At 37.4% G+C, this 53,162-nt stretch carries 45 protein-coding genes and 2 pseudogenes; 35 read left to right on the forward strand and 12 right to left on the reverse strand.

Translation table 11 applies throughout. The features are described 5' to 3' along the window. The first annotated feature begins 296 nt into the window (after nucleotides 1–296). The 3 genes from VB711_RS08835 to VB711_RS08845 all read left to right on the forward strand — a co-directional run bounded on the left by VB711_RS08835 (nucleotide 297) and on the right by VB711_RS08845 (nucleotide 2,699). A complete protein-coding gene (locus tag VB711_RS08835; protein ID WP_323285509.1) occupies nucleotides 297–584 on the forward strand; it encodes a hypothetical protein in 288 nt (95 codons plus the stop codon). 56 nt (nucleotides 585–640) lie between these two features. Further along, nucleotides 641–2,101, forward strand: a complete 1,461-nt coding sequence (locus tag VB711_RS08840) for a GTP-binding protein (protein ID WP_323285510.1) — start codon at nucleotides 641–643, stop codon at nucleotides 2,099–2,101. 151 nt (nucleotides 2,102–2,252) lie between these two features. Continuing rightward, the gene (locus tag VB711_RS08845; RefSeq protein WP_323285511.1) at nucleotides 2,253–2,699 is read left to right on the forward strand and encodes an SRPBCC family protein; all 447 of its coding nucleotides are present in this window, start codon (nucleotides 2,253–2,255) and stop codon (nucleotides 2,697–2,699) included. A 27-nt stretch (nucleotides 2,700–2,726) separates the two neighbouring features. Here VB711_RS08845 and VB711_RS08850 read toward each other — a convergent pair whose 3' ends face one another. The 4 genes from VB711_RS08850 to VB711_RS08865 form a co-directional block, all read right to left on the reverse strand. Further along, a complete protein-coding gene (locus VB711_RS08850; protein WP_323285513.1) occupies nucleotides 2,727–3,359 on the reverse strand; it encodes an RloB family protein in 633 nt (210 codons plus the stop codon). Further along, a complete protein-coding gene (locus VB711_RS08855; RefSeq protein WP_323285514.1) occupies nucleotides 3,344–4,651 on the reverse strand; it encodes an ATP-binding protein in 1,308 nt (435 codons plus the stop codon). Before VB711_RS08855 ends, VB711_RS08850 begins: the two co-directional genes overlap by 16 nt. 324 nt (nucleotides 4,652–4,975) lie before the next feature. After that, entirely contained in the window at nucleotides 4,976–5,752 is a 777-nt protein-coding gene (locus VB711_RS08860) for a hypothetical protein (protein ID WP_323285515.1), read from the reverse strand. Between the two features lie 276 nt (nucleotides 5,753–6,028). Next, entirely contained in the window at nucleotides 6,029–6,352 is a 324-nt protein-coding gene (locus tag VB711_RS08865) for a hypothetical protein (RefSeq protein ID WP_323285516.1), read from the reverse strand. Between the two features lie 427 nt (nucleotides 6,353–6,779). Here VB711_RS08865 and VB711_RS08870 point away from each other — a divergent pair, with 427 nt between their 5' ends. From VB711_RS08870 to VB711_RS08950, 16 genes and pseudogenes are all read left to right on the forward strand, one after another. Beyond that, on the forward strand, nucleotides 6,780–7,643 hold the full coding sequence (locus tag VB711_RS08870; protein WP_323285517.1) for a Tab2/Atab2 family RNA-binding protein: 864 nt from the start codon (nucleotides 6,780–6,782) through the stop codon (nucleotides 7,641–7,643). A gap of 116 nt (nucleotides 7,644–7,759) precedes the next feature. Further along, nucleotides 7,760–9,112 (forward strand): TldD/PmbA family protein, encoded by a 1,353-nt coding sequence (locus VB711_RS08875; protein WP_323285518.1) that lies wholly within the window; start codon nucleotides 7,760–7,762, stop codon nucleotides 9,110–9,112. A 94-nt stretch (nucleotides 9,113–9,206) separates the two neighbouring features. Further along, nucleotides 9,207–9,824, forward strand: coding sequence for a type I restriction endonuclease (locus VB711_RS08880; protein ID WP_323285519.1), 618 nt, complete (start codon nucleotides 9,207–9,209; stop codon nucleotides 9,822–9,824). Nucleotides 9,825–9,826: 2 nt separating this feature from the next. Further along, nucleotides 9,827–10,996, forward strand: a complete 1,170-nt coding sequence (locus VB711_RS08885) for an IscS subfamily cysteine desulfurase (protein ID WP_323285520.1) — start codon at nucleotides 9,827–9,829, stop codon at nucleotides 10,994–10,996. 42 nt (nucleotides 10,997–11,038) lie between these two features. After that, nucleotides 11,039–12,226, forward strand: coding sequence for a type III-B CRISPR module RAMP protein Cmr1 (gene cmr1, locus VB711_RS08890; RefSeq protein WP_323285522.1), 1,188 nt, complete (start codon nucleotides 11,039–11,041; stop codon nucleotides 12,224–12,226). After that, nucleotides 12,216–13,451 (forward strand): ATP-binding protein, encoded by a 1,236-nt coding sequence (locus VB711_RS08895; RefSeq protein ID WP_323285524.1) that lies wholly within the window; start codon nucleotides 12,216–12,218, stop codon nucleotides 13,449–13,451. Before cmr1 ends, VB711_RS08895 begins: the two co-directional genes overlap by 11 nt. Nucleotides 13,452–13,453: 2 nt before the next feature. After that, complete coding sequence (locus VB711_RS08900; protein ID WP_323285526.1) at nucleotides 13,454–14,212, forward strand: hypothetical protein; 759 nt, start codon at nucleotides 13,454–13,456, stop codon at nucleotides 14,210–14,212. After that, the gene (locus VB711_RS08905) at nucleotides 14,212–15,255 is read left to right on the forward strand and encodes an RAMP superfamily CRISPR-associated protein (RefSeq protein WP_323285527.1); all 1,044 of its coding nucleotides are present in this window, start codon (nucleotides 14,212–14,214) and stop codon (nucleotides 15,253–15,255) included. Before VB711_RS08900 ends, VB711_RS08905 begins: the two co-directional genes overlap by 1 nt. Before the next feature lie 19 nt (nucleotides 15,256–15,274). Then, nucleotides 15,275–15,652, forward strand: a complete 378-nt coding sequence (locus tag VB711_RS08910; protein ID WP_323285528.1) for a nucleotidyltransferase family protein — start codon at nucleotides 15,275–15,277, stop codon at nucleotides 15,650–15,652. Between the two features lie 2 nt (nucleotides 15,653–15,654). After that, the gene (locus VB711_RS08915) at nucleotides 15,655–16,011 is read left to right on the forward strand and encodes a nucleotidyltransferase domain-containing protein (protein ID WP_323285529.1); all 357 of its coding nucleotides are present in this window, start codon (nucleotides 15,655–15,657) and stop codon (nucleotides 16,009–16,011) included. Continuing rightward, nucleotides 16,008–18,884 carry a CRISPR-associated protein Csx11 gene (locus VB711_RS08920; RefSeq protein ID WP_323285531.1) on the forward strand — a complete coding sequence of 959 codons (2,877 nt, stop codon included), beginning with the start codon at nucleotides 16,008–16,010 and terminating at the stop codon, nucleotides 18,882–18,884. Before VB711_RS08915 ends, VB711_RS08920 begins: the two co-directional genes overlap by 4 nt. A gap of 8 nt (nucleotides 18,885–18,892) precedes the next feature. After that, entirely contained in the window at nucleotides 18,893–20,029 is a 1,137-nt protein-coding gene (cmr4, locus tag VB711_RS08925; RefSeq protein WP_323285532.1) for a type III-B CRISPR module RAMP protein Cmr4, read from the forward strand. Next, nucleotides 20,022–20,462 carry a hypothetical protein gene (locus tag VB711_RS08930; RefSeq protein WP_323285533.1) on the forward strand — a complete coding sequence of 147 codons (441 nt, stop codon included), beginning with the start codon at nucleotides 20,022–20,024 and terminating at the stop codon, nucleotides 20,460–20,462. Before cmr4 ends, VB711_RS08930 begins: the two co-directional genes overlap by 8 nt. Further along, on the forward strand, nucleotides 20,459–21,415 hold the full coding sequence (locus VB711_RS08935) for an RAMP superfamily CRISPR-associated protein (RefSeq protein WP_323285535.1): 957 nt from the start codon (nucleotides 20,459–20,461) through the stop codon (nucleotides 21,413–21,415). The genes VB711_RS08930 and VB711_RS08935 overlap by 4 nt, the downstream gene beginning before the upstream one ends. 101 nt (nucleotides 21,416–21,516) lie before the next feature. Next, nucleotides 21,517–21,756 (forward strand): hypothetical protein, encoded by a 240-nt coding sequence (locus VB711_RS08940; protein WP_323285536.1) that lies wholly within the window; start codon nucleotides 21,517–21,519, stop codon nucleotides 21,754–21,756. A gap of 277 nt (nucleotides 21,757–22,033) precedes the next feature. Further along, nucleotides 22,034–22,129: pseudogene (locus tag VB711_RS08950) on the forward strand (IS5/IS1182 family transposase); the annotation flags it as partial. Between the two features lie 152 nt (nucleotides 22,130–22,281). Here VB711_RS08950 and VB711_RS08955 read toward each other — a convergent pair. After that, nucleotides 22,282–22,503, reverse strand: coding sequence for a hypothetical protein (locus VB711_RS08955; protein ID WP_323285538.1), 222 nt, complete (start codon nucleotides 22,501–22,503; stop codon nucleotides 22,282–22,284). A 347-nt stretch (nucleotides 22,504–22,850) separates the two neighbouring features. Here VB711_RS08955 and VB711_RS08960 point away from each other — a divergent pair. The 3 genes and pseudogenes from VB711_RS08960 (at nucleotide 22,851) to VB711_RS08970 (ending at nucleotide 24,030) form a co-directional block, all read left to right on the forward strand. Continuing rightward, nucleotides 22,851–23,434 (forward strand): annotated as a pseudogene (locus tag VB711_RS08960) (Uma2 family endonuclease). Nucleotides 23,435–23,476: 42 nt separating this feature from the next. Continuing rightward, nucleotides 23,477–23,692 carry a hypothetical protein gene (locus VB711_RS08965; protein WP_323285539.1) on the forward strand — a complete coding sequence of 72 codons (216 nt, stop codon included), beginning with the start codon at nucleotides 23,477–23,479 and terminating at the stop codon, nucleotides 23,690–23,692. Further along, nucleotides 23,683–24,030, forward strand: a complete 348-nt coding sequence (locus tag VB711_RS08970) for a type II toxin-antitoxin system PemK/MazF family toxin (protein WP_323285541.1) — start codon at nucleotides 23,683–23,685, stop codon at nucleotides 24,028–24,030. The genes VB711_RS08965 and VB711_RS08970 overlap by 10 nt, the downstream gene beginning before the upstream one ends. A gap of 33 nt (nucleotides 24,031–24,063) precedes the next feature. Here VB711_RS08970 and VB711_RS08975 read toward each other — a convergent pair whose 3' ends face one another. Further along, entirely contained in the window at nucleotides 24,064–24,360 is a 297-nt protein-coding gene (locus VB711_RS08975) for a hypothetical protein (protein ID WP_323285542.1), read from the reverse strand. A gap of 197 nt (nucleotides 24,361–24,557) precedes the next feature. On the opposite strand from VB711_RS08975, the gene VB711_RS08980 reads away from it, so the two are divergent. After that, nucleotides 24,558–26,621, forward strand: a complete 2,064-nt coding sequence (locus VB711_RS08980; protein ID WP_323285544.1) for a protein kinase domain-containing protein — start codon at nucleotides 24,558–24,560, stop codon at nucleotides 26,619–26,621. Nucleotides 26,622–26,658: 37 nt separating this feature from the next. Next, complete coding sequence (locus VB711_RS08985; protein ID WP_323285546.1) at nucleotides 26,659–26,799, forward strand: hypothetical protein; 141 nt, start codon at nucleotides 26,659–26,661, stop codon at nucleotides 26,797–26,799. On the opposite strand, the gene VB711_RS08990 is transcribed toward VB711_RS08985, so the two are convergent. After that, the gene (locus VB711_RS08990) at nucleotides 26,779–27,138 is read right to left on the reverse strand and encodes a hypothetical protein (RefSeq protein ID WP_323285548.1); all 360 of its coding nucleotides are present in this window, start codon (nucleotides 27,136–27,138) and stop codon (nucleotides 26,779–26,781) included. The two genes, VB711_RS08985 and VB711_RS08990, sit on opposite strands and share 21 nt — an antisense overlap. Further along, on the reverse strand, nucleotides 27,135–27,467 hold the full coding sequence (locus tag VB711_RS08995; RefSeq protein ID WP_323285549.1) for a DUF433 domain-containing protein: 333 nt from the start codon (nucleotides 27,465–27,467) through the stop codon (nucleotides 27,135–27,137). Before VB711_RS08995 ends, VB711_RS08990 begins: the two co-directional genes overlap by 4 nt. A gap of 280 nt (nucleotides 27,468–27,747) precedes the next feature. Between VB711_RS08995 and VB711_RS09000 the strand changes: the two genes are divergently transcribed. The 6 genes from VB711_RS09000 to nspC all read left to right on the forward strand — a co-directional run bounded on the left by VB711_RS09000 (nucleotide 27,748) and on the right by nspC (nucleotide 40,769). Next, nucleotides 27,748–28,332 (forward strand): Uma2 family endonuclease, encoded by a 585-nt coding sequence (locus VB711_RS09000; protein ID WP_323285550.1) that lies wholly within the window; start codon nucleotides 27,748–27,750, stop codon nucleotides 28,330–28,332. A 707-nt stretch (nucleotides 28,333–29,039) separates the two neighbouring features. Continuing rightward, the gene (locus VB711_RS09005) at nucleotides 29,040–30,017 is read left to right on the forward strand and encodes a sterol desaturase family protein (protein WP_323285551.1); all 978 of its coding nucleotides are present in this window, start codon (nucleotides 29,040–29,042) and stop codon (nucleotides 30,015–30,017) included. A 176-nt stretch (nucleotides 30,018–30,193) separates the two neighbouring features. Then, the gene (locus tag VB711_RS09010) at nucleotides 30,194–36,637 is read left to right on the forward strand and encodes a non-ribosomal peptide synthetase (RefSeq protein ID WP_323285552.1); all 6,444 of its coding nucleotides are present in this window, start codon (nucleotides 30,194–30,196) and stop codon (nucleotides 36,635–36,637) included. A 227-nt stretch (nucleotides 36,638–36,864) separates the two neighbouring features. Continuing rightward, nucleotides 36,865–38,154, forward strand: a complete 1,290-nt coding sequence (locus tag VB711_RS09015; RefSeq protein WP_323285553.1) for an MFS transporter — start codon at nucleotides 36,865–36,867, stop codon at nucleotides 38,152–38,154. 261 nt (nucleotides 38,155–38,415) lie between these two features. After that, a complete protein-coding gene (locus VB711_RS09020; protein ID WP_323285554.1) occupies nucleotides 38,416–39,612 on the forward strand; it encodes a saccharopine dehydrogenase family protein in 1,197 nt (398 codons plus the stop codon). 5 nt (nucleotides 39,613–39,617) lie between these two features. Then, nucleotides 39,618–40,769, forward strand: a complete 1,152-nt coding sequence (gene nspC / locus VB711_RS09025) for a carboxynorspermidine decarboxylase (RefSeq protein ID WP_323285556.1) — start codon at nucleotides 39,618–39,620, stop codon at nucleotides 40,767–40,769. Nucleotides 40,770–40,870: 101 nt separating this feature from the next. Here the strand turns inward: nspC and VB711_RS09030 are convergent, their stop codons facing one another. Beyond that, nucleotides 40,871–42,085, reverse strand: coding sequence for a response regulator (locus tag VB711_RS09030; protein ID WP_323285557.1), 1,215 nt, complete (start codon nucleotides 42,083–42,085; stop codon nucleotides 40,871–40,873). Between the two features lie 1,902 nt (nucleotides 42,086–43,987). On the opposite strand from VB711_RS09030, the gene VB711_RS09035 reads away from it, so the two are divergent. From VB711_RS09035 to VB711_RS09055, 5 genes are all read left to right on the forward strand, one after another. Then, nucleotides 43,988–44,590, forward strand: a complete 603-nt coding sequence (locus VB711_RS09035) for a PEP-CTERM sorting domain-containing protein (protein ID WP_323285559.1) — start codon at nucleotides 43,988–43,990, stop codon at nucleotides 44,588–44,590. Nucleotides 44,591–44,692: 102 nt separating this feature from the next. After that, nucleotides 44,693–45,859 carry a hormogonium polysaccharide biosynthesis glycosyltransferase HpsP gene (gene hpsP / locus VB711_RS09040; RefSeq protein ID WP_323285560.1) on the forward strand — a complete coding sequence of 389 codons (1,167 nt, stop codon included), beginning with the start codon at nucleotides 44,693–44,695 and terminating at the stop codon, nucleotides 45,857–45,859. Between the two features lie 224 nt (nucleotides 45,860–46,083). Further along, entirely contained in the window at nucleotides 46,084–46,722 is a 639-nt protein-coding gene (locus VB711_RS09045; RefSeq protein ID WP_323285562.1) for a histidine phosphatase family protein, read from the forward strand. 126 nt (nucleotides 46,723–46,848) lie between these two features. Then, complete coding sequence (gene era / locus VB711_RS09050; RefSeq protein WP_323285563.1) at nucleotides 46,849–47,823, forward strand: GTPase Era; 975 nt, start codon at nucleotides 46,849–46,851, stop codon at nucleotides 47,821–47,823. Between the two features lie 186 nt (nucleotides 47,824–48,009). Continuing rightward, entirely contained in the window at nucleotides 48,010–48,687 is a 678-nt protein-coding gene (locus VB711_RS09055; protein ID WP_323285564.1) for a response regulator transcription factor, read from the forward strand. Nucleotides 48,688–49,034: 347 nt separating this feature from the next. Here VB711_RS09055 and VB711_RS09060 read toward each other — a convergent pair whose 3' ends face one another. From VB711_RS09060 to purD, 3 genes are all read right to left on the reverse strand, one after another. Next, on the reverse strand, nucleotides 49,035–49,604 hold the full coding sequence (locus VB711_RS09060) for a DUF3611 family protein (RefSeq protein WP_323285566.1): 570 nt from the start codon (nucleotides 49,602–49,604) through the stop codon (nucleotides 49,035–49,037). 154 nt (nucleotides 49,605–49,758) lie between these two features. After that, on the reverse strand, nucleotides 49,759–51,726 hold the full coding sequence (nblS, locus tag VB711_RS09065; RefSeq protein WP_323285568.1) for a two-component system sensor histidine kinase NblS: 1,968 nt from the start codon (nucleotides 51,724–51,726) through the stop codon (nucleotides 49,759–49,761). 54 nt (nucleotides 51,727–51,780) lie between these two features. Next, nucleotides 51,781–53,058, reverse strand: a complete 1,278-nt coding sequence (purD, locus tag VB711_RS09070) for a phosphoribosylamine--glycine ligase (RefSeq protein ID WP_323285569.1) — start codon at nucleotides 53,056–53,058, stop codon at nucleotides 51,781–51,783. Nucleotides 53,059–53,162 lie beyond the last annotated feature (104 nt).

Raw genomic sequence — 53,162 nt, forward strand, 5'->3', positions numbered from 1 at the left:
CTATCTCATCTCGGAATATCCAACCGCAGAGGACGCAGAGGACGCGGAGAAATAAGAGTTTGAGGTTTTCATGATTTTACAAAAGTTGATTTTTAAACAGTGCGTGAACTGTTGAAGGAGTACCAAAAAATAAATCATCCATTTGAGCTATTAGCCTCAGTAATTTTCCATAACTTCTTCAATCCTCAATAAACAAATGTAATATTACGCAAAGACATAAAATAAGCGGTTTCGCGCTTGCGTGTGTGAGCAAAATCACGCATTGTCAATTGAGTAGCTATACTAACTCATGAAATATGAGAATCTTAATTTTAAGTATTTGGCTAGTGCTAATAGTCAGTATATTTTACATAACTATGAGTATTGTTCGCCATCAACAGCAAGGTAAATCAAGGCATAGTGGCAAAACATCTAACTCCTTTAGCAATCACAGAAAACTATGGCACGAGTTACTGAGTTTACTCAGGCATGATCGGGAAACAGCAGAACGATTGCTGAGATTTGAACAAAAAAAGAATCCCGGTAAATCAGAAAAGTGGTATTTAGAAAAAGTGATTTATGATTTAAAGCGCGATCGCCGTTAACCAACTACATAATGACTAGGATCGAAAATAAAGTAACATCAAAATCCTAACTTGACATGACTTCCACATTACTCGAACCAGAAGACAGTAATTCACCCAACTGGCAAAAAGAACTAGATAACGCCATTTTTACCTTTGAGGACATTCAAGCCGAACTCAACTACCAACAAGCCAAAACAGCCCTTTCCACCTTAGTTAACAATCTTGACCTCACTCAAGCGGAAAAATCGGGTTTAGAGGCAGAAATTAAAGAGTTACAATCCATGCTGGGCAAATTAGAAAGTATGGTTGTACAGATTGCTGCTTTTGGCATGGTAGGACGTGGTAAATCTTCCTTACTCAATGCTTTAGTTGGTCAACCTGTATTTGAAACCGGACCCCTACATGGTGTTACCCGTACAGAACAAAAGGTGAATTGGACTATTACTACAGAAGCGATGGGGGCTTTGAGGGTAACTTTACCCAGTAATAGTCAATCTCAGGTAGAATTGATTGATACTCCTGGATTGGATGAAGTAGACGGAGAAACCCGCGCTGCTTTAGCTGAACAAATTGCAAAACAGGCAGATTTAATCCTGTTTGTGATTTCTGGGGATATGACCAAAATTGAACAGGTTGCGCTTTCTCAATTGCGGGAAGCAGGTAAACCGATTATTCTCGTTTTTAACAAAGTTGACCAATATCCCCAAGCTGACAGAATGGCAATTTACCACAAAATCCGCGATGATCGGGTACGGGAATTAATTTCACCTGATGAAATTGTCATGGCTGCGGCTTCACCACTGGTAAAAACTGCGGTGTCTCGTCCAGATGGGACAAGGGGTGTACAGTTGCGTTCAGGTAATGCTCAAATTGATCAACTCAAGTTGAAAATTTTGGAAATTCTACAGCGTGAGGGTAAAGCATTGGTGGCTCTCAATACCATGCTCTATGCTGACACGGTGAATGAGCAGGTAGTACAGCGAAAAATTCAGATTCGAGAAGAAAACGCTAATCAGTTGATTTGGAGGGGTGTAATGACTAAAGCGATCGCGATCGCTCTTAATCCTATCACCGTAGTTGATATTTTTAGCGGTGTGGTCATTGATATTGCCCTAATTTTAGGTTTATCTAAACTCTACGGCATCCCGATGACAGAAGCCGGTGCTGTACAACTGTTACAAAAAATCGCCCTCAGTATGGGTGGAATTGGTGCTAGTGAATTATTGGCAAACTTAGGTTTAAGTAGTTTAAAAAGCTTACTGGGCATCTCTGCAACCGCTACAGCCGGAATCGGGTTAGCCCCTTATCTATCCGTAGCCATCACCCAAGCAGGGGTATCTGGTGTGTCTTCTTACGGTATTGGACAAGTCACCAAAGCTTATTTAGCTAATGGTGCAACGTGGGGACCCGAAGGACCCAAAGCCGTTGTCAGTCGAATTTTAGCAACTCTAGATGAAACTTCAATTTTGAATCGAATCAAAGGTGAATTACTTACTAAAGTGAAGCCGGGTAAAAGAAGAATGACAATTGAATAATTTTCAATGTATTTTTACCACACACTAATTTTCCTATTCTTTTCTTCCTTTGCGCCTTTGCGCCTTTGCGTGAGATATAAAATGTAGTTCATTTACCCAAAAATTGCTGTAACTTTAAACCTTCCCACTCAATCCAAACGCTAAAATTACCATGTCTCAAACTTTAGAACAATCAATTCAAATTAAGGCTACATCTACAGTAGTGGAGCGTTGTTTTACCGATTTAACTCTCATGCACCGATGGCTTAATCCTGTGCTGCGATGTGAACCGGTGGGGGAAGTTTGGAGTACAGAAGTTGGTAGTCAAAGCCGGTTTGTGATTCAAATTCCTGTGATTCAACCTACTTTAAATACTGTGGTGATCGAACGAGAACCGGGGTTAGTAGTTTGGGGATTTAAGGGATTTTTTCAAGGGAGCGATCGCTGGGAATGTCAACCTGTATCAAATGGTACTCATCTACTCAACCGCTTTGAGTTTCAAATTCCCAACCCCCTAGTCAGTTGGGGTTTCCAAACCTTTGCTGCAACTTGGACAAAGGCAGATATGGAAGCGCAATTAGTCCGACTGAAACGAGTAGCTGAAGAAATTATGTTGTAATTTTATCCCCATAAAACTACTATTTTTCTAAATACTTTTTAAGCCTAATAAACTACTAACTAATTTAGGCAATCCACTACAACATGGATTCGAGTGTTCATCTAATTCATCCCGTTTTATCTGCTTTTCAATTTTCTTAGCACGTTCAAGAGCTTGTTCAGTTAAGGATTTTAATAATTTCGGATATAGACACATTGATTTATTGTAATCAGGTATATGCTTTTCCAGTGATTTAATTAATTTATCACGGCTAATTTGTGATAAATGATCTTGAAAGTGAATTAAATACCAAAGTTCAAAACAGGGATTTGTAATTGCTAGATTAATTTTTTGGCTTTTAGCTTTATTAATGGCACTCTGCCAATTTGTAATACTTTTTTCAATATGCTCATCTCCATCAAAAACAGCCCAAGCAGCATCTTTACTACTCCATCTTTCGTTATTTTTCATCTGCTTTCGTTCGTCAATGAGTCTTTCAATAATACTACCTGGATCAGTTTTGCTCTGAGGAGGCAATATAATAATTTCTAGAGTTGCTAAACGTAATTCATTGCGAATACTTCTAAAATAAATTGGTTCGGTTTTACTCCCTTCACAAGCAATTAGTATTTTCTGAGTAATTTTCCTGCTAGGTTGACTACGTTCTAACTTTCTTGGCATTCCTCATCACCCTGTAATATCATTTCTTCATCAGATGGTAAAAATGGAACTGCTCCAAACCTTCCATCTAAATAAGCTTTATCAATCGCTAAATCATTTCGCACATGGAAATCAGTTAAAGGATATAATTCTGTACTATGATCAGGGCGTTTTTGTGTAAACCAAATTTGATCACGTCGTAATAAATTATTTCTTTGTAATGTATTATCATGAGTTGTAAAAATCAGTTGGGCATTGTTTGGATTTGTTTTAGAATTTTGGAACATTTTGATAATATATTTTACAATATTTGGATGTAGATTTGTCCCTAATTCATCTACAATTGTTAATACTCCTGAGTCTAGAGCAATGAGTATCCTAATTGCTAAGTTGAATATACGTTGTGTTCCAAGAGATTCTTCATCAAAATTCCAATAAATTTCCTTACCTTCATCGGTATTGTGTATAGCATATATTTTGTAATCAAACCCTTCCTCTGATTTCTGTTTGATCTCAATTCTGGAAATTCCTGTATCAAATTTTCTGACAATTTTTACCACATCTTGGAGAAGAATATCGAATAAACAATCATCACTTGAAATTAGTTGCATTAAATCCAATTCTTCATTTCCTAAATGAATACCTATTAAGCGTTCTTCTATCCAATCTATAAGAGCTTTAATTTTATCAACTTTAAGTTTGACTAATATACTAATAAATAACTCATTTTCTTTAATATTTCCCTGTAATTGATTATGTGGACCAGCAAAATCATCACCAGTTTTCCAGATAAATTTTTTGTTATCTTCGTCCCATTGACGATCAAATAAACGCCGAGTTCTTTTAGTTTTATTTAAGGTATAATCTAAATGTTCTGAAATAATACGATTTTGATTAATTTCTAACGAATAGGTGTAAATATTATTATCAAATATAGTTCTTAGTTCCAGTTTTGTAGGTTGTTTAACATAAGTAGTGTCTAATTTAAAACTGTCTAGTTTTGCATATTTTAAAAGTCTTTGGAGCTTTGCAGATTCTTGTGTACCATGAACCATCATCAACAATAAATAATCTAAAGCTTGAATAACATTGCTTTTACCTGATGCGTTAGCTCCAAAAATTGCTAAAACAGGCAAAATATCCATATTCCAATCTTCAACATGATATCCTGCTGCAATTTCATGATCTGATTTTACCCCTTTCCGTTTACTACTTTCACTTGTTTTGCGACTGCTGGGTTTTTGAGCAACTGCACTAAGGGTTACAGGTTCTTTAATGGAACGGTAGTTTTCAACAGTGAAGTCTACAAGCATAATTGAAGGCACAACAGACAGTTTTTTGTGATTTATTCACGTAAATCTTATCGTAAATGTCTGCAAATCTCCACTGTAAGCACAGTTTTTTATATAGCAAATATCATACAAGCATTATCATCACATTAGCAGCCAATACTTGTCGGTTAAGCTAAAAACATTAAATCAGGTAGGTTGGGTTGACGTTAGGAAACCCAACATTTACGGGCTTTTGTTGGGTTGCGCTGTCGCTTAACCCAACCTACAAAAACTCTTAACCGATAAGCATTGTATTAGCAGCGATGTCTACCACAAATTACTTTCTAAAGAAGCTAATAAATATAATTAAATTGCTTGTTGTAGTGTAATATTGTGTATTTCTGAACTTATTTGATTTAACAAGCTAAAGCTAGGTAGATGCAATAATTTCATCTTGTCCTTATTCTTTACTCCTTCTACCACATAAAATGATTTAGGTGGTAATAAATTGTAACTAGCTGGTACAACATCTAATAACCACCAGTCAAATAACTCACGTCTACCATAAGAACCTGGGAAAATTGCATAACCTTCTAAACAATCATCTAAAATATTTAAGATTGCTTCTACTGCTTGTTCATAATCACAAACTCGAATCGCATTATCAAAAACATCTATAGCTTCATCAAGGATTTGAAAATTTGCTATTTCTTTTTCAATAGAATAATTACGGTTCTCAGAGACTGTTTTAGATAATGATAAAAACCTAGATTTTATATTATTATCATAATTATTGATAGAACCGTTAACAATTGCAAGAATATAAGATGCGATAAACATAATTATATCTCTTGGTCGTGAATTTCCCGGTTGATAGTATTGCAATGTAGGCTCTACTACTAGCGTAATTATAAGTGTCATCCATAGATAGCGAAGATGGGTAATTGTCTGGTTCTTATCACGCAACAATTCTAATACTTCTGTTAAAGTATCTTGTAGTGAGGCTGTTCCATCTGCTTCTGGTTCATAGAGTTCTTCGTAATGCTCCAGTCTTATTCTTTCAAATAAAAATTGCAAATCATTAGGTATATCTTGTTGCCAGTTTGGATTTAAGGGATGAAATTTATTGAATGTGAATACCATGATTAATTATCTCCCTTTATCTAAGATACGTGAAATTTATTTCTAGATTAATTCTATGTTGATTTTTCAAGAGGGGGGTATTCGTGATTCCAAAATATTTTCACTTGTATATGAGGTTGTCAATTCCAACACCCAAGGATGCTAAGATGTAGTCACAGCGATCGCACTAAGAGAACTTACATAAATCCTCACTAATTTACAACCCTAAAGCAAAAAAATTGCCCTTGTTAAAGTTACATACAAGAACAATTTTTTATAAATTCCCAAACTAAAAATTTAGTCATCATCGAGTTCAAACTGTGCCACCGTCACCGCATTAACAGCAAAGGCAAAAACTAACGGCATCGGACACTTGAGAACAAAGGTATATATAACAGCTAAAATTGTAGTAGCGATCGCTGTCATTGACCAAAAGAACTCTTGATTAGTTAATCCGTTCTCTTCCTTAATTAATCTTAAAACATGAACTGGAATTGGCTCAGGCATTACTCCCCCAGGAGGAAAAGCCCAAAAATTATCACGACGCTCAACAAATAAATCTGTCCAGCCGTTTTCCAGACACCATGCTTCAATCCATTCAATAGAGTAATGATTCATCATCGCGGTAATAATGACAGTTGTTGATTTTGTGTATTGAGTGAATATAACTCGTTCAAAGATTCCCAAATAGCTAACTAATCGCTATAACATTTAAGCTTATTCCGCAATTGTTAACTTTCGTTAAGTAGTTTAAACAGATATATTAGATATAGATCATGCTTAACTACCGCTTGCCTTAATTATTAGATTAACAGTCAATAGATGATATTGAACTCAAACTACAATAAACTTTACTTAGAACTAAAAATATCAAGAAATGTAAATAAATGGGTGAGTGATGGGGCTAGTAAGTAGGTAGAGTGGAAATTTAGGTGGTAAGTTGGTTATGCTAGAGTCAAGATTTTATTTAGACAGGTTAGCTATAGCCAATAACTTCTAGAATAAAAAGATCACAAAATTTAAAATCGCCAGATTTTCACAGCAAAACATGGGCAGTATTTGGGAAGTCGATTTTTACTCACGTCCAATTCTGGACGAAAACCAAAAAAAAGTTTGGGAACTCTTGGTGTGCGAAACCCCGTTAGATGTAGGGACTAAAATAGATTCGCTGTTTCGCTACGCTAAATATTGTCCTAGCACCCAGGTAAATTCCGGTTGGTTACGGACTGCATTACAGGAAGCCATTGAAAAAGCAGGAGAAGCACCGATGAAAATCCGCTTTTTCCGCCGTCAAATGAATAATATGATTACAAAAGCCTGTGAAGATGTGGGAGTTCCGGCCTTAGCCAGTCGTCGGACTTTAATTCTTAACCAATGGATAGAACAACGGATGGAACAAGTCTATCCCCAAGAACCGGGATACCAAGGGGGGAAAAATCCTTCGGTGCGCTTAGATCGACCTTTACCCCAACGTTTACCAGATGCTTTGGAAGGGCAACAATGGGCTTTTGTTACCTTAGAGGCGGGGGATTTTGCAGATATGCCAGATTGGGAGATTGGCTTTGGTGAAGCTTTTCCTTTAGAATTGGCGCAATTGTCACCATCCGACCGGATTCCGGGAATTTTGATTTTTTCGCCCAGGGCTTTACCTCTAGCGGGGTGGATGTCTGGTTTAGAGTTGGCTTGTTTGCGGTTTGATTCTAGCCAAGGGGAAAGATTAATTTTAGAAACAGGTGCGACAGAAAGCTGGATTGTAGCCAATATTAGAACTTCTCAATTACTCAAGGAAGCGAAGGGATTTGAGGAAACCAAGCAAAAAGCCAATGGAGTGCATTTTATTGGGGTGCAGTCTGATGCTCAAGCACAGTCATTTGCTGGATTTTGGTTACTGCAAGAACTGAATTTACCTTAAAAAAATCAAGCTGTGGGATTTTAAATTTTAAATTTCGATTTGGAAGATAACCACAGATGGGATAATTGGCTGTGTACGCCTGCGTCTAGAAAGCGGTTCACAATTTATCAAGGTTCATGGCTTCTGAAAATTTATCACAGGATACACTGGCAGAACAACTGCTAGAACTTGCTTTAAAATCTGGTGCAGAAGCTGCGGAAGTGTATCAATCGCGATCGCTATCTCGACCAGTGTTTTTTGAGGCTAATCGTCTTAAACAAATCGAAACCAGTCAATCTGAAGGTACAGCGCTGCGGTTGTGGTGTAATGGCCGTCCTGGTTTAACTGTGGCTTACGGTTCTGTAGATCCCCAAGCCATAGTCGAAAAATCCCTGGCTTTGAGTCAATTAAATCAACCGGAAACAATCGAATTAGGCAGTAACTCCCTGGTATCCTATCCAGATTTAGGGAAATCCGTACCTGTAGAAGTGTTGATCGATTGGGGGAAAGAAGCGATCGCCCTAATTCGTGATCTCTATCCTGATGTGCTTTGCACCAGTGATTGGGAATGCGATATCGAAAACACCAGACTAATCAACAACAAAGGCTTAGATTGTCATTATTCTGACACCACCCTCAGTTGTTATGTTTCCGCCGAATGGATCAGGGGTGATGATTTTTTAAGCGTTTCCGATGGTCAAACCCAGCGATGTTTACTCAATCCTGGTAAAATAGCTCAACAAATTATCCAGCGATTAATTTGGGCCGAAGAAAACATTTCTCCCCCCAGTGGTCGGTTTCCAATTTTATTTACCTCTAAAGCGGCCGATATGTTGTGGGGAACTGTACAAGCAGCTTTAAATGGTAAACGAGTGTTAGAAAAAGCTTCTCCCTGGGGCGAAAAGTTAGGTCAACCAGTCATGTCTCCTACCGTCACCCTGTACCAAGACCCCCAAGCAGGCCCTTACAGTTGTCCCTTTGATGATGAAGGTCATCCTACCCAATCGTTAATATTTATTGAAAACGGAATTTTGCGGAACTTTTACAGCGATCGCACCACCGGACGAGAATTAGCTACTGGTAGCACGGGTAATGGTTTTCGCCCCGGTTTAGGCAGTTATCCCACCCCCGGTTTATTTAACTTTCTCATTCAACCCGGTATCCTATCCCTACAAAACCTCATTCAAGATATGGAAAATGGTTTAATTGTTGATCAAATGTTAGGAGGAGGTAGCAGTATTTCTGGCGATTTTTCCATCAACGTTGATCTAGGATACTGGGTCAAAAATGGTCAAATAGTTGGACGTGTTAAAGATACAATGGTTTCTGGTAACGTCTACACAGCCCTTAAACAAGTAGTTAAACTCGGTGGAGATGCCGACTGGAACGAATCTTGTTATACTCCTTCACTGATAGTAGAAGGACTCTCCACCACTGGGAGGAACAACTATAGCAGTAGTCAGGAGTCAGGAGTCAGGAGTCAGGAGTAAAACTTACAAGAGTAGTGCGGGCATCTTGCCCGTATATAAAGAAAGCATAATTTCTTCCCCATTACCCATTACCCATTACCTGTTGTCATGAATTATGGTTCAATTTATCCAAGCACAAAATATTGGTCTTCCCTATTTAGATGAAAGATTTGGTTTACAACAAGTAGATAACGAAACTTTTTTTACAGAATGGTTAGATAATTTACCCGAAATTAGTGATGTAGAAAAACAATATTTAGACAAAGTTAAAATTCAATTTCTCCGATTAGTCAGGCGTACTCCTTTATCCGAAGAAACAGTAAAATTAGTTGTTTTATCTCCCTTGCTCAGTTTGGCTGGATTTTATGATGCACCTTTTTTTATTAGAAGTGAATCATCAATAGAAATTTCCGAAGAAGATGAAGGAGAAACTATCAGAGGACGAATAGATGTATTAGTTATCCAAGAACAATTATGGTTATTAATCATTGAATCTAAAAAATCTGCTTTTTCTCTTTTAGAAGCCATACCCCAAGCACTGACTTATATGCTGGCTAATCCCAATCCAGCCAAACCCTTATTTGGATTAGTCATGAATGGAAGTGACTTTATTTTTATCAAACTTCATCAAAAAAAATATGCACTATCTGATCAATTTGCTATGTTGAAGCGAGAAAATGAACTATATTGCGTATTTAGGATTTTAAAAAAACTAGGTCAAATTTTGAATTAATTATGTCTAATCGTCCCATCTATCTCGATTCTCACGCTACCACACCCGTAGATGAACGGGTATTAGCAGCCATGATTCCTTATTTTACCGAAAAATTTGGTAATCCAGCTAGTATTAGTCATGTTTACGGCTGGGAAGCAGAAGCGGCCGTTAAACAAACACGGCAACTTTTAGCAGATGCAATTAACGCTGCATCAGAAGAAATTGTTTTTACCAGTGGTGCAACAGAAGCCAATAATTTAGCCATTAAAGGAGTAGCTGAAGCTTATTTTCAAAAAGGTCAACATATCATTACCATTGCTACCGAACATAAAGCAGTTTTAGATCCTTGCGAATATTTAAGAAGTCTCGGTTTTGGGATCACAATTCTGCCAGTTCAGGAAAATGGGTTAATTGACTTAAATCAATTAGAAAATGCCTTCCGTCCTGACACTATTTTAGTATCAGTCATGGCGGCCAATAATGAAATTGGCGTATTGCAGCCATTAGCAGAAATTGGGAAAATGTGTAGCGATCGCCAAATCCTTTTTCATACAGATGCAGCCCAAGCCATTGGTAAAATCCCCTTAGATATAGAAGAGATGAACATTGATTTAATGTCTCTCACAGCCCATAAAGTCTATGGACCAAAAGGAATTGGGGCTTTATATGTTCGTAGACGCAATCCTAAAGTTCAACTTGCACCTCAGCAACATGGTGGAGGACATGAACGGGGAATGCGTTCTGGTACTTTGTACACACCCCAAATAGTCGGTTTTGGTAAAGCTGTAGAAATTGCTTTAGCAGAACAAGAAACAGAAAATCAACGTCTCACCGCACTGCGAGAAAGATTATGGAAACAGTTGTCTAATTTAAAAGGAATTTATCTGAACGGACATCCTCAACAACGACTCGCAGGAAACTTGAATATTAGTGTGGAAGGTGTCGATGGTGCTGCACTTTCTTTAGGATTACAGCCAGTGGTAGCAGTATCTTCAGGTTCTGCTTGTTCATCAGCTAATACAGCCCCTTCTTATGTTCTCACAGCCTTGGGACATTCAGCACCATTAGCTTATGCTTCCGTGCGGTTTGGGATTGGACGCTTCAACACGGTTGAGGAAATTGACATAGTTGCACAACAGGCAATTTCTACTATTCAAAGTTTACGAAGTTCCTTAGTAATTACTTATTAATAGTAGAGAGGGACTTTTAGTAAAGGGTATCAGAGAGTAGCAATGGAAGTAAAAATTCAAACTCTCACTCCCATCTGGACGGGTGGAGTTGAAACAGGGAAGGTAGACCGTATTCACGAAACCGGACTGCTGGGTAGTCTGCGCTGGTGGATGGAAGTATTGGTACGCGGGATGGGAGGTGTGGTGTGTGATCCGACGGCTGAGAGCGATTCCTGCGGTGAGCATAGCGATCGCAATAGTCTAGACCAGAAAAAATATCATCAATCTCAGGCAACAGACCAACGTCAAAAATTACGCGATGGCGGTTTGTTCTGCGATGTCTCTCATATTTTCGGTGCAACCGGCTGGAAACGACAGTTTCGTTTGAGTGTTAGCGAAATCAAAGAAACCTCCAACTGGGAACGTGCCTCCCTACAAATTACGCCTCAAGATCGCACCCGTGGCTGGTTTCTCAACCCTGGCTGGTTAGGAACATTTACACTTAACTTTCATGGTGATCCAGAAACTCTAGCCAAACTTTATACCCTAATACGTTTCATGGAAACCTATGGTAGTCTTGGCGCACGTCCACAACTCGGTTATGGCATTTTTCGTATAGTCGAAAATCCACCAGAAAGCAAATCAACTTGCTTATCTTATAATCAACATGATCAACAATCTGTTAGTGAGTTTCCAGATTTACGCACATTCACCTTTTTTAAACTCCGTTTCACACCCAGAAAATCAACATGGTGGCATACTGTCCCAGGTATCAGAGAACTGCGGGGAAAGCGTGATAGTTGGGCAGAACTTGAGCAATTAGCTAAAAATGGGACGATTCCCACTACTCCAGCTTTAAAAAATTACCTCCGCTATGGTCAGCAATGGTCTAATCCCGCCTTACCTCATTGGTTATTTGGTACAATTCGATATGAAGAAAGACTACGCAGTAAAGTTGCTTTTGGTTGGGCTTATCAACTAGAAGATACCAAAGATTGGGAGATCCGTGGTTGGGTGTATTTACCCCAAGACAAAAATGGGCGAATCTTTCGGCGCGAGATAGTCAATGTATTTCAAGATAAATTGGGCAAGCCACAAACTTGGTTAACAGCATTAGGTTTAGAAACTACAGACTATAGTGCTGCAAATTTAACCCTACTTCCGAGGGATAAACCTTGGCAAATTCATTCTGTTTCAGATGTTGAAGCATTTTTAAAGAATACTGTAGAGGAGCATAGTCATGATCAATAGTATTCATATTAAAGGATTTCGGGGCATTGAGTCCGGTTCTATAACTAAATTTAGGCAATTTAACATATTTGTTGGAGCAAACAATGCAGGTAAATCTGCTGTCATGGAAGCCTTGTATTTAGCAAGTACCGCTAATCAAGAAGTGGGGTTAATTAGAGAAACTGAGGATGGGCAACTATCTGATTTAGTAATGCTTTCAAAAACAGATCTATTAGGAAATAATCCTTTAAAAATTATTGCTGGCAAACATGGCGATTTAAGTGATTTAGCAAATTTAAGTCGAATAAAAGAGGCATTTCTAATAGTAAATGTTACTGATTCAAAATCCCCATTACAAGAGTTTGAATTAGATATTGGTAAAAGTAAATTATCAACAGAAGATATTGCCTTATTTACATATAAATTTTTCAAAGAACCTGAGAATGAAAAAAAAGATGATATTGCTCAATTAATTTGGCAAGATGTAGATGATCTAATTGATGGAAATCACATAGTTTTTTGTTGGTATTCTGACTTAACTTACTACAACAAAGGTAGTGCCAATTGGCTTATTAAAGGTCAACTTCCTGCTTCACAACATACCTTTTTCTGCGACACATCTATAGTTCAAAGCTATATTCCCATTACTTTTTATCGCCGTGTTCTTAATGAAGTACCGGGCTGGACACAGCGTATCGCCCGACATTTTGGCACAATTTTTGAAATTGAAGACCCTTTTACTGTCCAATTTGTGCCTATTTTAGGTCATCCTGAAAAACTACAAGGTTGGATTGCCCGTGAAGATAAACCTGCTTTATCAATTGATGCTTTTGGTGATGGTGCAAGAGCAGCTTTTAAGCTTTTAGCACCCCTGATTGTAATGGCAGAAATGGTAACTTCTGATGCACCAGGTTTATTACTTTGGGAAGAACCAGAAGCTTTTCAAAATCCGAAAACTTTGGGTAATTTATTACGGGAGGTCGTCAAAATTATTCGAGATAAACCTATTCAAGTTTTCATTGCTACTCATAATTTAGAACTGATTGCTTATATTACTCAAATGTTAGAAACTCAAGACCTTGATCCTGAAGCAACAATGTTATTTCATTTAAGCTTATCGGATGGAAAATTAAAATCATCTCGGTTCGATCAAGAGACTTTAGTAACATGGATTGATTCAGGTATTGATCCTCGTGCTTGGAAAGATTTTGTATCACCACTTCAATTTCAACTACAGGAGAAATAAGTATGGAAATTTTTGTTGTTGGGGAAGGTATTTCAGAAAAAAAAGTATGTGATCAGCTAGAAAAGATCATTGGAATTAAACTTAAGTACTCATTGGCAGGAGGAAATGGGAAGAAGGGTGTTAACCAAAAAGCTAGTAATATAGTTAGTCCATTATTGCAAGAAGAAGAATCAGTTTCTTGTTTACTTATGTATGATTTAGATTCACATAATAATGAAACTGAAGCTGATATACTTAAAAGTATTTATGGAAATACAGGTTGGTTAAAAAAGATCGAAAGTTGCAAGGAAATAGATTTTAATTCCGCCGTCATACACAATTCTATTTATCCTAATTTACATACTCTTTCAATACCAGAATTGAAATTGAATATTGCCATACATATTGCAACTAAAAAGTGGAGAAAAGGTTTTATTAAATCGGCGATTGATGACTATGTACTGGAACTTGCATTGATACCCACAACAATGAATAGTATACTAGCAGAAATCAACAAAAGCAAAATAAATATCCATATTCCATCTATCAAAATCTTTGATAAGGTTACTAAGGAAATCCCAGATTTAATGCAATCTAATGCAAATGGAATAGATGATTTAATTGAGGCAAAAGATTATCTTGGTTTTTATGGAGCGGTTTTGAAATTGCATACACCTCCTCCTAATGTTATCGAGAAGATAATGGCTCATGCAGATGAGAAGGATATTCGTGAAGTATTTGGGGCTTTAATTGCAGCATTTGAATTTGTAGGAGGTGAGTGATGAAATATGATTATTATGCTTATCGTAAAGAGCAGTTAGACGAAGCTAATTTACTAAAAAATTTTGAACAATCTGTCATTGATCTCAAGCGTGCAAGAGGAAATACACGACAAGATGCAGAACAAAGAATGAATCAAGTTGCAAAACAAGTATTACAGTTTGCAGAAGATCAAGAAGTTGAACCTCATTTACCTTATTTTTGGTATGACATTCAATCATCTGATTGCAAAAATTACATCCGCGATGCTTGGCAAAAGAATCTTATTTTTGAAAAAATTCCAGAAGATTTTGGATTCATTCCAAGTATTTCAGACCTGGAAAATTTACCCCAATTAAGTTTCATGCTGCGCGTTCCTTTCAAGCTAAAAAAACCCTATTTGAGTAAAGACGATCGCTCTTTCCATTTACTTGATAATCCAGTACGAAAAGATAAAGTATTTCAAACCCCAATGGTTGCTCCAACAAGCTGGAAAGGGGCATTAAGAGCAGCATTATGGCAGTTAGAACATAAAGAAGAAAGTGAGCAAATTATTCGGCTATTTGGTAATGATCGTGAGGAGGAAGATCATGAAAAGCTAAAATCAGGACGACTCTATTTTTACCCAACATTTTTTGATAACATTGACAAACAGAAACAGCTAGAAGTAATTAATCCACACGATCGCAAAAAAGGCACAGGTAAAAATCCTATTTTGATTGAGTCAGTTCCAATTGGTGCAACAGGTGAATTTGTTATTTTATATGTACCTTTTGGGAAGGTAGAAGAAAGGCAAGTCATTGAAGATTTAGAACTCGTCGTCAAGGGAGTAAAAGAGATGCTGACGGTTTATGGTTTTGGAGCAAAAACCAGTAGCGGTTTTGGAAGTGGTGAGATATCTAAAAACGAATACTTCCCAAGTAAAGAAGAGTATAGAAAATCTAGATTGGAGGAAAATAAAACTTATAGTGAAAAGATATATGAAGCTGATAAAGCTCGTTATGAAAATGAAAAAATTCCATTACCCACAGTTTATTTTGCTAATGCGAGTGTAAAGTTTATATAAATAGTTCACGGATATGATCATGAAAACACAGACAGAAACAGTTATAAAATTAGCGATCGCTCTCCCAATTGATGCCATTCAATCTTTTTGTCAACGCTGGCAAATTGCTGAATTATCAGTATTTGGCTCAATTTTACGCGATGATTTCAATGCTGATAGTGATGTAGATTTTTTGTATGCCCTTAAACCTAATACTCGTTGGAGATTATTGGATTTAATGGATGCTGAAGAGGAATTAGAAAAAATGCTCGGTCGAAAAGTTGATTTAGTCAAAAAGTCTAATATTGAGCAGAGTCACAATTGGCTACGCAAACAAAATATTCTTTCATCTGCAAAAGTTATTTATGGCGATCGCACTCAACAAATAATCCAAAATTTAGGTAAATCAGAGAGGTGAATATGATTGCATTTGATCCAGTGAGCGATCGCCAACAATTACTATTATCGGAGCTTAATCGGTATGTAAGTTTGTTAGAGAATTTTTACAAGCCGCAATCAATTCTATTATTCGGTTCAATGTCAACTGGAACAACCAATGAATGGTCGGATATTGATTTAGTGATTATCAAAGAAACAACTAAACGTTTTTTAGATCGCGCTAAAGAAGTAATACAGTTACTTCAACCGCAAGTTGGGTTAGACGTATTGGTGTATACTCCAAATGAGTTCGAGCAGTTGTGTCAAGAGCGGGCTTTTGTTCGGGATGAAATTTTAGGCAAAGGTAAGATTTTGTTATGTAATGGAGGTCAAACGTGAACCAACTGGATATATTGGTAAGTAATCGTGATGCGATCTTATTAGCTGAAGCAGTGGGTTGGTTGCACGATTATCAGAAATGCTCAGATCAGCAACTTAAGGTGCAATCAGCAAATAAAACTGATAGAGATCAAGGACTAAGTTGCGATGCACTTGATACAAAACTTAAAAGGCTGGGATATCCTAACCTATTGTCTTCCACACCATTAAATTTACTTAGCGTTTCTGAGACGTTAAGCATTCTTCTAAACAAGTGGGATAAAAAATGGAACGATTCGACTGCCTCATTGTTGCTGCAATTTCTTTCTCGTTGTCACAACACCTCTCATTTTGACAAACAAGAACCTGGTGATAGCGGTAAGCAAAACTATCCGGGCGTAACAATCAGTTCTCCGTTTGGTTTTGAACAGGATATTCCTAATGACTTAACTAATCAGCTTTGGAATTTGCCTTGGCCAACACTTGCAAATTATTCTGTTAGTGATCGGAAAAATCTTATTGAAAATGTTAGTGAATTATTTATTCAAGTTGGTGCAGATACACGACGGCCTATTAATGAGATTAGTTTATGGGATTGGGGAACACTGGTAGGCGCACTTTATAAAGCCACTATTGCTGGTGCATTATTATCAGGGAATATTCCACACGCTAGGGATCTACGTTGGCAATTATTGAGTGTTCGAGTTCAAGGACTTGAGTATATTACAAAAGTTGCAAGACTTCCTGATTTATTAAGCAGACAAAAACTATTGAAAGACTCTTTTGATAAGGTACGTGATTTACTAGAAACAGAATATCCATTAGGAAATGAAGTTTATCGAGATGAAGGTAGAAGTATTTTTGTGGTAGCTGATTTACAGAATCTTATGAATTTCACTAATAACAGTGGCAAAAATCTTAGTGAATTAATTTTACAAAAATTTAAACAAGGGACATTAAACAATGACACAACTTTAAGACTGGGTGGAGAACTTACACCAATGATAAAACCAGATAATAATTCTTGGTGGGGACAAGATCCTGATTACCAGACAAAAGAAGCAGCAGGGTTACCATCTCAAGATATAATTCCTCCCATTGATATAATTCTTACAGAACCTATTACTTCACCACCATCATCTGAAGAAATCAAACTATTTTGGACAAAAGATAATGTAGCTAGTGTTTGCACGGTTTGCGGACTAAGGCCACAGGGTAGATCAGACAAGCTTTTTTCTCGTAAGGTTTGTGATATTTGTGAACGGCGACGACTTGATCGATCTAAAGAATGGGCTACTACTAAACAAGCTGAAGAGACAATTTGGATTGATGAAGTTGCTGATACAAATGCAAAACTGGCGTTGATTACTGGTCAGTTTGATTTAGATGACTGGTTAAGTGGTCAATTAGTGGAGTCGCTCATTCTTGATCCTGGTGCAACTAATCCAACTAAAAATCCCTCTTTTAGTCGCATTCGTCGGATTTGGGAAACAACTCGTCAATTTTGGCAAGATGTACAAAAAGACTTAAAAAAATCACTATCTGATAGTCGCAAGCGTTTAATTATTCATCTAGATCAAATGCCCAATCTAGGAAGATTTCATGTTTATGAATTGGATCTAGGGAAGACTGTATTAAGTGTAGCCTGGTATCCACTACAAACAGATGGAGCCGGTGGATATTTAATTTCAACTGATAATCTTGGTTATGTTGCTAGACAACTTCAAGCAGAAAAAGTAATCTTTACTGATCCAGCTACCGCAGCAATTTTTGTAGAAGATTATATTCAGTCTCAATTTGTTAATAGCGATCGCTCAATCAAATTACGTGATTCTGATGCAATTAATCAAGGAAATCAAAACCTACCAATAAATTTGCGAATTATCAAAACTGAACATCAAGATATTGCCTACTCTACGGCCATTCCTATCTTGACTGAACCAAGTACATTTATGGCTCTTGTTCCAGCAGAAAAATCTCTTGATGTAGTTAAGGCGATAAAAACAAAATATGAACGAGAAATGGGAAAAATCCGCAACCGTCTACCCTTGCATCTCGGTGTTGTTTATTTTAATCGTCGTACTCCTCTGCGGTCTGCTTTAGATGCTGGACGGCAAATGTTGAGCTACAAATCTGATAGTCAAAAAACTTGGGAGGTGCATTCAATATCTAAAGGACAATTACCTAATGACAAGAAAGAATTAGCAAATGGTACAAAGCAATTTGATGAAATAATTACTCTAATATTGACGCAAGATGATCACACAATTACTTGGCACGTTCCTAACAAAATGGGAGATGGAACAACACCGGATAATTGGTATCCTTACGTATTTCTAGAAACTAATGGTAATGATAGCGAAGTCAACGGGCGGCAACGTGCTATCAAAAGTCAGCGACCCGGTACAACTGAACCCTGCTGGTTAGTTCACGCTGGAGATTTAGAAAAGGAAAAAGGCGACAAAATTTATTTCACCCCCTCCACCTTTGACTTTGAATATCTCGATAGCAGCGCCCGACGCTTCGATATTCACTACGACCAAAACGGCCGCCGACCCCGCAAAACACGACCCTTCTACCTCGAAGATTTAGACGGTATCCAAACACTTTGGGAAATACTGAAAAACCTCGAAACTTCTCAACGCCATCAGGTGATTTACAGCATTGAAGCCACTCGTGAAATGTGGTATGGGGAAGATCAAGAAAAACCTAAAGATGATCCAGTGTTTCGTCAATTCGTATCTGATACCCTGGCTAATGCAGCATGGACTAAAAAATACAAAAAATGGACAGATATCCCTCAAGATCAACGCCAACAACTGATTAACGCAGGAGTGCGCGGTGAACTAGCAGACATAGCAGACCTATACATGGAAATCCTCAAGGAGCGATAAAAACACCAATGGCAACCTACAAACGACAACGTTACCTATTTATGACCCTTGATCCTGTGCATATCGGCACTGGAGGCTATCGTTTAGGAAGAGTAGACAACAGCATTGTCCGCGAACCAGGTACTAAAATTCCCAAAATCCCCGGTACAAGTTTACATGGTGCAGCACGATCTTATGCAGCCCAATTGTATGGAACTCCAGGCGCAGCAGGACAAAGCCATGATAAAATTGACAACCCCGATCAAAACCCAGTTTGCTACACCTTTGGCTATGTCCAGAAATCCAAGGATGAAAAAAGTGATGATTCTTCAAGTACATCAACTTCTAAGCCGATTCCCAAGGGATCTCAAGATAAAAATAATGACCAAGGTAAGGCTTTTTCTGGTGTAGTCAATATTTTTGATGCCCATATTTTGCTGTTTCCCGTGCATTCGATGGTTGGTCCCGTCTGGGTGACTACCGTGGAACGTTTAAATGATGCAGAATTTAAGATAGATAAGTCACTAGAAACTTGGAACAATAATGAGTGTATTAACCAAGTTGTAATATGGAATAAATCGAATAGTCAATCTGAAAAAAATCTAAATTTAGGCTGGTTAATGGTTAATATTGTTGATACCGTGACGATAAATTCTCCTGAAGATTCTAAATGGGAAGAAGATAAACGCTATAAAGCCATTAACAGAATTGTTATTGTCAAAGATGCTCTTTTTACCCAAGTAGTAAACAGCAATTTAGAAGTACGAACATCAGTAGCAATTGACCCTGAAACAGGTGCAGCCAATGAAGGAGCATTATTCACTTACGAAGCCATTCCTCGCGCCACCTTTCTCACAGCAGAAGTTGTTCTAGATGATTATGGTGCTGGTAAAGAGAAAAATAATGACGACAAAGAAAAACAAAATAGTAATTCTAGAAAACGCGATTATCCCTTTCCTAAAAATAAAAAATTTGATAGTGAAGAAGATATACCCGGAGGCACTTGGAATTGTCCTTTATGCGTAGTAAAAGCAGGTTTTAGGATGATTGAATGGCTAGGTGTTGGTGGGATGGGAACACGCGGTTTTGGACGCATGGCAATGATCGGCGATCCAATTAATGTGGAGTTACAAACCCTTTTTAATCAGGAGAAAAATTATGAATAATGCAGAAAATAATCTTGATTGGATTGCAGCTAAACACGCGCAGGCTGTAATTAAAGACTCTCAACATAAGGACTCAAAGGCTGTAGAAAATACAGTTACTAAGGCTCTAGGTGTTTTACAAGAAGATGGAGTTTATGCCTGTTTTCTATATTTATTAGCTAAAGAGCAGCCTTCTAAAGAAGATAAAAAGAAAAATATAAAGTCTACTGGAGAAGTTCTAGTAAACTATATGCTGGAATTATTGGATAACTTAAAGATTGATTGGGATAAGCCAAAAAGTTATCAGCCGGAAGATATACTTTCATTCATTGTCAGTAACGAAAAAATTACTTTAGAACGATTATTACTAACAAAAGAAATCTTAGAGCAAATGTTGATTTATGCTCGTTACGGTGCAAAAGCACGTCAAGAAGACAAGGAGGAAACTTCGTGACTTGGAAAGCCTACAAAGTTGTGTTTAAGCTCAAATCTCCCCTACATATTGGCTGCGGTACAGTGGGTAATTTGCAAAGGACTCGTTCTTATGTGACTGGAAAAGTTCTTTGGGGTGCATTGACAATGCGATTAACCCGTAATTTTTATCAACAAGAAAATAAACCTGCAATTGATTCAGAACAGTATAAGATTTTTGGAGATAAAGTTAATAAACAATTAGCGTTTACTTACTTTTATCCAGCAATAGAAAAAAAAGAAAAAGGAACTTATGACATTAAGTGGCCTTGGGGAAATATAAAAGAAAATATAAATGAAAATGAAAGTTTATTTCGTCGCCGATTTTTGAGTAGTTATGCCAGCACAGCTTTAGTATATCCTCAACAAGCAGCAGAAGAAGGATTATTGCACGAAGTCGAGTTCATTTCACCGCGCACCTTGGATCATGGAAAACAGGTTTTTTTAGTCGGTTATGTATTTGAGAAAGAAGGGTGTGATCTGAAGTGGAAATGTGCCTGTAAGCGGCTACAAATAGGTGGAGAACGGGGCTATGGTTGGGGTGATTTACAATATGTCCCAGACCCAACAAAAACAGAATCTAACAAATTATTTAATATTTGTGATTGGAAATCTGAAGAATCTAACAAATTATTTGATATTTACGATTGGAAATCTGAAAATGGCTCTATCCTAATTCAAACTCTAGAAAATAGTCACCTTTTAGCTCATACAGAAACTACGGATACGGAAAATTTGTCAATTCAAGGAGAAATTGAGCCATTGGTAGGGAGAGAATGGCGATCGCACGAATCAAAAAACCCCTACGCTGGACAGCACATAGAAAAGTTTTGTGATCCTTGCTGGATTCCTGGTAGTCAACTAGGACAATCATCAGCTTTCATAATTAAAGAATTTGGCATCTGGAAATCCAAGACCTATAATGAAAAGGCTTAATAGTTCCAGATTTGTAGGGGTTTAGCATTGCTAAAACCTTACCCACAGAATCAAATGATTAAGCCCCGTTTAGTATATCAACACAGCAACAAAAAAAGCAATTGGAACAAGAATTAGAAAATTTGAAAAAAACTGAATCTGACAAATTAAAAAAACAAAATCATCATTTAACCAAATTAAAAAATCAACAACTAGAAGAGTTAAGATCCAAAGGACATAGTTATTTAGTTTACATGATAGAAACAGTAATTAAGTTCTTAATAACAGGTTTAAATAGCCTGAGAGAGATTGGAAAAAAACTTTTAAATATTAACAGAACATTGGATATTTTCAACACCTAATTATAAGAGGGTGTTTGAAAAGTCGGTCAGTTTGTAAAAAAGCCCTCTCAGTATACGCTATGAATAGATAATAGACAGCACCGAGAGAGCAACATGAGTAAGGCATACCCCAGCAATCTGACCCGTGAACAATATGAATTTCTGAGTGAGATGATTCCAGAATCCAAACCCGGTGGTCGCAAGCGTGAAGTCGATATGTGGGAAGTTTTGAACTTGGGTGGTAGAGCGCGCTTTTGGCTGGTTGTTCGCGTAGCGTCGCTGAAGGCGTTAGGGGTGTCGGCGTTTGGTCAGAGATTATGAATTATTGCCGGAAACATCGGAGACGTTTATTTACCTTGCCATGATCCGGATCATGGTACGGCGACTTGCATAAATTTTGACCCCTCAAAACTTTTCAAACACCCTCTAAGGGGAGCTACACCTCACAAAATGCGATCGCTCAATTAAAAAATATACCAATATCTGCGAGAACTGAATATTCAACTTCGTATAAGATGATCGAATGACCTTCATTTTTATCTGTGATCATCTGTCTCTATCTTCTCGCAATAATTCTGTCAAATCAGAAAATTCACCATATTTTTGCTTTAAGCTTTCCTGAAAAATATGTATGTTTTTAACAAGTTCCGACTGTTCTATTTTGTTATGTTTAGCGAGATTTATTTGATTAATTTTTTCATCAACAATTCTATTAATTAAGGATTTTAAATCCTGTAAAGTCATTTCGGGAATAGACTGGTTTAGCATATTTGATCTACCTCCAGTAGTAATGTCAATTTCTTTTCAGCTAGAATTTAACTAAACTGAGTTTTATTGTAGCATACATTAGTATTAGGAAAAATTTATAAAACGTTTGGTAGCGGATAAGCGTCTATTCCCACAAGATTATGGAGATGGTATTCTTGATCTGCTAATATGAGATCACTAAATAAGGATAATATAGCGATCGCACATACTCTAGCAGAAATTGCCAAAACCGGCACAACTACCATTATCGGTGGTATTGCAGATGAAGCATAATTGAAAAAGGTGGAGGATGGAATTTTAGGCTTTATCCTTCATTATCGGCAATTAACTAAATTAAGGAAAATAATATGCAAGTAGAAACTCGTAAGCATACTTATACACCTGAAGAATATTTAGAGTTAGAAGAAAAAGCACTTTATAAAAGCGAATATCGGGATGGAGAAATAATTCCTATGACTGGTGGAAGTACAAATCATAATCAAATTGCGCTGAACTATGCAGCGTCTTTATTATATGCTATTAGAAAAAACAAAATCGTGTTTTTATTGGAGATGTACGTTTATGGATTCCTGAATATCGAGAATATACTTATCCTGACGTGATTGTAACTGATAACAAGCCTCTTTATACAGGTAAAAACAATACTACTATTACTAATCCTTTGTTAATTGTTGAGGTTTTATCTAAATCTACGAAAAATTATGATCAAGGTGATAAATTTAATTTTTATCGTTCGATTCCCCAATTTAAAGAATATGTTTTAGTAGAACAAAATCAATATCAAGTAATGCACTATAGCAAAACCAATGAGGGAGAATGGATTTTTAGGGAGTATAAATCTGAAGATGATATTGTAAAGTTACAGCATCTGGATTTTGAAATTAGTTTAGTTGACATTTATCAAGATGTTAATTTTGAGGACAAAGAATAATATTAAATTCGGATAATTACTTACGATATAAAAGGTCAAATCATGGAAACCCAAGAATTAAAAGCCTTGATTCAGGAGATAGTTCAAGAAGTATTACAACAAGAAAAACTAACGCTTTATCATATCTTGTTACCATATATAAATAATACAGAAAATCAAGAATGGAATCAATTTTCTCTTGAACAAGCTATGAGAGGTTTAGAAAATGATCATCTTCCCGAATATACAGAAGCGGATATCATAGAAAAATGGCAATAGTTGGTCAAATTGTTTTATTCAAATTTCCGCAAACAGACCTAACAATTGGAAAATTATGCCCAGCACTTCTAATTAAGCGATTAAGTAACGGTTATGATGATTGGCTGGTTTGTATGATTTCCACTAAAACAGGGCAAGAATTGACTGGACTTGATGAAATTATTACACCCAATGATCAGGATTTTAAACAAACAGGCTTAAAGTCAGAAAGCGTTTTTAGAGTTTCACGGTTAGCAGTTGTATCTGAAAAGATATTATTGGGAAAAATTGGTGAAGTTTCCACAGAAAGATTAGAGCGAATTAAAATAAATCTGGCAAACTGGATTTTAAGTAATTGACTTTAGGTAGTATTTATTATGTTACATAATAACTTATAAATAAGATTGGTAAGCAGCTATTTTTGCATCTAATTCACGGCGATTTGCAGCCATATCTTCTACAAATTCATCAAAAAGTGGGTCGTCTTTGAAAATACCATCAAACCGAACAAAAGGATTAGATTTTTCAATATCTTCTGGCAAAATGTGTATGTTTTGAACAATCTCCGTTTGTTCTATTTTGTGATCTTGATCAAGATTAATCTGATTAATTTTTTCATCAACAATTCTATTAATCAAGGATTCTAAATCCTGTAAAGTCAGTTCGGTAATAGACTGATTATTTAGCATTTATGATTTACCTCCAGTGGTAATATCAGGTTTGTTTTAACTACAATTTATATAATATCAAAATTGTCTGTTAACTAAACTAGTTTGATTCTAGCATACTTGCTTACTGGGGAAAAAATCAGTCAATTGTCGATTTAAGTATATTTCGTGTATATTAGTAGATATTTAATCATAAACGTATCTACTACTACACAACCATGAATCAGATATGTTGTCTCAACCCGGAATGTAATAATCCCTCAGTTCCCGAACAAACTCAATTATGTCCTAACTGCAACGTTCCTATAGTCACATTGAAAAACCGCTATCGTCCGATTAAATCATTAGGTAGTGGGGGATTTGGCAAAACCTATTTAGCGGAAGACATTGACAAACTTGACACCCAGTGCGTAATTAAACAATTTGCACCGCAGATTACCGGTACAAACGCCTTCCAAAAAGCCAAGGAATTATTTTTACAAGAAGCACAGCAACTAGAAAAACTCGGTGAACATTCACAAATTCCCACTCTGTTAGCTTATTTTGAAGAAAATAGCCGTCTGTATTTAGTACAACAATTCATTGACGGTGAAAATTTATTAGAAGAATTAGAAAAACAGGGAATATTCTCAGAATCAAAAATCCGCGCCTTATTACAAGATTTATTAACAACCTTGAATGTAGTTCACGAGTATGACGTAATTCATCGAGATATTAAACCAGAAAATATTATGCGTCGTCGTAGTGATGGCAAATTAATATTAATTGATTTTGGGGCATCAAAACAACTCCAGGGAACAGTTACAACAGGAACATTAATTGGTACTTTTGGTTATGCACCTTTAGAACAAATGCGGGATGGGAAAGTATATCCTGCCAGTGATTTATATAGTTTGGGTGCGACTTGTTTTCATTTACTAACAGGAGTTCATCCTGGGGAACTTTACCAAGAATATGGCTATGAATGGGTGAAAACTTGGCGTGTTCACTTACAAAAACCTGTTAACCGAGACTTGGACACAGTTTTAGATAAATTATTACAAAAATATTATCAAGACCGTTATCAATCTGCTGAAGACGTTTTAAAAGATTTAAAAAATTCAAAATTAACAACTAAAACGACTTATCAAGCTTCACAAAAATCTTCTCAAATACCATCTCAGCAACAAAAGTCACCGTTACAAACATCACCTATTCAAGTTAAATCAAAGCAAAATTCAATTATTCCAAAGCGGCGTATTTCTCAGCCAAATAACTCACTTGGGATAATCATGTGGAGTTCCATAGGAGTTTTCGTGCTGGGAATAGTTCTTTTAGGAACTCAATCGGCTTATATTCCAACTATTTGTAAATCACTGGATAACTGTGCTAGTGATGAGGAATTTAGTTCTAAATACAAACAAGTAAAAGATATAACTATTACTGCTCAAAAGTTGTTTGAAAGTGCCAAGAATGTGGAAGAATTACGAGCATCTCAACAACAGTTAGAAGATGCGATCGCTCAATTAAAAACTATACCAACATCTGCTAAGATATACAATACTGCCCAAAAGGAACTTTCAGATTATCAAAGTCAATTAACCAAGATACAACGTCGTTTAGATAAAGAAAATCAAGCGATTGACTCCATTAACGAAGCCAAACAACAAACTCAAGATGCAGAGGAACAGATGGGAAAGGCGCGAACGGTTAGTGAATATGAAGCGGTTAAGGAGAAATGGGATAAGGCACTGGCGATTTTAAATGATATCCCTTCTGATGTTTTTATTTCAGTTACTAATCTGAAAAACAGTTATGAGTCAAAAAAGAAAGAAGTAGTTGCTATAATTGGGGATTTGAACAAGCCAACACCATCACCTGAACCAACACCTACATCAACTCCTACACCTGATCCCACTCCAACACCAACTCCTACTTCTGAACCTACTCCAACTTTATCAGATACAAAATGGGACTATAGTGTTTTTAATTCTAGAGAAACTGAGAGCGATCGAGAAATACAATATATTTTGAAATCAGGAGCTAGATATGATGATTCTAATAAACAGGTAGAGTGGATAGTTGATAAAAAAATTAACTGTTTTAGAACAATTTGCTTCAAAGCTGAATTTTTAAAACCAGTATTTACTGCTGTATTTAAAGATAGGGATGCTGTACTTATTGGGACTCAAGTTCTTTTTGAAGACGGAGAGGATTATCCAAAGCGATATATATTAACAATTCCTGATTCAGTGTGGTCAAGATGGTCAGAGGTTAGTCAAGTTATTATTGAAAAACAGTGAGTTAGTAGGGTGTGTCAGTAAATATAAAAATAGTCTCATGTCTCTTGATACAAGTAAATATTTCCATCCTCCAGGAATTGCAGAACTTTGTGTGAGCGATCCTCCACTGTCTAAAGCCATTGGCTTCCGTGCCGTTCGTCATTCTCTTGTGAAATTCCTAAAACGGAATCCAATCTAATTTATCAATCCATTCTTCACTGTCGGTAGTTTCCCAAAGCAGAAAAATTGCTTCTGCCCAACTCCCTAAAGTTGTACCTGGACGTAACCACATAACCCCCCAGATGTGTCCACCTTCTCCCCAATGCGACTCTAAATGTCCAGGCATACTTTTACGGTTATCTGTCACCAATAACCGTTCAGATACTTCCAGATAACGCAGCAGTTCTGGATCTAGTGTTCCTAGTGGGGGAGCATCTGAATCACCCACACGAACTATATCTATTGCTGGGTTAAGACGCAAAACAGCAAACTTTAGCTTTGGTGACAAATTTTCATCAAGCAAGAAACGGATTTTCATACAAGATTCAACCGCTCCTGTTCTCGTTGCGCTTTAATTACTCTCAAACGCTGTATCATTGGAGAGGGATTAGCAGCAGCCTCTTGATAACGCTGTTCCCTCCACCTAGCCAACCGCAACATATAAGCATCTATTTCCCCACGATTATGGAGATAGTAGGTAATAGTAGCGTGAATCTTTTCTAAATCTAGCGATGGCAAATCTTCCAGAATTTGCTCCGGTGTAAACCCTTGTAGATAATAATTAATCACATCATCAATACCTATGCGATGCCCCTTAATGCGGATATCGTCTGAATCTAAAAATTCAAAATAATCTTCTAGCTGCATATTTTTACCTTTATACAGTCCTTTGATTTTATCTTACTTGACAAAGGCTTATTCGTGGGAGCTTAATTTCTGAATTTTATGTGTTGTGATTGTGCTTGCTGCGGATACAGAAGCGAACTGATAAGTCAGCGATCGCACATACTCTAGCAGAAATTGCCAAAACCGGCACAACTACCATTATCGGTGGTATTGCAGATGAAGCATAATTGAAAAAGGTGGAGGATGGAATTTTAGGCTTTATCCTTCATTATCGGCAATTAACTAAATTAAGGAAAATAATATGCAAGTAGAAACTCGTAAGCATACTTATACACCTGAAGAATATTTAGAGTTAGAAGAAAAAGCACTTTATAAAAGCGAATATCGGGATGGAGAAATAATTCCTATGACTGGGGGAACTGGTAATCATAATAAAATCACACTAGCGATCGCAGCAATGTTACTATATGCACTCAGACGCAAAAAATATGAAGTTTTTATGGGAGATATGCGTTTATGGATTCCTGAATATCGAGAATATACCTATCCTGATGTGATCGTAACTGATAACAAGCCTCTTTATACAGGTAAAAATAACACTACTATTACTAATCCTTTGTTAATTATTGAGGTGTTGTCTAAATCTACGAAAAATTATGACCAAGGTGATAAATTTAATTTTTATCGTTCCATTCCTCATTTTAAAGAATATGTTTTAGTGGAACAAAATCAATATTTGGTAATGCACTACAGCAAAACTAATGAGGTAGAATGGATTTTTCGGGAGTATAAATCTGAAGATGATATTGTAAAGTTACAGCATTTGGATTTTGAAATTAGTTTAGTTGACATTTATCAAGATGTTAATTTTGAAGAAAAAGAATAATATCAAATTCGGATAATTACTAGGACTTACGCACTGTACAAATAGACCGTCATGTGTTTGAACGAAATTAGGTTGTTTCAGGCTTTGGAGGATGAAATTCAGATCAATAGCGATCGCTCAAAAATTGTCAAAAACCAAGGTTTAAATCCCTGAAACCCATACCCCCTATTTATTCGTTCCTGTCAATGATCGTTTGTACAAAAGTTATGTGTTTACTGCGATCGTTGGAAGGAGAGCGAAAAATTTCGGGGGAGATAGGGTAGTGTGTTAATTCTGAATCCCTTATCCCATAGGTCTTAATGCACAAAATGTATCCCATATTTTTATGATAAAGTGCCTAAAATATATGCTTTTGATGTAAACTACGGTAACATAAACAATTTCCGAGGAAATCGCTCCAAAACACACAAAGTTAACACACTAGAGATACGGTCAGATAATTTGCAACAATAAGGTATTGATACAAGTAATTGGATAAAATTAAATTCACTCGTTGAGAGAGGGAACAGCGGTATGGCTAACGCCACGCTTCGCGGTAAGAGTCAGCTATGCCGTTAGGCTTTACAGCTACGCTCACCGACCGGGAAGAGACAAATCAGTTGTGTAATTAATTCTGTCTTATTACTTAAAAACCTACTTTCTTAGGAGAAATACTTTTAGATCATAAATTATTTTCAACCTAAATATTGAACAATAACTCAAAATTTATGGAAACACTCAACAGTATATTTGATAGTCTTTTGTACCCATTTAAAGTACCTTTTTTGGCATCATCTCAAATTTATTGGTTATATGTACTTTCAACTATTGTATTAGCGACCATATTATATATACTTGGATTAACAAATCGAGACAAAGAGAAAAATTTACTAGAATATCTTTTACCCAAAGAAATTTATTTACATCCTGCCTCTATTACTCTATACAAATACTTTTTTTTAATTTCTTTTTTCCAGATATTGTTAGTAGTACCGACCATAGTATTCTTAGAAAAATTTGCCAATATAGCCAACCAAATTTTGATACAGATTACAGGTACTAATGCACCTCTTATCATCACAAGCCACCAATTAGAACAGAAGATAATATTCAGTATTTTTGTAGCATTATTAGGTGACTTTGCTAATTTTTTATATCATTATCTAGCCCATAAAGTTCCTGTGTTGTGGGAATTTCATAAAGTACATCATTCAGCCGAAGTTATTACACCATTGACTGTATATCGGATTCACCCAATTGAGATGTTGTTAGGTAATGCAACAATAGCTATCATCACCAGTTTGGGAACGGGAATATGGATGTATTTCTTTGGAACTGAGATGAAAGAGATATTAATTTATGGAGTCAGCTTTGAGATTTTTATCTTTTATTTAGCTGGCTATAATTTACGTCATTCTCACATCTGGTTGGCTTATCCTCAGTGGATTAGTCATATTTTCATTAGTCCCGCGCAACACCAAATACATCATAGTGTAGACCCCAAACATTATGATAAGAATTTTGGTTATATTTTTGGATTTTGGGATTGGATATTTGGTAGTTTATATGTGCCTAGCAATTATGAAAAACTAAATTTTGGTTTACTCATATCTGATGGAGAATCAAATTTTTTAAATAGTGTTTCCAATCTCTTGTTACATCCATTTAGAGCAATTTGGCAGCGAATCAGCAAAAACTTAGTTTGATTAAATTGCCCCTCGAAATCAATTTGATTTTGGCTCTACCGTTCCCTTTTTGTAAAAGAACATTTATAGTAGGTTGAGTTGAACAAAGTGAAACCCAACATTGACAGGGGAACGGTAGAACCTTTGAGTTTTTCAACAAAACAAATGGTTATTGTCATCAATTAAGAGGAGTTAACATGAGTCGAACAATATTAGATTCAAACTATCAGTCTGCTGGATTTTTGCATGATGTAGATATAAAAAGGGAAAGTGCGGCTGCTCAAAACAAGTGTGTTCATCAGATGTTTGTAGAACAGGCGGAAAAAACACCTGATGCAGTAGCAATATTATTTGAAAACCAGCAATTGACCTACCGCGAGTTAAACACAAAAGCTAATCAACTAGCACATTATTTGCAAGTAATGGGGGTAGGTTCAGAAGTATTAGTCGGTTTATGTGTAGAGCGTTCTATTGAAGTAGTTATAGGAATCCTTGGTATTCTCAAAGCAGGTGGTGCTTATGTTCCTTTAGATCCTGCTTATCCTCAAGAACGACTAACATTTATGTTAGAAGATACAAACTTAAAAATAGTTTTAACTAAAACACAATGGCTAGAGATACTACCTATTATTCCCGCTTCAGTGATTTGTTTAGATGCAGACTGGCAGAAAATTGGGAAACAAAGTCAAGAAAATCTAGTATGTGATGTAACATCAGACAATCTCGCTTACTTAATATATACCTCTGGTTCTACTGGCAAGCCAAAAGGAGTACAGATGCCTCATGCTAGTGTTTGTAATTATCTTGAGGCGATCGCTAAAATAATCCCAGTTAATCACAAAGATATTTATCTACACACAGCATCTTTCTCATTTACTGCTTCAGTCAGACAATTATTCTTGCCTTTATCCCAAGGTGCTACAAGTGTCCTGGCCACCCGCGAACAAACCAGAACTCCCCTGAGTCTATTTGAATTAATCCAAAACCAGGGGGTAACAATCTCTGATGGTGTACCTTCGGTGTGGCGTTATGGACTAATGGCTTTAGAAAGTTTAGATCCAAAATACACAAAATCAATTAGTGAATCCAAATTAAGATTAATAATTTTTGGTGGTGAATTACTACCCTATCAACTAATTAAAAAGTTACGTCATCTCTTTAAAAATACACCCTGCTTTTTTAATATTCTCGGTCAAACAGAAAGTATTGGCAATGGCTTTTATCTCATTCCAGAAGACTGCAATATTCAAGAAGGATATGTACCAGTTGGTCATCCTCTCCAAAACATTCAGCAGGGTTATGTACTCAATTCCCAACTTGAAACAGTAAAAATTGGTGAGACTGGAGAATTACATATTGCAGGTTCTACCTTAGCTCGTGGTTATTTAAACCGAACTCAAGCAAATGCCGAAAAATTTATTGATAATCCTTTTAATCCACAACAAAAACTTTTCAAAACCGGTGATGTAGCTCGTTACTCCCAGGATGGTAATTTAGAAATTCTTGGTCGCATCGACTTTCAGGTAAATATTCGCGGAATGCGAGTTGAACTAGAAGAAATCGAAGCTGTATTAAAACTTCATTTATCTGTGCGGGAAGCAATAGTCACCCTGAGAGAAGATATCCCAGAAGATCAGCGCCTTGTAGCCTATATTGTCCCTAACAATCAAACCTTGGATTGGGTAGAAATCCGCAGTTTTCTAGAGCAGAAACTACCAGATTATATGATTCCTAATGCCTTTGTGCTGATGGAAAAACTGCCAGTATTACCCAATGGCAAATTAGACCGAAATAATTTACCAGCACCAAATATCTCTGCTGATATTCGCAACTTTGTTGCACCACATAACCCACAAGAAGAACTGATAGCTAATATTTGGGCGGAAGTTTTAAAATTAGAAAAAGTAGGGATTCATGACAACTTTTTAGAATTGGGTGGACATTCCCTACTTGCCAGTTTAGTTATCTCTAGACTGCGTGAAAATCTATCTGTAGAATTATCAGTTAGTGCCTTATTTGAATTTCCTACTGTAGCTAGTTTAAGCGAAAAAATTACAACTTTACAAAATCAAAGTCAGCAAACAAAATCCCTGCCAGTTTTACAACCTGTTTCCCGTTCTGGGAAATTATCTTTATCTTTAATTCAGCAGCGATTTTGGTTACTCGACCAGATGGAAGGAGCAAATGCTGATTATAATATTGCTAGGGCATTGCGTTTAGTTGGTCAGCTAAATTTAACAGCCATCGAACAATCTATAAAATCAATTATTCAACGTCATGAAACCCTGCGTACTTCTTTTGGGATGGTAGATGGAAAACCAGTACAATTTATTGCAGAAATTGTACCCTTCACTTTACCTATAGTAGATTTACAAGCATTACCAGAAGTTGAAAAACAGACTGAATTACAAAGATTAATTACCAGAGAATATACACAAACTTTTGATTTAAGTAAAGCACCTCTATTGAGGGTTAAACTGATTCGCTTAGAGTTAGATTCCCATGTTTTGTTAGTGACAATGCACCATATTATTTCTGATGCTTGGTCTGTGGGAATTTTTCTGAGAGAATTATCTAGTTTATACATAAATTCACCCTTACCAGATTTGCCAATTCAATATGTAGATTATGCTTACTGGCAACGTCAATGGCTGCAAAATGATATTATTAATACTCAGTTAAACTATTGGCAACAACAATTAGCAGATGCCCCACCTGTCATAGAATTACCAACAGATTATCCCCGTTGTGCTATGCAGACATTTCGGGGTAGTATCGAAAGGTTTAAGTTGGGTGATGACCTAACTAACAAACTAAAAACCCTAAGTCAGAAGTCAGGTACTTCCCTATTTATGACTCTCCAAGCGGCTTTTGCGACGTTGCTTTATCGCTACACTGGTCAGGAAGATATTGTGATTGGCTCTCCCATTACTAACCGCAACCGTCCAGCCCTTGAGTCATTAATTGGTTTTTTTGTTAACACCCTGGTGTTACGGACTCGCTTAGAAAACAACCCCACATTTAAAGAACTTCTAACTCAGGTGCGACAGGTTTCTCTTGATGCTTATGCTCATCCAGATGTACCTTTTGATCGATTAGTTGAAGTTCTCCAACCACAACGTCACACAAGCCATAGTCCCCTATTCCAGGTGATGTTTGTATTGCAAAATTCACCAATAGAAAAACTGGATCTGGCAGGTTTGAATGTAACGCAGATCGAATTAGATAGACCGACAGCAGGAGCAACTTTTGATTTAACTTTGTCCATACAAGAAATAGACGCAGAACTGAGGGGGGCATTTGAATATAATGCCAATTTGTTTGATAATGATACTATTGCTCGGATGGTCGAGCATTTTCAAATCTTGGTAGAGGCTATTGTTACTAATCCAAATGAGCGAGTAGGACAAATACCATTACTCACCGCAGCAGAACAACATCGTTTACTGGTGGAATGGAATAACACACAAACTAATTATCCACAAGATAGGTGCATTCATGAATTGGTAACAGAACAAGCAGAAAAAACACCTGATGCAGTGGCATTAGTATTTGAAGATTGCCAGTTAACCTACCAACAATTAAATCAAAAAGCTAACCAAATAGCCCATTATCTGCAATCTCTGGGTGTAGATAAAGAAATATTAGTGGGTATTTATTTAGAACGTTCATTTGAAATGATAGTGGGTATTTTAGGCATTTTAAAAGCTGGCGGTGCTTATGTCCCACTCGATCCTAACTATCCTCCAGAACGCCTCAATTATATGGTGGAAGATTCGCAAATGTCAGTTATTTTGACTCATTCTTTATTACTACCACATTTATCATCAACTTTAGAGTCAACACCAACTAAAATTATTTGTTGGGATAAAGATTTAGAAATAATTGCTAATCAAAGTTTGGATGAGACGATTAATAATGTACAACCTAGAAATTTAGCTTATGTAATTTATACATCTGGTTCTACTGGCAAGCCAAAAGGGGTGATGATTGAACATTCAGGATTATTAAATTTAGTATTTTGGCACTTAAACAATTTTGCAGTTACATCATCAGATAGAGCGACAAGTTTAGCAGGAACAGCTTTTGATGCGGCTGTCTGGGAATTATGGCCTTATCTAGTAGTGGGAGCAAGTGTACATTTAATTAAATCGGAGTTTCTGCTTTCAGACCAAATTCTCAAACAGCAGTTGATATCAGCAGATATTACAATTACTTTTATTCCCACACCATTGGTAGAAAAATTATTGCTTTTATCCTGGACAGAAAATACAGCTTTACGAATTATGTTAACTGGAGGAGATAAACTTAATCATTATCCATTGGGTACATTACCATTTAAGCTATTTAATAACTATGGTCCTACAGAAAATACTGTAGTTACAACTTCTGGACAAGTTTTACCTGAAGAATCAGAAGGTAAATGTCCACCTATTGGTCGTCCCATAGCTAATACCCAAAGTTTTATACTCGATCGCTATCTGCAACCAGTTCCTATTGGTGTGACTGGAGAACTATATCTTGGTGGTGCAGGTTTAGCTAGAGGGTATTTGAATCGTCCCGACTTAACATTAGAACGATTTATTCCTCATCCTTTTGTAGAAAATGAGCGACTGTATAAAACTGGAGATTTAGCACGCTATTTACCAGATGGAAATATTGAATTTTTAGGACGCATTGACCACCAAGTTAAAATTCGTGGTTTTCGCATTGAACTAGGAGAAATTGAAACACTTCTGAGTCAACGTCCCCAAGTTCAGCAGGTAGTAGTCATTGTTCGAGAAGATGATCCAGGGAATAAATATTTAACAGCCTATGTTGTTAATGAAAATTCGACCCTTACCAGTAGTGAATTGCGTCAGTTTCTCAAACAACAACTGCCTGAATATATGATACCCTCTGCTTTTGTGATGCTCAAAGCTTTACCACTGACTCCTAATGGTAAAGTAAACCGGAGAGCTTTACCAAAGCCAGAAACAACAAATTTAGAACTAGAAGCAGCTTATGTTGCACCTCGTACTTGGCTAGAAAAACAACTAGGAGAAATTTGGTGTACAGTGTTAAATCAAAAGCAGGTAGGCATTTATGATAACTTCTTTGAGTTGGGGGGACATTCTCTCCTATTAACATCTGTCATTTCTCGCATTCAAGAAAGTTTGTCCATAGCAATTCCTCTGCGTTCTCTATTGGTAGCGCCTACTATAGCTGAACTGAGTCAAGTAATCACAGATATTCAATTGGAGATAGAGAAACAGAGTGAAAGCTGTATGACATTTGACACCCTGCCACCTCTTGTCCCTCAAGTACGAAACACTTGTATTCCACTGTCTTTTGCACAAGAATCTATCTGGTATTTACAACAGTTAGCTCCTGAAAGTTGCGCCTACAACAGCTTTGTTATTTTACGTTTTACAGGCTCTCTTTCTGCAAGTGTATTGGAATCTTGTTTCAATGAAATTATTCGTCGTCATGAAATATTACGCACAGCTTTTACTATGGTTGATGGTCAACCTGTACAAATTATTAGCCCATCTCTAACTATACCTTTGGAGATTATAGACTTACAAAACCTACCTAATACAGAAAGAATATCTGAAGCTCAGAGACTCGCAGCATTAGAATATGAGCATCATTTTGATCTAGCTTCAGTTCCTCTGATTAAGACAAAGTTATTGCAACTAAATCAAAAGGAATATTGGTTAACAATAAATATGCACCATATCATCACAGATGGCTGGTCATTAGGGCTTTTGTTGGAGGAGTTACGAATAATCTACACAGCTTTTGCCAATGGTTTACCTTCTCCTTTACCTGAATTACCTGTTCAGTATGCAGATTTTACCCTCTGGCAACGTCAATACTTTAATGAAAAGGCAATAGAAAAGCAGTTGGCTTATTGGCTGGAAAAATTGAGCAATACCTCACAAATATCTGATGATTTTTCTCCCACTCAGCTACAGATGATTAATAGCACCAGTGCATCTGTTTATTCTGTAGTTCTATCTGTCAGTCTTGTGGCATCAATGGAAACTTTCAGCCGTTCTCAAAAAGTTACTCTATTTGTCATCATTCTGACTGCTTTGAAAATACTTTTTTTCCAGTACAGTCGTGAAAAAGATATTTTAGTGATGGCAACAGTTGGTAATCGTAGTGTAGTCGAAACTGAAAAAATGCTCGGTTGCTTTATCAATGACATAATTTTAAGATGTCATATTTCATCTGAGCAAACCGGACTAACTTTTCTAGAACAAGTGCAAGAAACCCTGATAGAAGCAATTAACAATAAAGAAATTCCTGGTCAAACAGTCATTGATACTCTAAAAACCAAACAACCGCTTAATATCTCTGCCTCAGTTACTATGCTACCTCCAGAGAATTGGCAAGATTGGATGTTAGATGTAGGCTTTGTAACGATTGAACGCGATCGCGATCTGTGGGGTGAGGAAGTTCCTTTAGAAATTTTTGTTTCTTCACCTTCTGCAAATAATCCCACCATTAAAATTAAAGTCTTGTACAGCACAGAGTTATTTACAAATGAAACTATCGAGTTTCTGTTTAGCTATTACCAGGAAATTATCGAAAAGCTCGTCCAACATGCAACCTGCCAGATTTCTGAATTTGCAAAGGCTCTAAGTCTTTAAGATTGTCCTAATTATCCTGCTAAATACCATACTTACTGATGTGTAGGAGGAAAATCTGAAACAAATGCTACATTTAACGACCAGGCTTGGCCACAAATTAACCAATAATTACTGTTGCTATGTTAGAAAACAACCCACCAGAATTGAAACAACAACCGAGATTTGGATTGTCTCTATTTAGGTGGACTAAGTATTTCTCCAGTCAGGAAGGAGAGATAACTCAAAGCATGACTACTTTTATCTTGATCTGGTTTGGTCAAGTGTTATCTCTAGTTGGCTCACGCACAACCAGTTTTGCTCTAAGTATTTGGGTTTACCAGCATACTAACTCAATTACTCAATTCACTCTCCTGATTCTATCAACAACCTTACCGGGGATTCTCATCTCTCCCATTGCTGGAGTGTTTGTCGATCGCTGGAGTCGGCGCTGGATTATGATTATTAGCGACTTCTGCGCTGGTTTGTGTACCTTAACTATTGCTTGGTTATTTGTTAGTGGTAACTTACAAGTCTGGAATCTATGCTTATTTAGTGCTATTAGCTCTAGTTGCAATGCCTTTCAGACCCTGGCCTATTCTTCAGCTACGACATTATTAGTGCCAAAAGAACAACTTGGTCGTGCCAGTTCTATGACGCAGATTAGGTTAGCGATCGCGGAAATCCTCTCCCCTGCACTGGCGGCTACACTACTGGTAACTGTCCAAATTCCGGGAATTGTTGTTATTGATTTAACAACTTTGGTTTTTGCCCTAATTTGTTTGTTGTTGGTTAAGTTTCCTGAAATTCAGACCACAAAAGCTCAAGGAGAAGAAATTGGTTTTTTCTCTTCATTCTGGCAAGAAATAACCTTTGGATGGCATTATTTTATCGCTCGTCCTGGACTGATTGGGTTAGTAGCTTTTGTGGCAATAAGTAACTTTCTCATTGGTGGGGCCGAAGCTCTAACCACACCCCTTGTACTTTCCTTTGCTTCTACACAAGCTCTAGGTACAATTTCTTCCATTGCCAGTTCTGGAATGTTAATAAGCAGTTTAATTATGAGCTTATGGGGGGGAATAGAACGCCAGATGAATATCATATTTACCTCGATGTTTTTTTTCGGTTTTTTCTATGTGTTAGCCGGCTTACTTCCTAGCCCGATTCTGTTTACTATCTCCGATTTCTTTATATTTTTTATACTCCCAATCGTTAATGGTGCAATCCAAGTAATTTACCAAAAAAAAGTTGCTCCAGAAGTCCAAGGAAAGGTTTTTGCCTTCCGCATTGCCGTAACTCAGGGTTTTCTGCCACTGTCTTATCTGATTGCAGGGCCACTCGCCGACCAAATTTTTGAACCATTGATGGCTGCTGATGGGTTAGGAGCAACCAATATTGGACAAATTATTGGTGTTGGGACTGGTCGTGGTATTGGTTTAATTTTTGTCATCATGGGCATATTTAGCATCATTTTCACCTTTATTGCCTACTTGTATCCCCGTCTGCGTCTGCTAGAAGATGAGTTACCGGATAGTAAGTAGGTGAACAGAAAAATTTAAGGGTGTGCAACGGTATATAAAGTTGTCTCAATGTGATATTCTGATTGAGTTTCAGCCATTTTACAAAACGCAATAAATTTCACTTTTATGATGTACACTTACTTATGGTTTAATTATTTTATATTTGAGAAAATAGTGAGAGTAGAAAATTCAGTAACCATTAGCAATGGTGACTTATCTAAAATTCATGGATAATATTTCTTATCAATGAGTAACTTCTAGAATGTAGTTGAAGGAGACAATATGGCAAGATTAATGATAGTTGGAGCCGGTGGTGTTGGTAGGGTAGTTGCTCACAAATGCGCTGCACAAACAGAATTTTCTGATATTATGTTAGCGAGTCGCACAATTGAAAAGTGTAATCAAATTGCCAAACACATCAACTCACCAAAAATAACTACCGCTACCCTAGATGCGGATGTGGTTGATAATACGGTTAAATTAATTCAAGAATTTCGTCCCGATCTTCTGATTAACGTAGCACTTCCTTATCAAGATTTAGCCTTGATGGATGCTTGTCTCGAAACAAGAGTTAATTATCTCGACACGGCTAACTATGAACCTCCAGATGTGGCAAAATTTGAATATAGTTGGCAATGGGCTTATCAGGAAAGATTCAAAAATGCTGGAATTACAGCAATTCTCGGTTGTGGTTTTGATCCTGGCATGACAGGAGTTTACACCGCCTACGCCTTTAAACACTATTTTGATGAGATTCATTATTTGGATATTATTGATTGTAATGCAGGCGATCATGGACAAGCTTTTGCCACTAATTTTAACCCAGAAATTAATATTCGTGAAATTACACAACATGGACGCTATTTTGAAAATGGTAAATGGGTAGAAGTGCCTCCTCTTTCCATTCATCGCCCAATTTATTACCCAGAAATAGGAATTAGAGAGTCCTATCTTTTATATCACGAAGAGTTAGAATCTTTGGTAAAAAATTTCCCCACAATTAAAAGAGCGCGTTTTTGGATGACATTTTCAGAAAACTATATTACTCATCTGCGCGTCTTAGAGTCTGTAGGGATGACACGGATTGATCCTGTTAATTATGAAGGTACACAAGTAGTTCCCCTCAAATTCCTAAAAGCAATTTTACCTGAACCTTCTTCTTTAGCGGAAAATTATACAGGACAAACCTCTATTGGTTGTCATATTCGTGGTTTAAAAGATGGAAAAGAACGTCAATATTACGTTTATAACAATTGCGATCATGCTGCGTGTTATAAAGAAGTTGCTTCTCAGGCAATTTCCTATACTACAGGTGTTTCAGCAGTAGTTGGTGCATTAATGTTAGTGCAGGAACTATGGAAAAAGCCTGGAGTTTTTAATGTAGAAGAATTTGATCCAGATCCCTTTATGAAATTGGTGGCAAAACTTGGTTTACCCTGGCATGAAGTGATTGATCAAGGATCACCCTTTGAGGTATAGCCAGAATGACCATAATTAGCGATTTAATCAATAAAATCCCTTCACCTTGTTTTGTGTTGGAAGAGGCACTTTTAGAGCGAAATCTGGCTATTTTTGCACGAGTGCAACAGGAAGCCCCTGTAAAGGTAATGCTGGCATTAAAGGGGTTTTCTCTCTTTCATAGTTTCCCCATTCTTCGCAAGACACTTCCAGGTGCATCTGCAAGTTCATTATGGGAGGCGCAACTGGCGGCGGAGAAATTTGGCGGAGAAGTTCATGTTTATTCCCCGGCTTATAGAGATGAAGATTTACCGCAGATTTTACCTTTGGCTTCCCATCTAACTTTTAATTCTGTCACACAATGGGAAAGATACGCGCCCATTATTACCAAATCATCTTCTCATCCGTCTATCGGCTTGCGAATTAACCCTGAATATTCACCAGTAAAAACCGCGCTGTATAATCCTTGTGTGCCTTATACTCGTCTTGGTGTTTTAGAAAATCAACTTGGAGATACCTTACCAAAAGGAGTTGAGGGTTTTCTGTGTCACAATTTATGTGAAAGTGATTCTTATGCCTTAGAGAAAACATTATCACAAATAGAGCAGTTATTTGGGCGTTTTCTGTCTCAGCTAAAATGGCTAAATCTTGGCGGTGGTCATTTGATGACTCGTAAAGAGTATGATGTGGATCACGCGATTGAAATTATTAAGGCTTTTCACAAACGCTACCCCCATCTGAGGCTAATTATTGAACCAGGTTCGGCGATCGCTTGGGAAACTGGATTTTTGTTGAGTACAGTGCAAGATCTAATTCCTACTCCCGCGCTGACTAATGTTATGCTGGACATCTCTTTTACTGCTCATACACCAGATTGTTTAGAAATGCCCTATAAACCAGTAATTCGGGGGGCGCATGATCCTCAAGACGGCGAAAAAGCATATTGCATGGGGGGATCAAGTTGTTTAGCAGGAGATTTTATAGGGAATTATGCTTTTACTGAAGATTTATCTATTGGTGATCGGTTAATTTTTGAAGATATGATGCACTATACAATGGTCAAAACTTCCATGTTTAATGGTGTAGTGCATCCTGCTATTGGCATGATCAAAAAAGATGGTACTTTCGTTTTATGGCGAAAATTTTCCTATCAAGATTATTGTGCCAGATTGGGATAACCCTCTTTTGTCACTTTCCGGGGTTTCCTATGAATAAAAATTAATTTTACCTATACTTTCTGTTTGCACATTTTTTATTGGGAAATTTCTTCAAACCTTGTCTAACCATACACTTCTAAAGGAGCTTTCTTCATCCCAGTTACCTCTTGTATAGATAAATATTTACGCACCATATTCATTACCCGTTCTGCCACTATTGGTTTAGACATAAAATCTGTAGAACCAACTACCTTAGCTCTAACTCTATCCACCAAGCCATCACTGCTAGTTAAAATAATTACTGGAGTATTTGCAAACGCTGGAATACGTCGTAGTTGAGTGCAAATTTCATAACCACTAGCTACTGGCATTACTAAATCTAAAAAGATCAAGTCAGGCTTATTATGAATCAAAATCGGTAAAGCTTGCACAGGATCTAGAACTTTTATAAATCTCAATCCATGAGTAGTGATAATTTTTTCTAAAAGGTTACAAACTAGAGGACTATCATCTACACAAGCAATTAGTGGTTCATTTTTAATTTGTGGAGTAGTTTTATTTGTGGGTTGTCGAGGAAGAGAGTTATTAACTTCATTAACTAATAACGGCAAATCAGGTACTTCTACTAATTCAATAATACCCTTGAGAATATAAGGAAGCAAAGAACGCACAACAGGCATAGTATCCTGCTTCATTCTCATTGCTAACTCTCGCAAAGTGGATCTGCCATTAATTAAAGCTACAAAGTTTTTGTATACAGATTGACTTACAACCTGTTCGAGTTGTTGTGATCTGCGTAAAACTGGCGCTAAATTAGGAGAAATATTGGCCAGACCTGCTTTTTTCCAATTATCCCATGATTCTTGCATTTCCTTAATCGAGATATCTGCATTTGTAAAACTCATTGCCGTATTTAGCACTACTTCCTGACTACGAAGACAGGTTATTGAAGTAAAATCTAGTTCTAGAGCTAAATCAAATAGTAGTTCGGCGATAGTGTTTTCCGTAATAGCTTGAATTTGCTCTCGTTGAATTTTTTGTCTTTTATACAATATCTCCAATAAATTGTAATCCCAGTAATTAATTGCTATATCTTCAGAACGAAAACGCATTTTCTCTACATCAATTTGAGGGCAATGTTGAGCCATTTGTCTACGCCAACGGCTAAAGGGATGAGTCCCCCCTGTAGCCCACACTAACCTACCTAGCCGATAGTAAAAAGTCCATTGTACCCCTTTGTTATTTTTAATAATTAATTGTCCGTTGTATTGCAACTGAGTACAAATTTTAAAATTATTAACGAGGTTAAAAGATTCTGAGATTTCTGGTTGGTTCATAATTTTTTGCCTACTAATCATTTAAAGTCAGGGTTGAGAAAATCCACACTAGCTATATAGTTTTTTGTAACTACCCTAGAACTATTGATGGAAAACTGTACCCAATCTACTTAAATACCTAATTGATTGCTTAAGAATACACGTACATACGATTACTCTGTCCTAATAGGTATTAATTACCGGATGATATAAAAGGTTTAATTTAAATGGTCATTCCTGTATCTAATATTTTTAGAGGATTGGACGATGCCCTACATATCACGATACCAAACTGTAAGATGTATTTATTTAGTGTACTTAAAATTTAATATTCTTATAACCGTATAATTCCCGATTTTAATTTTTACAAAAACTTCTATGAAGGTTATTGTTGAGGGCTTTTACTACGTCAACCAAATAGAAGATCATGCTCTGTCAATGGGGATATACTTATTTAGTTCAGATGAAGAGCTACAGGTAATATTATAGTTTTTATGAAGAAATCAATAAGATCAATCTTAATTGATGTGAGTTTCAATTATTTGGTATGATCAATTATGGTTTTTTCTATAGCTAGAATAAGATAAAATTTTACAGTCCTAGAAACTTCCAAATAAAAAAATATCCCAACATTTCTTGTTGTGCAGCCATACTATGGCTAACGCCATGCTACACGAACGACAAGCTCAGTATACTAAAAACGGTTGGAACATGGACTTTTACAAAATCACGAAAAACCCAGATTTGTAGGGGTTTAGCAATGCCCATTGGTGTCAACTTAACATCAAACTCTTGTAATGCCGTTATATCAAACTTATTCAGTTCCCCAACAATCAAGAAGAACCTCACCCCCGCTTTTGCTAAAGCAAAATCTCCCCTCCCCTGCGAGCTACCGTGTACACACAAGTCTTATCAAGATTAAATCGGCGGTTAGAAACCGCAACTACACAGGCAAAACCCACCTCCGTGGGTTAAAAATAAGTAGTTTTTCTTCAGTCCACGCAGGTGGACTTTGTTTGTGTAGCCGTGATTTCTAATCGCCAGGGCTTGTTTTGGGTAATCAGATCACTTGTGTGTACACCGTAGCCCCTGCGAGGGGAGGGGATTAAGGGGCTGACAGGTGTAGGTTTTTCACAATTGGGTGAAGGCAGGACTTGGAAGACAAGGAGGGAAAGTAGACAAGGAAGATTTTATACAAAAAATGGTCTGTTGAGCGTCAGTTTTTGTGACCAATCGTACATGATTTATAGGATTTTCCTTCCTTGTCGCCTTGTCTACCTTGTCCCCCAAGTCTTGCCCTTACGACAATGTAAAATACCTACCCTTGTGAGGGATTAAGGGGTGGGGTAATACGTTTGTGGGACAATGATTAGAGCCTAAGTTGACACCAATGGCAATGCTAAACCCCTACAAATCTGGGTTTGTCGTAATTTTGTAAAAGTCCATGTTCCAACCGTTTTTAGTATAGTGCGGTGCGTCAGATAGAAAAAATCTGTTTTGTGCCAAATTATCGGGTCTGACGTGGTTGGTGAGCTTGCCGAACCACACCCTACAAGAGTAAAATCCATAACTACTATCTTATGTAATAGATTATGTCAATGGGTAACTCCTAAAGATTGTAGATATTCCTATTTTCTCTTTATCTCTTCAAAGGTATAAAGATTTTGGACTTGTATGGCTAAAGTCACCCTAGACTATCAGTAAATCATAAGTATTAAATGTATACTTTGAGAATCACGAATTAAAATTAGGTGATACATTCTTTATTGTTAGCTCAAATTTCCTGAAGTTCTCTAAAGAGATGGTAAAGTTGCGAAAAACACTGTTTGTTTTATTTGAACAGGAGGGTAAGATAAGGCACAGATAGGAAAAATAACAATGTTTCAACCGCAATTACAACGGCTAAGTTAAGTCAAGGCAACAATGAAAATTAAAATTTCTGCTCTCATAGGTTCGGCTTTATTAACTACTGGTGTAATGACAACACTTACCGTTGCACCTGTTCATGCGGCTACCTTTAGTTGTGCCAGCAACATTTCTGGTAAAGTGACAGGTACTAATGCTTGCGAAGTAAGTGATGATTTCAGTCAGGATTCTGTAAGTCCCAACAAGCCTTTGACGGTGAATACTGAAGAGTTTTTTGATACCACTAACTGGATATTTGGTGGTAAAATTGGTAGTAACACTGGCTACACAGGTACTAAATCAGGAAAGTCTGGAAGTTGGAATATTGCCAGTGCTATTAAAGATAACTGGGATGATGTGATGCTCGTTTTCAAAAGTGGTAACGATACTAAGTTGACAGGTTACAAGGTGACAGATGGTGTAAAGTCTGGTACTTGGCAATCTCCATTTTTACAATTTGATAACAAAGGTAAAGAGAAAAGCCCAAAAGATGTATCTCACATCAGTGTTTACTACACAACAAAACCTAAGCCCAGAAAAGTTCCTGAACCAACCGCACTCATTGGTCTAGGTTTCGTAGTAAGTGGTATGGTTTTTTCTCGTCGTCGTATTGTCAATTAATACTTCCACATTGTATTTAAAATTCTGGAATTTTGCCGCGTCTGTGAATGATAAAGTCGTTGCAGGTTAATCCCTGTGGCGATTTGTTTTTTAGTTAATTATATGAGAATATTACAAATTGTACCTTCAATTTCTCTGATTTATGGGGGTCCTAGTCAAATGGTACTAGGATTAGCTCCTGCATTGGCAAGGGCAGGTGTAAAGGTTACAATTATTACAACTGATAGTAATGGCGATAATGGTCAAGAACCACTTGATGTACCATTAAATATACCTATTCAACAAGATGGTTATGAAATAATTTACTTTCGTTGCGCGCCATTTCGTCGGTATAAGTTTTCGCTAGATTTATTAACATGGCTGAGAAATCACGCGCAGGATTTTGATCTTGCTCATATTCATGCTTTATTTTCTCCTGTGAGTAGTGCGGCTGCAACTGTGTGTCGTGTAAAAAAGCTACCTTATATTTTACGTCCATTGGGGACTCTTGACCCGGCTGACTTGCGAAAAAAAAAGCAATTAAAACGGCTTTATGTTGCCCTTTTAGAACGCTATAATTTAGCTGGTGCAGCAGCAATTCATTTTACCAGTGAACAAGAGGCGAAAATATCTGCTAGATTTGGGGTATCAACGCAGGATTTGGTGATTCCGTTGGGGGTGATTCCACCAAAGAGTAGAAATGGGGTTGTTGGCTGGGATATCCCGAATGATGTACCTGTGTTACTATTTATGTCGCGGATTGATCCTAAAAAGGGTTTAAATTTGCTGATTCCGGCGTTGGAGAGGTTGTTAATTGAAGGTTATAATTTCCATTTTGTTTTAGCTGGGACTAATCCCCAAGATCCTAGTTATGAGGAAAGGATCAAATTGCAAATTGCTAATTCACCGTTGCGATCGCACTCTACCATAACAGGCTTTGTGACTGGTGATGTAAAAGCTAGTTTACTCCAAGCTGCTGATTTGTTTATTTTACCTTCTTACTACGAAAATTTTGGCATTGCGGTAGCAGAAGCAATGGTAGCAGGAGTTCCAGTCATAATTTCTGACCAGGTACATATTTATCAACAGGTGCTAGATAGCGAGTCTGGTTGGGTGGGAACTACTGATGTGCAAGCAGTGCTGGACTTGTTAATCGAGGCTTTGTCAAATCCGCAAGAATGCCAACGTCGGGGATTAAATGCCCAAAAATACGCTTTACAGCATTTTAGCTGGGATGCGATCGCTCTGCAAGTCATCCAAGCTTACCAAAATATTACAGTCTCAGTTTAATTTTTATTCCTTTAGGAGGATGAAATACCACTAAAAAACATGATATTTAAGATTTTAATGAATAATTACTGATTAAATTACATTAATCAAATTAACTATCGACACTCTAAGAGGATGGTTGATGAGTTATAATTATTACTATTATTCCCCTATGTAAACCTGGGAAAATATCCTCTTACATTCTAAAACTTCCCCTTACATTCTAAAACTTCCCCTCTATTACAGTGACCATTACACTTTATTTCCTTCGTCACGGACAAACCGAATGCAGTCGCAGTCATGCTTTTTGCGGTGCAATAGATTCAGAATTGACTCCAGAAGGTGTAGAAATGGCAAATGCTTTTGCTGCTGCTTACAGTTCTATTCCCTGGCAAGCTGTTTATAGTAGTCCTATGCAGCGAACTTTGTCCACAGCAAAACCTTTATGTACTGCAATAGGAATCCAACCAGAACAACGAAATGGGTTAAAAGAAATCCACTATGGTGAATGGGAAGGAAAAACCCCAGAATTGATCAACCAAGAATATCATGATGATTATATTCGTTGGTCGGCCGATCCTGCTTGGTATGCACCGACTGGGGGAGAAATGGCAATATCAATTGCTTCTCGGTCTATGCAGGTAATTGAGGAAATTAAGCATCTTTATAAGAGTGGTAATATATTAGTTGTTACCCATAAAGCAACTATCAGAATAATTCTGTGTAGTCTACTAGGAATTGATGTTGGACGCTTTCGTTATCGTTTGGGGTGTCCTGTGGGATCTGTAAGTATTGTTGAATTTACAGAACATGGACCCATATTACAAACTTTAGCTGATCGAACTCATTTAGATGCAAGATTGCGAAATTTGCCAGGAAGTTAATTGGTAATTGAAATAGCTAAATCCACAATATCTGAACAGGATTTCAAAGATTAGAGGATTGATTCTCATTTCATTCCTTAATCCTGATCGTATTTGGAAACAACAAATTATATCAAGTGAAGAAATATGAAGGTAGCAACAAAGGTGAATAGTATTGATAATTATGATTTTTCCGGGTTAGGAAAAGTGACCATCCCTCAAGCTTCTGCTCAATTCAAATCGGGATTTATTGGGATTATTGGCCGTCCTAATGTTGGTAAATCAACGTTGATGAATCAGTTAATAGGACAAAAAATTGCGATTACTTCACCCATAGCCCAAACTACTCGTAACCGATTACGCGGCATTTTAACAACACCTGAAGCCCAGCTAATTTTTGTAGATACTCCAGGCATTCATAAACCCCATCACGAATTAGGGGAAGTGCTGGTGCAAAATGCTAAAATTGCCATTGAATCAGTAGATGTGATATTATTGGTGGTTGATGGCACAGTAAATTGTGGTTCAGGCGATCGCTATATTGCCGATTTACTCCTGTATAGCAAAGTACCAATAATTTTGGGTATCAACAAAAGTGACGAACAAGTTTTAAATTCTCAGCAAATAGATAACAGTTACCTTGAGTTAGGCAATTATTATCAATGGGAAACAGTCAAATTTTCTGCTAAAACTGGAGCAGGATTACTGCAATTGCAAGATCTATTAGTTGCACAACTAGAAACAGGTCCCTATTACTATCCTCCAGACTTAGTGACAGACCAACCAGAACGCTTTATTATGGGTGAATTGATCAGAGAACAGATTTTGCTGTTGACCCGTGAAGAAGTACCCCATTCAGTAGCGATCATCATCGACAAAGTAGACGAAACCCCCGGTATTACCCGTGTCATTGCCACCATAAATGTCGAAAGAGACTCACAAAAAGGGATTTTGATTGGCAAAGGTGGATCAATGCTTAAAGCTGTTGGAAGCGCAGCACGGGAGCAAATCCAGAAGCTAATTGCTGGTAAGGTTTATCTAGAATTGTTCGTGAAAGTTCAACCTAAATGGCGACAGTCACGCATGAGTTTAGCAGAATTAGGTTATCGGGTAGAATCATAAGAATAGTTAGGGCTAGGAGTCAGGAGTCAGGAGTCAGGAGTCAGGAGGAAGAATTAGAAGAGGTTTTTGGTGGTTTTAACGCTTATTGCTTATTCACCTTCAAACTTTTGATATATTTCAGTTAGTTTTAGCTTTATATGCCTAACGGTACGCTACGCTATCAGCAAGCCCTAGTTAATTGACAAAATGCTCCCAGCTAGTTTTTATCCTCTAAATTTACCTCTTGATGCGCCACCATTGCGTGTGTTAATCGTCGAAGATGATCCGATGATGCAATTGGGACTAGAACAATCTTTAATGTCTCATCCTCAGTTAGAGATTGTGGGACAAGCAGAAGATGGTTATTTAGGGGTGCAAAGAGCATTACAATTAAAACCCGATTTGGTGGTGATGGATATTGGTTTACCGCGATTAGATGGGATTGCAGCTACCCAACAAATTAAAGCCGCACTGCCAAAAACCCATGTGGTGATGCTGACATCTCATCAAAGATCAACGGAAATTATTGCAGCTTTATCTAGTGGTGCAGATGCTTATTGTATCAAAGGTGCGAGTATTGAAAGATTATTGAGTGCGATCGCTGCCGCAGTTGATGGTGCAACCTACCTAGATCCGCAAATAGCCCGCAGTGTAATTGACAACCTGAAACCACCAACAAACAGTGAAAATAACGTCAACTTATCTAGTCGTGAATTAGAAGTATTAAAACTAATTGTTGAGGGTTTAAGTAACCCAGAAATTGCCAAAAAACTCTACTTGAGTCCCAATACAGTAAAAACCCATGTCCGGGGAGTAATGAATAAACTATCAGTAGATGATCGGGTACAAGCTGCTGTAGTTGCCCTTCGCAGTGGATTAGTTTAAAAATCAATAGACATCTATTTGGTGAAAAAAAATGTATGTAAGGAATATGAATTAAATAAAGTGCAAAAGTAGGGTGTGTTAGCGACAGCGTAACGCACCATTCCAGGTTAAATCAGAATTGCAGGTTATTAAATTTGCGTTCCTAACGTAAGTTGCTAGTTAGATTAAACAAGGTGCGTCAGAAACTAAAAATTAGTGATTTCAGCCTAAATTATTCCGTCTGACGCACCCTACAGACTACAAAATATCCGAAAAATTAATAACTAGCAACTTGAGTTATGTAGAGACGTTCCATGGAACGTCTCTACAAGGGTTGCGGATAACGCATATTTAGTTTCTGGAGATGTCTAATGTGGATTTACTCGTTCCAGCAACCATAAAGAAGCCACAGTCCCAACAAAATGAGCCGCAATACCGTTAATGTTGGCTACCATCACAAACACATCCAAGGCACGAATAATCTTGTTGGGTTCAGTAATCGCTACTCCTGGAGGTTGGGATAAAGATTTTGCCACAAACACACCCACGGTTGATTCTGCACCCAATAGGGTTAAAAATATTCCCACTAAACCCAAGATAGCCCCCACTCGCACAGACCACATAGTATCTGCCTTACTAGGATGCAACGTGGGATTAGGATTTGCCAATTTTCTACCAAAACGGGTATAACGAAAATCCCAATAAAGACTAACAAATAAGATTATTATCCCACAAACAGCCCAGAATACACCAATTCCCAAACCAGTATTAGGTTTTTCTGCAAAACGGCGGCCTGTAGAGGCAAATAGCAAAGCCAAGCCAGAAACCACCCCAAAAGCCAATTGTACCCAAAAGGTAATCCAACCTGTGAGGCGAATAGTTTTAGCAATTCCTTGTAATCTTGGTGCAAGCGATCGCGCTTCCGATTCAATTTGCATATTTTTGATTGATTGCTTGGCATCTCCCCCTGCTTATTGAGGATATTTCTTTGAGTTGATTATTTACCCCTACCTTGAGACATATTTGACTGGAATAAACCCAAAAAATTATTGATGATTTTCGGTTGGGCGATCGCTAAACAAGAATAATGGGTTAAACTGCCGTTTCTACTTCTTCAATAACATCAACTTTTTTCTGGGTCAATTCTTCCTGAAGTACATCTAAATCGAACCAAAAAGTAGTACCCACACCCACTTCACTAACTAAACTGACTTGACTATGATGCCTGTCAATAATGTTTCTAACAATTGATAAACCTAAACCAGTTCCTTCTAGAGTGTGAACTCGGTTTTCTACCCTAAAAAAGCGATCAAAGATGGCTTGTTGGTCTTCAGCAGCGATGCCAATTCCTGTATCACCAATTTCAATTCTAACTTGAGGGGATTGAGTATGAGAATTAGGTTTAGAATCTAGTTGATAGGCACGAATTACTACCTTACCACCTGCGGGAGTAAACTTGAGAGCATTGCCAATTAAATTACCGAATACTTGCAACAATAAATCATAATGACCTATTACTAAAGGCAAGTTTGGAGCTACTTCTTGAATTAGTTCAATGCCTTTATCTTTAGCATTTAGTTGATAAGTTCGTAATGTTTGTTCAAGTGCTTGGGCTAAATCTACTCCATCAAAATTGTAAGTACGACCTGATTCAAGTTTTGATAGATCTAACACATCATTAACTAAACGAGTTAGTCTATCGGTTTCATGATTAACTGTCTGTAAAAACTCTTGCCGTTCCTCTAGCCCTAAATCTTCACCGTAATCATGTAGGGTTTCAATATAAGTTTTGATATTAAATAAAGGTGTTCGTAATTCGTGGGAAATATTGCTGATAAATTGACTTTTTGCTTCGTTTAATTCTACTTCACGGGTAATATCTTGAACGGTAATGGCAATACCTTTAATACTTTCCCGTTGTTGGTTAAGAACTGTAGTCAAAAGAATCCTAATTGTCCGTTTGGTAGGTTGATTTAAAGTAATGCGAAATTCGGCTGTTTCACATTCACCTGCTGCCATTTCATATAAAGTTCGGGTAATTTCCATTTGGACTGTTGGGGGCAAATTATGTAAGAGGTTGCTACCAACTACGTCAATACCTTCCCAACCGAATATTCTTCGGGCTGTGGGGTTGACTAAAATCACCTGCATATTATTATCAATTAATACTGCTCCATCGGCAATGGTGGAAACTAAGGTTTCTAATTTAGCTTTTTCGGCGGTTAATTCTTCAATGTTTTGTTCTTCATAACGCTCTAATCTCTCTGCCATTTCATTAAAGCTAAAAATTACCTCTCCTAGTTCTCCACCAAAGGGTAAATCAATTCGCTGTTTAAAGTTACCAGCAGCAATTTGTCTGACTCCTACTAATAGTTCTTTAATCGGTTTAGTAATGGTCAAAGCATTAATTACCCCCGCTAAAACCACCATCACCCAAATTGTGATAAATACAGCAATGGTGACATCACGGGTAAAATTAGTGGAAATGACTGCGGTTTGGTTGGGGTTGATGCCGATCGCTAACACACCCAAATATTTTTTATCAACGATTAGTGGCACAAAAACATCAGTGACAATACCCGATGGGGTTGTATGTTGTCGTACCATAGGCTGATCACTATCACTAGGATAATCTTCTGGGAGTTGAATTTTTCGTTTGATGGTGAGGGTATTTTCTACCTCTGGTTCCCAAAAGGGAATACCAAAAAAGATTTTTCCGGTTTCATCAGCGTAGAGCATATAACGCACGCTAGATGTGCTGCTATAAAAACGTTGGGAAAATAGAGCTACATCAGAGAGATTATGTTCGGCAATTAGTGGTGCTACGTTGTTAGCCAGGAGTAGCCCCAGGTCACGACCAAAGCGGGTGTCATTGAGACGTGCATCTTGCTGGATTGTGTTGATAGCCCAGAAAGTTAAACCACTCATGACCAGGGAAACTACCAAGGTAGCGACGGCCAGGAGTTTGGTTTGGAGGGTAAATTCTGACCACCAATTAGCCAGGGTTTTAGACACATTGTTGGTAAAGGCATCTCGGATTGTGGTGAAAAAAGCCAGCATTTTAAATGGGGATTGGGGGACTAGGGAGTAGGGAGGAAGCAAACTTGCTAATTTTTAACTTAGAACTCGATAACCGATATCTCTACGGTAGTACATCCCGCTAAATTCTATTTGTTGAATGCCCGCGTAAGCTTGTGCGATCGCTTGAGTAAAATCATCTCCCACTGCCGTCACATTTAATACTCTACCTCCGTCTGTGACGATTTGTTGTAGTTCGTTCAACTTAGTACCTGCATGAAAAACAGTTGTTCCGGCGGCTTGGGCTTGTTCAATACCATTAATTACCTTAGCTTTTTCATATTCTCCGGGATAACCACCGGAAGCAGCTACTACACTGGCCGATGCTCCTTTTTTCCAAGCAATAGGAGGCATTGCTGCCAAACGCTGCTGTACACAAGCCAAAATTAGGTCTTCTAGAGGAGTTTCTAACAATGGCAAAATTACCTGTGTTTCTGGATCACCGAAGCGACAGTTAAATTCTAAAACTTTAAAATCTCCTGTTGGTGTAATCATCAATCCAGCATAGAGTACCCCACGATAGTCGATGTTTCTAGATTTTAAGATGGCGATCGCTCTTTCTAAAACTTCTGTCTGCACACGTGCCATCAATTCCGGTGTAGCGATCGGTGCGGGGGCATAGGCTCCCATTCCCCCAGTGTTTTCTCCTGTGTCACCCTCACCTATGCGTTTATGATCTTGAGCAGGTAATAAAGGCCGAATTGTCAAACCATCTGTTAGTGCTAATACCGAAACTTCCTCTCCCTGCAAACATTCTTCAATTACCACAAAATTGCCCGCATTGCCAAACTGTCCCCCAAAAATGGCATCTATCGCCCTCTCTGCCTGTTCTAAACTTTGGGCAACGGTGACACCCTTACCGGCGGCCAACCCGTCAGCTTTGACAACAATGGGGATTCCCTGGGCTTTTACATAGGATTTGGCAGCTTTTCCTTCCGTAAATACCGCCGCCTTAGCCGTGGGAATACCTGCTTCTTCCATCAAAGCCTTAGCCCATGCCTTACTAGCTTCAATTTGCGCTCCCATTTTACCCGGGCCAAATACCATCAAACCTTGTTTTTGCAGATAATCGGTAATTCCTTTAGCTAATGGCACTTCTGGACCCACAACCACCAAAGAAATCCCATTTTTCAAAGCATACTCACTGATACCTGCAAAGTCATCTACCAGCAGAGGCAAGTTTTGGCAACGTTCCATAGTTGCTGTTCCCCCATTCCCTGGTACACAAACAACTTGCTCTATTTGATGCGATTGTAGCAATTTCCACGCCAGAGCGTGTTCCCGTCCTCCATTACCGACAACTAAAACTTTCACTAATTTCCTCGTACATTATCTAGTAATATGTATTTTACCTAAATTGCCGTCATACCCCATAACAAGTATTCAAGCAAAGATGATTAATCATCAATTATCTAGGG

It is taken from the genome of Cronbergia sp. UHCC 0137, from assembly GCF_034932285.1.
GTDB lineage: Bacteria > Cyanobacteriota > Cyanobacteriia > Cyanobacteriales > Nostocaceae > Cronbergia.

What these genes read in the sequence shown, in the direction of transcription:
- VB711_RS08835 (WP_323285509.1), top strand. Translation starts at nt 297, where the DNA reads ATGAGAATCTTAATTTTAAGTATTTGGCTAGTGCTAATAGTCAGTATA.
- VB711_RS08840 (WP_323285510.1), top strand. Translation starts at nt 641, where the DNA reads ATGACTTCCACATTACTCGAACCAGAAGACAGTAATTCACCCAACTGG.
- VB711_RS08845 (WP_323285511.1), top strand. Translation starts at nt 2,253, where the DNA reads ATGTCTCAAACTTTAGAACAATCAATTCAAATTAAGGCTACATCTACA.
- VB711_RS08850 (WP_323285513.1), bottom strand. Translation starts at nt 3,359, where the DNA reads ATGCCAAGAAAGTTAGAACGTAGTCAACCTAGCAGGAAAATTACTCAG.
- VB711_RS08855 (WP_323285514.1), bottom strand. Translation starts at nt 4,651, where the DNA reads ATGCTTGTAGACTTCACTGTTGAAAACTACCGTTCCATTAAAGAACCT.
- VB711_RS08860 (WP_323285515.1), bottom strand. Translation starts at nt 5,752, where the DNA reads ATGGTATTCACATTCAATAAATTTCATCCCTTAAATCCAAACTGGCAA.
- VB711_RS08865 (WP_323285516.1), bottom strand. Translation starts at nt 6,352, where the DNA reads ATGATGAATCATTACTCTATTGAATGGATTGAAGCATGGTGTCTGGAA.
- VB711_RS08870 (WP_323285517.1), top strand. Translation starts at nt 6,780, where the DNA reads ATGGGCAGTATTTGGGAAGTCGATTTTTACTCACGTCCAATTCTGGAC.
- VB711_RS08875 (WP_323285518.1), top strand. Translation starts at nt 7,760, where the DNA reads ATGGCTTCTGAAAATTTATCACAGGATACACTGGCAGAACAACTGCTA.
- VB711_RS08880 (WP_323285519.1), top strand. Translation starts at nt 9,207, where the DNA reads ATGGTTCAATTTATCCAAGCACAAAATATTGGTCTTCCCTATTTAGAT.
- VB711_RS08885 (WP_323285520.1), top strand. Translation starts at nt 9,827, where the DNA reads ATGTCTAATCGTCCCATCTATCTCGATTCTCACGCTACCACACCCGTA.
- cmr1 (WP_323285522.1), top strand. Translation starts at nt 11,039, where the DNA reads ATGGAAGTAAAAATTCAAACTCTCACTCCCATCTGGACGGGTGGAGTT.
- VB711_RS08895 (WP_323285524.1), top strand. Translation starts at nt 12,216, where the DNA reads ATGATCAATAGTATTCATATTAAAGGATTTCGGGGCATTGAGTCCGGT.
- VB711_RS08900 (WP_323285526.1), top strand. Translation starts at nt 13,454, where the DNA reads ATGGAAATTTTTGTTGTTGGGGAAGGTATTTCAGAAAAAAAAGTATGT.
- VB711_RS08905 (WP_323285527.1), top strand. Translation starts at nt 14,212, where the DNA reads ATGAAATATGATTATTATGCTTATCGTAAAGAGCAGTTAGACGAAGCT.
- VB711_RS08910 (WP_323285528.1), top strand. Translation starts at nt 15,275, where the DNA reads ATGAAAACACAGACAGAAACAGTTATAAAATTAGCGATCGCTCTCCCA.
- VB711_RS08915 (WP_323285529.1), top strand. Translation starts at nt 15,655, where the DNA reads ATGATTGCATTTGATCCAGTGAGCGATCGCCAACAATTACTATTATCG.
- cmr4 (WP_323285532.1), top strand. Translation starts at nt 18,893, where the DNA reads ATGGCAACCTACAAACGACAACGTTACCTATTTATGACCCTTGATCCT.
- VB711_RS08930 (WP_323285533.1), top strand. Translation starts at nt 20,022, where the DNA reads ATGAATAATGCAGAAAATAATCTTGATTGGATTGCAGCTAAACACGCG.
- VB711_RS08955 (WP_323285538.1), bottom strand. Translation starts at nt 22,503, where the DNA reads ATGCTAAACCAGTCTATTCCCGAAATGACTTTACAGGATTTAAAATCC.
- VB711_RS08965 (WP_323285539.1), top strand. Translation starts at nt 23,477, where the DNA reads ATGGAAACCCAAGAATTAAAAGCCTTGATTCAGGAGATAGTTCAAGAA.
- VB711_RS08970 (WP_323285541.1), top strand. Translation starts at nt 23,683, where the DNA reads ATGGCAATAGTTGGTCAAATTGTTTTATTCAAATTTCCGCAAACAGAC.
- VB711_RS08975 (WP_323285542.1), bottom strand. Translation starts at nt 24,360, where the DNA reads ATGCTAAATAATCAGTCTATTACCGAACTGACTTTACAGGATTTAGAA.
- VB711_RS08980 (WP_323285544.1), top strand. Translation starts at nt 24,558, where the DNA reads ATGAATCAGATATGTTGTCTCAACCCGGAATGTAATAATCCCTCAGTT.
- VB711_RS08985 (WP_323285546.1), top strand. Translation starts at nt 26,659, where the DNA reads ATGTCTCTTGATACAAGTAAATATTTCCATCCTCCAGGAATTGCAGAA.
- VB711_RS08990 (WP_323285548.1), bottom strand. Translation starts at nt 27,138, where the DNA reads ATGAAAATCCGTTTCTTGCTTGATGAAAATTTGTCACCAAAGCTAAAG.
- VB711_RS08995 (WP_323285549.1), bottom strand. Translation starts at nt 27,467, where the DNA reads ATGCAGCTAGAAGATTATTTTGAATTTTTAGATTCAGACGATATCCGC.
- VB711_RS09000 (WP_323285550.1), top strand. Translation starts at nt 27,748, where the DNA reads ATGCAAGTAGAAACTCGTAAGCATACTTATACACCTGAAGAATATTTA.
- VB711_RS09005 (WP_323285551.1), top strand. Translation starts at nt 29,040, where the DNA reads ATGGAAACACTCAACAGTATATTTGATAGTCTTTTGTACCCATTTAAA.
- VB711_RS09010 (WP_323285552.1), top strand. Translation starts at nt 30,194, where the DNA reads ATGAGTCGAACAATATTAGATTCAAACTATCAGTCTGCTGGATTTTTG.
- VB711_RS09015 (WP_323285553.1), top strand. Translation starts at nt 36,865, where the DNA reads ATGACTACTTTTATCTTGATCTGGTTTGGTCAAGTGTTATCTCTAGTT.
- VB711_RS09020 (WP_323285554.1), top strand. Translation starts at nt 38,416, where the DNA reads ATGGCAAGATTAATGATAGTTGGAGCCGGTGGTGTTGGTAGGGTAGTT.
- nspC (WP_323285556.1), top strand. Translation starts at nt 39,618, where the DNA reads ATGACCATAATTAGCGATTTAATCAATAAAATCCCTTCACCTTGTTTT.
- VB711_RS09030 (WP_323285557.1), bottom strand. Translation starts at nt 42,085, where the DNA reads ATGAACCAACCAGAAATCTCAGAATCTTTTAACCTCGTTAATAATTTT.
- VB711_RS09035 (WP_323285559.1), top strand. Translation starts at nt 43,988, where the DNA reads ATGAAAATTAAAATTTCTGCTCTCATAGGTTCGGCTTTATTAACTACT.
- hpsP (WP_323285560.1), top strand. Translation starts at nt 44,693, where the DNA reads ATGAGAATATTACAAATTGTACCTTCAATTTCTCTGATTTATGGGGGT.
- era (WP_323285563.1), top strand. Translation starts at nt 46,849, where the DNA reads ATGAAGGTAGCAACAAAGGTGAATAGTATTGATAATTATGATTTTTCC.
- VB711_RS09055 (WP_323285564.1), top strand. Translation starts at nt 48,010, where the DNA reads ATGCTCCCAGCTAGTTTTTATCCTCTAAATTTACCTCTTGATGCGCCA.
- VB711_RS09060 (WP_323285566.1), bottom strand. Translation starts at nt 49,604, where the DNA reads ATGCAAATTGAATCGGAAGCGCGATCGCTTGCACCAAGATTACAAGGA.
- nblS (WP_323285568.1), bottom strand. Translation starts at nt 51,726, where the DNA reads ATGCTGGCTTTTTTCACCACAATCCGAGATGCCTTTACCAACAATGTG.